At 36.8% G+C, this 57,671-nt stretch carries 61 protein-coding genes and 5 pseudogenes (2 of these 66 only partly in view); 29 read left to right on the top strand and 37 right to left on the bottom strand.

Annotated elements, in window-relative coordinates:
• From cydB to G0028_RS09590, 9 genes and pseudogenes are all read right to left on the bottom strand, one after another.
• A protein-coding gene (gene cydB / locus G0028_RS09630) for a cytochrome d ubiquinol oxidase subunit II (RefSeq protein ID WP_130073583.1) crosses the window boundary here: on the bottom strand, positions 1–820 show its 5' portion. Its footprint begins 185 nt before the window's first position; only the first 820 of its 1,005 coding nucleotides appear in the window; the start codon lies at positions 818–820; the stop codon falls past the left edge of the window.
• Positions 820–2,277: a cytochrome ubiquinol oxidase subunit I gene (locus G0028_RS09625; RefSeq protein WP_180045184.1), complete on the bottom strand. Its 1,458-nt coding sequence runs from the start codon at positions 2,275–2,277 to the stop codon at positions 820–822. The genes cydB and G0028_RS09625 overlap by 1 nt, the downstream gene beginning before the upstream one ends.
• Positions 2,274–2,492, bottom strand: a complete 219-nt coding sequence (locus G0028_RS09620; RefSeq protein ID WP_180045183.1) for a hypothetical protein — start codon at positions 2,490–2,492, stop codon at positions 2,274–2,276. Before G0028_RS09620 ends, G0028_RS09625 begins: the two co-directional genes overlap by 4 nt.
• A gap of 86 nt (positions 2,493–2,578) precedes the next feature.
• Positions 2,579–3,037 (bottom strand): DUF2946 family protein, encoded by a 459-nt coding sequence (locus G0028_RS09615; protein WP_174492649.1) that lies wholly within the window; start codon positions 3,035–3,037, stop codon positions 2,579–2,581.
• A gap of 285 nt (positions 3,038–3,322) precedes the next feature.
• A complete protein-coding gene (locus G0028_RS09610; protein ID WP_180045182.1) occupies positions 3,323–4,189 on the bottom strand; it encodes a hypothetical protein in 867 nt (288 codons plus the stop codon).
• 120 nt (positions 4,190–4,309) lie between these two features.
• Positions 4,310–4,912, bottom strand: a complete 603-nt coding sequence (locus G0028_RS09605) for a nitroreductase family protein (RefSeq protein WP_180045181.1) — start codon at positions 4,910–4,912, stop codon at positions 4,310–4,312.
• A gap of 283 nt (positions 4,913–5,195) precedes the next feature.
• Complete coding sequence (locus G0028_RS09600; RefSeq protein ID WP_174492654.1) at positions 5,196–5,687, bottom strand: hypothetical protein; 492 nt, start codon at positions 5,685–5,687, stop codon at positions 5,196–5,198.
• A 105-nt stretch (positions 5,688–5,792) separates the two neighbouring features.
• Positions 5,793–7,187: a class II fumarate hydratase gene (gene fumC / locus G0028_RS09595; RefSeq protein WP_174492655.1), complete on the bottom strand. Its 1,395-nt coding sequence runs from the start codon at positions 7,185–7,187 to the stop codon at positions 5,793–5,795.
• Positions 7,188–7,335: 148 nt separating this feature from the next.
• Positions 7,336–8,342, bottom strand: a pseudogene (locus tag G0028_RS09590) (SDR family NAD(P)-dependent oxidoreductase).
• Between the two features lie 70 nt (positions 8,343–8,412).
• On the opposite strand from G0028_RS09590, the gene tusD reads away from it, so the two are divergent.
• From tusD to G0028_RS09570, 4 genes are read left to right on the top strand one after another with little or no spacing between them, the layout of a single operon-like run.
• Positions 8,413–8,781 (top strand): sulfurtransferase complex subunit TusD, encoded by a 369-nt coding sequence (gene tusD / locus G0028_RS09585; RefSeq protein WP_130073592.1) that lies wholly within the window; start codon positions 8,413–8,415, stop codon positions 8,779–8,781.
• 43 nt (positions 8,782–8,824) lie between these two features.
• Entirely contained in the window at positions 8,825–9,175 is a 351-nt protein-coding gene (locus G0028_RS09580) for a hypothetical protein (RefSeq protein WP_130073593.1), read from the top strand.
• 38 nt (positions 9,176–9,213) lie between these two features.
• On the top strand, positions 9,214–9,498 hold the full coding sequence (locus tag G0028_RS09575) for a DsrH/TusB family sulfur metabolism protein (RefSeq protein ID WP_130073594.1): 285 nt from the start codon (positions 9,214–9,216) through the stop codon (positions 9,496–9,498).
• 59 nt (positions 9,499–9,557) lie between these two features.
• Positions 9,558–9,869, top strand: coding sequence for a TusE/DsrC/DsvC family sulfur relay protein (locus G0028_RS09570; protein ID WP_130073595.1), 312 nt, complete (start codon positions 9,558–9,560; stop codon positions 9,867–9,869).
• A 19-nt stretch (positions 9,870–9,888) separates the two neighbouring features.
• Here G0028_RS09570 and G0028_RS09565 read toward each other — a convergent pair whose 3' ends face one another.
• The gene (locus tag G0028_RS09565) at positions 9,889–10,365 is read right to left on the bottom strand and encodes a winged helix-turn-helix transcriptional regulator (RefSeq protein WP_130073596.1); all 477 of its coding nucleotides are present in this window, start codon (positions 10,363–10,365) and stop codon (positions 9,889–9,891) included.
• A gap of 361 nt (positions 10,366–10,726) precedes the next feature.
• On the opposite strand from G0028_RS09565, the gene G0028_RS09560 reads away from it, so the two are divergent.
• A complete protein-coding gene (locus G0028_RS09560; protein WP_180045180.1) occupies positions 10,727–11,302 on the top strand; it encodes a LexA family protein in 576 nt (191 codons plus the stop codon).
• Between the two features lie 49 nt (positions 11,303–11,351).
• Here G0028_RS09560 and G0028_RS09555 read toward each other — a convergent pair whose 3' ends face one another.
• Positions 11,352–11,543, bottom strand: a complete 192-nt coding sequence (locus tag G0028_RS09555; RefSeq protein WP_180045179.1) for a hypothetical protein — start codon at positions 11,541–11,543, stop codon at positions 11,352–11,354.
• Between the two features lie 341 nt (positions 11,544–11,884).
• Between G0028_RS09555 and G0028_RS09550 the strand changes: the two genes are divergently transcribed.
• The 5 genes from G0028_RS09550 to G0028_RS09530 all read left to right on the top strand — a co-directional run bounded on the left by G0028_RS09550 (position 11,885) and on the right by G0028_RS09530 (position 17,136).
• A complete protein-coding gene (locus G0028_RS09550; RefSeq protein WP_180045178.1) occupies positions 11,885–13,747 on the top strand; it encodes an ABC transporter ATP-binding protein in 1,863 nt (620 codons plus the stop codon).
• Positions 13,748–14,197 carry a MaoC family dehydratase gene (locus tag G0028_RS09545; RefSeq protein ID WP_174492661.1) on the top strand — a complete coding sequence of 150 codons (450 nt, stop codon included), beginning with the start codon at positions 13,748–13,750 and terminating at the stop codon, positions 14,195–14,197.
• A 93-nt stretch (positions 14,198–14,290) separates the two neighbouring features.
• On the top strand, positions 14,291–15,322 hold the full coding sequence (locus tag G0028_RS09540; RefSeq protein ID WP_174492662.1) for an AraC family transcriptional regulator: 1,032 nt from the start codon (positions 14,291–14,293) through the stop codon (positions 15,320–15,322).
• Between the two features lie 78 nt (positions 15,323–15,400).
• Complete coding sequence (gene gcvH, locus G0028_RS09535) at positions 15,401–15,775, top strand: glycine cleavage system protein GcvH (RefSeq protein WP_180045177.1); 375 nt, start codon at positions 15,401–15,403, stop codon at positions 15,773–15,775.
• Positions 15,776–15,960: 185 nt separating this feature from the next.
• On the top strand, positions 15,961–17,136 hold the full coding sequence (locus G0028_RS09530) for an MFS transporter (RefSeq protein ID WP_180045176.1): 1,176 nt from the start codon (positions 15,961–15,963) through the stop codon (positions 17,134–17,136).
• Between the two features lie 141 nt (positions 17,137–17,277).
• Here G0028_RS09530 and ybaK read toward each other — a convergent pair whose 3' ends face one another.
• Positions 17,278–17,745: a Cys-tRNA(Pro) deacylase gene (ybaK, locus tag G0028_RS09525; protein WP_180045175.1), complete on the bottom strand. Its 468-nt coding sequence runs from the start codon at positions 17,743–17,745 to the stop codon at positions 17,278–17,280.
• Between the two features lie 251 nt (positions 17,746–17,996).
• On the opposite strand from ybaK, the gene G0028_RS09520 reads away from it, so the two are divergent.
• Positions 17,997–18,692, top strand: coding sequence for a lysophospholipid acyltransferase family protein (locus G0028_RS09520; RefSeq protein WP_130075169.1), 696 nt, complete (start codon positions 17,997–17,999; stop codon positions 18,690–18,692).
• Positions 18,689–19,633: a phosphatidate cytidylyltransferase gene (locus G0028_RS09515; protein WP_180045174.1), complete on the top strand. Its 945-nt coding sequence runs from the start codon at positions 18,689–18,691 to the stop codon at positions 19,631–19,633. The genes G0028_RS09520 and G0028_RS09515 overlap by 4 nt, the downstream gene beginning before the upstream one ends.
• A 103-nt stretch (positions 19,634–19,736) precedes the next feature.
• On the opposite strand, the gene G0028_RS09510 is transcribed toward G0028_RS09515, so the two are convergent.
• From G0028_RS09510 to ftsY, 4 genes are all read right to left on the bottom strand, one after another.
• Positions 19,737–20,414, bottom strand: coding sequence for a DUF2057 domain-containing protein (locus G0028_RS09510; RefSeq protein ID WP_180045173.1), 678 nt, complete (start codon positions 20,412–20,414; stop codon positions 19,737–19,739).
• A 255-nt stretch (positions 20,415–20,669) separates the two neighbouring features.
• On the bottom strand, positions 20,670–21,266 hold the full coding sequence (locus G0028_RS09505) for a nitroreductase family protein (RefSeq protein ID WP_180045211.1): 597 nt from the start codon (positions 21,264–21,266) through the stop codon (positions 20,670–20,672).
• A gap of 308 nt (positions 21,267–21,574) precedes the next feature.
• Positions 21,575–22,258, bottom strand: a complete 684-nt coding sequence (locus G0028_RS09500; protein ID WP_174492683.1) for a nitroreductase family protein — start codon at positions 22,256–22,258, stop codon at positions 21,575–21,577.
• A gap of 189 nt (positions 22,259–22,447) precedes the next feature.
• Positions 22,448–23,557 carry a signal recognition particle-docking protein FtsY gene (gene ftsY, locus G0028_RS09495; protein ID WP_130075174.1) on the bottom strand — a complete coding sequence of 370 codons (1,110 nt, stop codon included), beginning with the start codon at positions 23,555–23,557 and terminating at the stop codon, positions 22,448–22,450.
• 283 nt (positions 23,558–23,840) lie between these two features.
• Here ftsY and G0028_RS09490 point away from each other — a divergent pair, with 283 nt between their 5' ends.
• Positions 23,841–25,163 carry a M16 family metallopeptidase gene (locus tag G0028_RS09490; protein WP_227554808.1) on the top strand — a complete coding sequence of 441 codons (1,323 nt, stop codon included), beginning with the start codon at positions 23,841–23,843 and terminating at the stop codon, positions 25,161–25,163.
• A 17-nt stretch (positions 25,164–25,180) separates the two neighbouring features.
• Positions 25,181–26,701: a M16 family metallopeptidase gene (locus G0028_RS09485; protein ID WP_227554709.1), complete on the top strand. Its 1,521-nt coding sequence runs from the start codon at positions 25,181–25,183 to the stop codon at positions 26,699–26,701.
• 33 nt (positions 26,702–26,734) lie between these two features.
• On the opposite strand, the gene G0028_RS09480 is transcribed toward G0028_RS09485, so the two are convergent.
• Positions 26,735–26,998: a hypothetical protein gene (locus tag G0028_RS09480; RefSeq protein ID WP_174492685.1), complete on the bottom strand. Its 264-nt coding sequence runs from the start codon at positions 26,996–26,998 to the stop codon at positions 26,735–26,737.
• Positions 26,999–27,229: 231 nt separating this feature from the next.
• Positions 27,230–27,589, bottom strand: a complete 360-nt coding sequence (locus tag G0028_RS09475) for a hypothetical protein (protein ID WP_130075177.1) — start codon at positions 27,587–27,589, stop codon at positions 27,230–27,232.
• A gap of 225 nt (positions 27,590–27,814) precedes the next feature.
• On the opposite strand from G0028_RS09475, the gene G0028_RS09470 reads away from it, so the two are divergent.
• From G0028_RS09470 to G0028_RS09460, 3 genes are all read left to right on the top strand, one after another.
• Positions 27,815–28,048 carry a hypothetical protein gene (locus tag G0028_RS09470; protein ID WP_130075178.1) on the top strand — a complete coding sequence of 78 codons (234 nt, stop codon included), beginning with the start codon at positions 27,815–27,817 and terminating at the stop codon, positions 28,046–28,048.
• 135 nt (positions 28,049–28,183) lie between these two features.
• Positions 28,184–28,561 carry a DUF2750 domain-containing protein gene (locus G0028_RS09465; RefSeq protein WP_130075179.1) on the top strand — a complete coding sequence of 126 codons (378 nt, stop codon included), beginning with the start codon at positions 28,184–28,186 and terminating at the stop codon, positions 28,559–28,561.
• Between the two features lie 200 nt (positions 28,562–28,761).
• Positions 28,762–29,193, top strand: coding sequence for a CBS domain-containing protein (locus tag G0028_RS09460; RefSeq protein ID WP_130075210.1), 432 nt, complete (start codon positions 28,762–28,764; stop codon positions 29,191–29,193).
• A gap of 62 nt (positions 29,194–29,255) precedes the next feature.
• Here G0028_RS09460 and trpB read toward each other — a convergent pair whose 3' ends face one another.
• The 6 genes and pseudogenes from trpB to G0028_RS09430 all read right to left on the bottom strand — a co-directional run.
• Positions 29,256–30,464: a tryptophan synthase subunit beta gene (trpB, locus tag G0028_RS09455; protein ID WP_130075180.1), complete on the bottom strand. Its 1,209-nt coding sequence runs from the start codon at positions 30,462–30,464 to the stop codon at positions 29,256–29,258.
• Positions 30,465–30,525: 61 nt separating this feature from the next.
• Positions 30,526–31,713: a vWA domain-containing protein gene (locus G0028_RS09450; protein WP_180045172.1), complete on the bottom strand. Its 1,188-nt coding sequence runs from the start codon at positions 31,711–31,713 to the stop codon at positions 30,526–30,528.
• Between the two features lie 15 nt (positions 31,714–31,728).
• Positions 31,729–32,580, bottom strand: coding sequence for an AAA family ATPase (locus tag G0028_RS09445; protein WP_130075182.1), 852 nt, complete (start codon positions 32,578–32,580; stop codon positions 31,729–31,731).
• Between the two features lie 20 nt (positions 32,581–32,600).
• Positions 32,601–33,017, bottom strand: a complete 417-nt coding sequence (locus G0028_RS09440) for a hypothetical protein (RefSeq protein ID WP_372402981.1) — start codon at positions 33,015–33,017, stop codon at positions 32,601–32,603.
• Positions 33,010–33,315, bottom strand: coding sequence for a YcgL domain-containing protein (locus G0028_RS09435; protein WP_174492688.1), 306 nt, complete (start codon positions 33,313–33,315; stop codon positions 33,010–33,012). The genes G0028_RS09440 and G0028_RS09435 overlap by 8 nt, the downstream gene beginning before the upstream one ends.
• 144 nt (positions 33,316–33,459) lie before the next feature.
• Positions 33,460–33,771, bottom strand: a pseudogene (locus tag G0028_RS09430) (ribonuclease D); the annotation flags it as partial.
• 59 nt (positions 33,772–33,830) lie between these two features.
• On the opposite strand from G0028_RS09430, the gene G0028_RS09425 reads away from it, so the two are divergent.
• Entirely contained in the window at positions 33,831–34,532 is a 702-nt protein-coding gene (locus G0028_RS09425; RefSeq protein WP_015586042.1) for an IS1-like element ISPa14 family transposase, read from the top strand.
• Between the two features lie 26 nt (positions 34,533–34,558).
• Here the strand turns inward: G0028_RS09425 and G0028_RS09420 are convergent.
• The 4 genes and pseudogenes from G0028_RS09420 to G0028_RS09405 all read right to left on the bottom strand — a co-directional run.
• Positions 34,559–35,398: pseudogene (locus G0028_RS09420) on the bottom strand (ribonuclease D); the annotation flags it as partial.
• Between the two features lie 411 nt (positions 35,399–35,809).
• The gene (gene recR, locus G0028_RS09415; protein WP_180045170.1) at positions 35,810–36,406 is read right to left on the bottom strand and encodes a recombination mediator RecR; all 597 of its coding nucleotides are present in this window, start codon (positions 36,404–36,406) and stop codon (positions 35,810–35,812) included.
• An 11-nt stretch (positions 36,407–36,417) separates the two neighbouring features.
• Positions 36,418–36,747 (bottom strand): YbaB/EbfC family nucleoid-associated protein, encoded by a 330-nt coding sequence (locus tag G0028_RS09410; RefSeq protein ID WP_130075186.1) that lies wholly within the window; start codon positions 36,745–36,747, stop codon positions 36,418–36,420.
• A gap of 91 nt (positions 36,748–36,838) precedes the next feature.
• Positions 36,839–38,026, bottom strand: coding sequence for an O-succinylhomoserine sulfhydrylase (locus G0028_RS09405; RefSeq protein ID WP_180045169.1), 1,188 nt, complete (start codon positions 38,024–38,026; stop codon positions 36,839–36,841).
• Between the two features lie 138 nt (positions 38,027–38,164).
• Here G0028_RS09405 and G0028_RS09400 point away from each other — a divergent pair, with 138 nt between their 5' ends.
• The 5 genes from G0028_RS09400 (at position 38,165) to G0028_RS09380 (ending at position 42,513) form a co-directional block, all read left to right on the top strand.
• Entirely contained in the window at positions 38,165–39,262 is a 1,098-nt protein-coding gene (locus G0028_RS09400; protein ID WP_180045168.1) for an alpha/beta fold hydrolase, read from the top strand.
• Between the two features lie 4 nt (positions 39,263–39,266).
• Positions 39,267–40,139, top strand: coding sequence for an NAD(P)-dependent oxidoreductase (locus G0028_RS09395; RefSeq protein ID WP_130075189.1), 873 nt, complete (start codon positions 39,267–39,269; stop codon positions 40,137–40,139).
• A gap of 325 nt (positions 40,140–40,464) precedes the next feature.
• Entirely contained in the window at positions 40,465–40,695 is a 231-nt protein-coding gene (locus G0028_RS09390) for a YARHG domain-containing protein (protein WP_227554807.1), read from the top strand.
• A 51-nt stretch (positions 40,696–40,746) separates the two neighbouring features.
• Entirely contained in the window at positions 40,747–41,160 is a 414-nt protein-coding gene (locus tag G0028_RS09385; RefSeq protein WP_180045166.1) for an HIT family protein, read from the top strand.
• A gap of 273 nt (positions 41,161–41,433) precedes the next feature.
• Entirely contained in the window at positions 41,434–42,513 is a 1,080-nt protein-coding gene (locus G0028_RS09380) for a porin (protein WP_174492691.1), read from the top strand.
• 245 nt (positions 42,514–42,758) lie between these two features.
• Here G0028_RS09380 and G0028_RS09375 read toward each other — a convergent pair whose 3' ends face one another.
• The 3 genes from G0028_RS09375 to G0028_RS09365 all read right to left on the bottom strand — a co-directional run bounded on the left by G0028_RS09375 (position 42,759) and on the right by G0028_RS09365 (position 47,023).
• Positions 42,759–43,118, bottom strand: a complete 360-nt coding sequence (locus G0028_RS09375) for a 5-carboxymethyl-2-hydroxymuconate Delta-isomerase (protein ID WP_218946259.1) — start codon at positions 43,116–43,118, stop codon at positions 42,759–42,761.
• Positions 43,119–43,215: 97 nt separating this feature from the next.
• Positions 43,216–44,931, bottom strand: a complete 1,716-nt coding sequence (locus G0028_RS09370; protein WP_180045165.1) for an AAA family ATPase — start codon at positions 44,929–44,931, stop codon at positions 43,216–43,218.
• A gap of 61 nt (positions 44,932–44,992) precedes the next feature.
• Positions 44,993–47,023, bottom strand: a complete 2,031-nt coding sequence (locus G0028_RS09365; RefSeq protein ID WP_180045164.1) for a hypothetical protein — start codon at positions 47,021–47,023, stop codon at positions 44,993–44,995.
• Between the two features lie 278 nt (positions 47,024–47,301).
• Between G0028_RS09365 and mdh the strand changes: the two genes are divergently transcribed.
• Both mdh and G0028_RS09355 read left to right on the top strand, forming a co-directional pair.
• Positions 47,302–48,474 (top strand): iron-dependent methanol dehydrogenase, encoded by a 1,173-nt coding sequence (gene mdh / locus G0028_RS09360; RefSeq protein ID WP_130075196.1) that lies wholly within the window; start codon positions 47,302–47,304, stop codon positions 48,472–48,474.
• Between the two features lie 192 nt (positions 48,475–48,666).
• Positions 48,667–49,632: an alpha/beta hydrolase gene (locus G0028_RS09355; RefSeq protein WP_227554798.1), complete on the top strand. Its 966-nt coding sequence runs from the start codon at positions 48,667–48,669 to the stop codon at positions 49,630–49,632.
• A 115-nt stretch (positions 49,633–49,747) separates the two neighbouring features.
• Here the strand turns inward: G0028_RS09355 and G0028_RS09350 are convergent, their stop codons facing one another.
• Positions 49,748–50,929, bottom strand: coding sequence for a transcriptional regulator (locus G0028_RS09350; protein WP_218946257.1), 1,182 nt, complete (start codon positions 50,927–50,929; stop codon positions 49,748–49,750).
• A 325-nt stretch (positions 50,930–51,254) separates the two neighbouring features.
• On the opposite strand from G0028_RS09350, the gene G0028_RS09345 reads away from it, so the two are divergent.
• The gene (locus tag G0028_RS09345) at positions 51,255–52,766 is read left to right on the top strand and encodes an aldehyde dehydrogenase family protein (RefSeq protein ID WP_180045161.1); all 1,512 of its coding nucleotides are present in this window, start codon (positions 51,255–51,257) and stop codon (positions 52,764–52,766) included.
• 86 nt (positions 52,767–52,852) lie between these two features.
• On the opposite strand, the gene G0028_RS09340 is transcribed toward G0028_RS09345, so the two are convergent.
• Both G0028_RS09340 and G0028_RS09335 read right to left on the bottom strand, forming a co-directional pair.
• The gene (locus G0028_RS09340; RefSeq protein WP_180045160.1) at positions 52,853–53,452 is read right to left on the bottom strand and encodes a 2-hydroxychromene-2-carboxylate isomerase; all 600 of its coding nucleotides are present in this window, start codon (positions 53,450–53,452) and stop codon (positions 52,853–52,855) included.
• A 73-nt stretch (positions 53,453–53,525) separates the two neighbouring features.
• Positions 53,526–54,269: an SDR family oxidoreductase gene (locus tag G0028_RS09335; RefSeq protein ID WP_180045159.1), complete on the bottom strand. Its 744-nt coding sequence runs from the start codon at positions 54,267–54,269 to the stop codon at positions 53,526–53,528.
• A gap of 103 nt (positions 54,270–54,372) precedes the next feature.
• Here G0028_RS09335 and G0028_RS09330 point away from each other — a divergent pair, with 103 nt between their 5' ends.
• Positions 54,373–54,951: a TetR/AcrR family transcriptional regulator gene (locus G0028_RS09330; RefSeq protein WP_180045158.1), complete on the top strand. Its 579-nt coding sequence runs from the start codon at positions 54,373–54,375 to the stop codon at positions 54,949–54,951.
• 155 nt (positions 54,952–55,106) lie between these two features.
• Positions 55,107–55,817, top strand: coding sequence for a glutamine amidotransferase (locus G0028_RS09325; RefSeq protein ID WP_180045157.1), 711 nt, complete (start codon positions 55,107–55,109; stop codon positions 55,815–55,817).
• Positions 55,818–55,882: 65 nt separating this feature from the next.
• On the opposite strand, the gene G0028_RS21350 is transcribed toward G0028_RS09325, so the two are convergent.
• From G0028_RS21350 to G0028_RS21340, 3 genes and pseudogenes are all read right to left on the bottom strand, one after another.
• On the bottom strand, positions 55,883–56,029 hold the full coding sequence (locus G0028_RS21350) for a DUF4822 domain-containing protein (protein WP_373687891.1): 147 nt from the start codon (positions 56,027–56,029) through the stop codon (positions 55,883–55,885).
• A 64-nt stretch (positions 56,030–56,093) separates the two neighbouring features.
• Positions 56,094–56,276, bottom strand: a pseudogene (locus G0028_RS21345) (DUF4822 domain-containing protein); the annotation flags it as partial.
• A gap of 259 nt (positions 56,277–56,535) precedes the next feature.
• A pseudogene (locus tag G0028_RS21340) lies at positions 56,536–56,613 on the bottom strand (polyisoprenoid-binding protein); the annotation flags it as partial.
• A 420-nt stretch (positions 56,614–57,033) separates the two neighbouring features.
• Between G0028_RS21340 and G0028_RS09315 the strand changes: the two are divergent.
• A protein-coding gene (locus G0028_RS09315; RefSeq protein ID WP_180045156.1) for a DUF421 domain-containing protein crosses the window boundary here: on the top strand, positions 57,034–57,671 show its 5' portion. The gene runs 40 nt beyond the window's last position; only the first 638 of its 678 coding nucleotides appear in the window; it begins with the start codon at positions 57,034–57,036; the stop codon falls past the right edge of the window.

Genomic DNA, 57,671 nt, shown 5'->3' with positions numbered 1-57,671 from the left:
TCATAAAGCCTGTATAGGCTAAGAATACCAATGCCAAGGTATAAATAAACGGGCTTAATTCAGCACGTTGTTTACATGCACGTAATACCAGCCATGTAAAAATGATCACTAAAATCGGGACAGGACTGAAATACATCAATTGTGGCTGACTAAACCAACGCGCAGCAATTTCAGGATGTGCCATTGGTGTATATATACTGACTGCACCAAAAATGATAAATAATGCGATGATCATCTTTGGCATAAGTTTATACATACGATCTTGCAAATCATGATCTGTTTTAAAAATTAACCATGCACAACCCAATGCAGCATAAAGCACCACCACGCCAATGCCAGTAAAGATGGTAAATGGTGTTAACCAATCTAAACCACCACCCGCATACATCTGATTTTCGACTTTAATACCTTGAATATAAGCTCCTAAAATCATACCTTGAAAAAAACTTGCCAAGACTGAACCACCAATAAATGACTTGTCCCAGAAATGCTTAGTTCGATTGGCTTTAAAACGAAATTCAAATGCCACACCACGGAAAATCAAAGCAATCACCATCAAAATGATGGGCATATACAGCGCAGACAATACCGTTGCATAGACCAATGGAAATGCCGCATATAAGGCTGCACCACCGAGCACCATCCACGTTTCATTGCCATCCCATACAGGCGCAACAGTATTCATCATCACATCGCGTTCATGTTGGTCTTTGAAGAATGGGAATAAAATCCCGATACCTAGATCAAAACCATCCAACACCACATAGATAAACACGCCAATGGCAATAATCACAATCCAAATCAGAGATAAATCAATCATTATTTACGCTCCTGTTCATTGCTATTGCCAGCATTCAAATCTGAGTCAACGCTTTCTTCTACACTGGTCAATGGACGTTTTGAGGCAAGAATCACCGCTTCTTCGCTATGAATTGCGCCTTCAGGCGTTGCATGAATAAATTGCGGACCTTTATGCATTAGTTTCAACATGTAATAAATCCCGATGCCAAATACCACGCAATACACCACCACAAAAATGATCAGCGTTAGTCCCACTTGCTCTGCCGATACAGGCGATAATGCATCTTTGGTGCGCATTACCCCATAAACCACCCATGGTTGACGACCAACTTCAGTGGTAAACCAACCTGCAAGTAGTGCAATAAATCCTGATGGACCCATCACAAAAGCAAAACGATGCAACCATTTATTTTCATACAGCTTGTTACCTTTACGCAAAATCAAAGCAAAGAATGCCAATGCAATCATCAACATGCCAAGCCCGACCATGATGCGGAAACTCCAGAACACCACCAATGAATTTGGACGATCTTCTTTGGCAAATTCTTTTAAGCCTTTGACTTCACCATCCATCGTATGTGTCATGATCAGGCTTCCAAGATTAGGAATACCAATCGCATATTTGGTTTCTTCCGCTTCCATATCAGGAATACCGAATAAATATAACGGCATGCCCTCGCCTTTATTGGTTTCCCAATGCCCTTCAATCGCAGCCAATTTTGCAGGTTGATGTTTCAAGGTATTTAAACCGTGGTTATCGCCAATCACCACTTGTAATGGAGCAAGGATTAAAATCATCCACATTGCCATAGAAAAAGATTTTTTCACCAAAGCATCACGGCGACCTTTGAGTAAATGCCATGCCGCAGTTGAAGCGACCAATAAGGCAGATACCAAGAATGCAGCCGCAGCCATGTGTGCTAAACGGTATGGAAATGATGGGTTGAATACAATTGCAAACCAATCCGTTGGAACAATAATGCCATTTTCAATACTAAAGCCTTGCGGTGTCTGCATCCAACTGTTGGACGATAAAATCCAAAACATGGAAATACAGGTACCTACTGCGACCATCGTGGTTGCAAAAAAGTGAGCACGTGGTCCAACACGCCCCCATCCAAACAGCATAATGCCGAGAAAACCCGCCTCTAAGAAAAAGGCACTCAACACTTCATAAGTGAGTAATGGACCTGTTACAGAGCCCGCAACACGGGAAAATTCACTCCAGTTGGTACCAAACTGATAACTCATCACTACACCTGATACGACACCCATACCAAATGCCACGGCGAATATTTTGACCCAAAATTTAAACAAATCTTGATAAACAGGGTCTTTGGTTTTCAGCCAACGCCATTCTAAAACAGCCAAAAAGCTCGCTAAACCAATCGAGATTGCAGGAAAAATAATATGAAAAGACACGGTAAACGCAAACTGAATACGTGCCAATTCAAGTGCTGTAAGTCCTAAAGTCATAACACCACCTCAACCTTTTGCAGCCATTTATTCTTTGCTACGACATTGTGCAATTTTTGTTTTACTTCTTTAGCATAAACATTCAAATAGACAGGCGTCTGTTGATTTATGATTAACGTTTTTTTAATCCATTTTAAAAACAACGCATAAAATGAACCAAACAATAGGCGAAGCGAGTTCCTTCCCATTGCTTTTGGGAATAATAAAGCTTGCATAATCAATCTCTACATAAAATTCGGAAATTAAGTTGTTGTTTTCAGCGCCACAAAGACGTAGATAAAACACAACTCACGACATCAAGTTATGTAAATAAGGTAGGTGGAGCTCGACCTTGTGGTAGGAGATATAATCGCTGTAAAGCGAAATAAACATGTTGATGGTTTTTGCTATACGCAATCAAACGAATTTGTATTCGATCTAAAATTTCTTTTACACCGAGCTCGGGCGGTAAAACCAAATTGCCATAAACCACGCAATACTGACATTGATGGTTACTGTCATGATGATGACTCGAATGTGGCTGCTTTTGATGATTTTCGGCTTGTTGCTCAGCATCAAACTGATCAAGATGGAGAAAATGATGAATAAAGCTGCTTTGATGTATATTTGAAGTCGCTTGGTCAGGATGCAAAAGCGAATGAGTAATGTGCTCACAAACCGGAGCAATCTGATATTGCTCAGGAAGTAACGGCTGTAAAAAAACCGCAAGCTGTAACAATACTGTCGCACATGCAAGCAACAGCCCACTACGTCTTAACACAATCGATTGCCCATTTATTGGATCAAAGGTAAGAGCGACATCTTCAGTTGATCTTTAAATCACGGTGAGGCTAAACATCATAGCTTTCTCATTGATTAAAAACCAAGCATATCACTCGACTTTACATTTCTACTATAGTCTATATTTGCATGTTTTCAAAGTATCTTTATTCTTTTTTTAGCAATAGATATATATTTTTATGCTAAAGAAAAATGCTTGAAGATTCATTCTATAAAATCCAAGACATTCATCTTTTCTCTAGCAAAAGATATAAATCACGACGAATTATAGAAGATGCTGATAAGCAGGATAAAAAATCACAGCAAATGTCATGACAACAAATACAAGCCAAAATAAGATATTTGACCATTTCAAGAACAATAAACGCCTTTCATTGAGCTGAAAGTTCTCCATATTTAAATAAGACTTATACCAAGACCCTGTATAAATACGTGCACTTGGATTTTTAATTTGTAGTTGTTGTAAAAAAGCACTATACATTTGATATTTATTTTTGAGAAAAAATACTTTCTTGAACGTAAAATCCAATTCAAACATTCGAGGATAATCTTGTAATTCCTTCTTATGTGCTAAGGTATAGCGTATTTCCATCTGATGTGTTTTTCCTACTGAGACCATATGAACAGAATCAATATCACAATAATGGATCTGCTCAGTTGAACCATCTGTAAAAAGAATCGCGACAGTATCAGGGTAAATCTGAAAGTTTTGGATGATTGCTTTGGATTGAGATGTAGATATATTTCTATAAAACAAAATAAAAATCGGTAAAACCAACAACAGACTCAAAAAGATGGTGGTATGTACCTCCATAAATACCTCAGGATCAAGGAATTTGATAAACTCAAATACATCTTCAAAAATTGTGTAAAAAACAATCCACACAAAAAAGATTAATTGCAAAATAAAAACCAAAATAAAATATTTAATGATCATACTCACAACATAAGCAGGCTTACCCTTGAGTGGTAAATCAAACTGCTGTTTATAATACTTAGTTTTAAAAGTTTGATCTTTGCGTAATTGGCTTTCTATAACCTGTTGTTCCATCCACTGCTGTCTTAAATGATGTAAATGAATTTTATTGGGATCAAATTTTTTGTGATGTTTACGATGTCGTAGCTTAGTCATTTATATAATTTTGCAAAAACAATAGTATGATATAACAATCATAAATCAGCAGTAATATCATGTATACAAAAGCGAGTGATCAATCACTCGTTTTACTGACAATATAAAAATCAATGAAAACTATTTAAAAACTTTAAAACGTACTTGATCTTCAATATATGTTTTTTCTGTTGCAGGTGCTTCAATAGAACCAAAGACGAATTGTGCGCGCAATTTCCAACTCGCAGGAATATCCCACTCAGCATGAACTTGCTCATCTACAATCGGATTATAATGTTGTAATGATGCACCTAGACCTTCCGTGTTTAAAGCCGTCCATGTAGCAAACTGTGCAATCGCTGTTGAATGTTCCGCCCAAATTGGGAAATTATCCGCATAGGATGGAAACTGAGCTTGCAAACTTTTTACAACATCTAAATCTTCAAAAAATAAAACTGTGCCAAAACCTGCTTTAAAGCTGTCAATACGAGCATTGGTTTTTGCAGCACTGGCTTCATCTTTACTGTAGGCTTGTAGTTTTTCTTTGACAAATTCCCAAAACTTTTCATGCTCTGCATTAAATAAAATCACAGCACGAGAAGACTGGGAGTTAAACGAAGATGGACTTTGCTTGATTGCATTTTGAATTAAGGCAGTTAACTGCTCAGGTGTTTGCTCAACACGGCGTCCAATCGCATAAATTGTTCGTCCATTTTTAATTAAATCTAAAAAATGATTCGACATTATTGAAATTCCTTTGGTATTTCCTCGGGGAAATACGAGACCAAGCGCTACAATTATTTATAAAAATTAAACAATCAATATCATCATCATTTGCCTTTTCTAAGGCATTATTAAAACAAAAAATATCTCGAAATACATGGTTAAGCTTATAAAAAATAAGCATATAAATTGCATTTAAAGTATAAAAGCACATAAAAAATGCCAATGCAGTACACAGACTCATTGGCATTTTAAATATTCATCAAACAACAAACGTATATTAAAAATAAGCACACATATTCAGTTAAAATTTAGCATTTAACACATTGGCTTTCACTTGATCCTTCCACAAATCACGCAAAGTCGGTAAATAGAATTTTTCACCAAGCTCAACTAATTCGGCATCAATCAAAGCATGAATCTCATGCATAAATAAATAATCTAACTCAACCGTTGAAAGCTGCTTTTGCGCTTTGGCAAATTCTTTACGTTTAGCTTGGGCTTTTTTCACCAATTGGTCAGCATAGTTTTTATCTTTAAATTGACCAATTGCATTTAAACGCAATTCAATCACACCCCAACCACTGAGGAGCAGCTTAAATGTTGCAAAATCTTGCGTAGTCGATTCCCATGTCATTTTTTCCAAGTCTTCATCTGAAGGAAGCACAGGCAATAACAACTCCATGACACTTGGAAAAATCTTTTTAAAATTCAAAATAAATTTAACAGGATGTTCACCCGGATAATCCTTAAATTGAACATTTTTTTGAACATCCGTCAAATATATATCTAGCATAACCAATCATCAGCAATAAAATTCTAATGCGTATTGTACGCACTTCATTTCTAGATAGAAACTATTGCTGATGATTTCTGTACAGATTGTGATTAGTTATGCTGCTTACTTGGCATTTGGATGCACCATTTTTTCAGGTTGTACCACATCATCAAACTGCTCAGCCGTGACAAGACCTAATTCAACTGCAACCTCTTTTAAAGTTTTACCTTGTTTATAAGCAGTTTTTGCGACTTTCGCTGCATTTTCATAACCAATCACAGGGTTTAATGCGGTGACGAGCATCAATGAGTTATGTAGGAAATAGTCTATCTTTTCACGATTTGGCTCAATACCGATTGCACAATGCTCATCAAAACTATTACATGCATCACCTAATAGCTGAATCGATTGAATTAAATTAAACGCAATCACAGGCATATAAACATTTAACTCAAAGTTACCTGAGGCACCTGCAAAGTTAATGGTCGTGTCATTCCCCATGACTTGGGCAACCACCATAGTCATGGCTTCACATTGGGTTGGATTAACCTTGCCTGGCATGATACTTGAACCAGGCTCATTTTCAGGAATATGGATTTCACCCAGACCGCAACGTGGACCACTCGCCAACCAACGAATATCATTGGCAATTTTATTTAAACTTGCTGCCAATGTTTTCAGTGCACCTGAGGCAAATACAGCAGCATCTCGCCCAGCCAATGCTTCAAATTTATTTGGATTGGTAACAAACGGTAAACCTGTTAATAGTGCCAATTGTGCTGCGGCTTTCTCTGCATAATCTGGGTGTGCGTTGAGCCCTGTCCCCACAGCCGTACCACCCAGTGGCAACTCATACAACCAAACCAAGGCTTGTTCTAAACGTTTGATACCATTGTCGAGTTGTTGTACATAGCCGCTAAATTCTTGTCCTAAAGTCAACGGCGTTGCATCTTGTAAATGGGTACGTCCAATTTTAACAATATCTTGAAATTCTTGTGATTTTAAGTTGAGTGTATCACGCAAACGCTTAACCGCAGGAATCAATAACTCATTAATGTGTAACGCAGCTGCGACATGAATCGCGGTTGGAAATGAATCATTGGTCGATTGCGCACGGTTGACATGATCATTCGGATGGACAGGTTTTTGTGAGCCTAATGGATTACCTAATTTTTGGTTGGCAATATTGGCAATGACTTCATTACAGTTCATATTACTTTGCGTACCAGAACCTGTTTGCCACACCACTAAAGGAAATTGACTGTCCCATTGTCCAGAAATGACTTCATTTGCAGCATCCACAATATAATTTGCAAGCTCAGCTGGAATTTGCTTCAGTTCAGCATTGGTCATTGCTGCCGCTTTTTTGACTAAACCCATTGCTTGAATCATAGGGCGAGGTAAATGTTCATGCCCAATTTTAAAGTTTTGTATACTGCGCTGAGTTTGTGCGCCCCATAGTGCTTCACTTGGGACTTCTACATCGCCCATGGTGTCATGTTCAATACGTGTCTGCATACTCACCTCTTGTCAAACTGAAATAATGGGCATTGACCGATCAAAGCGTCAATGTCTTGATTTATCTATAATAAGCGGCAAAACCAAAAATGTAAATAATAATCATTATCAAGTAATCAATTCTCTATTTACCCTTTGTACTAACAGCCTAGCCATTGTTCAAGGTATTTTGATAAAACTTCCATTCGTCCTGAATCATGTTTTGCAATGAACGTTTTGCTGCCCATTTTAAAATACTTTCTGCTTTGGTGCTGTTTGAACCTATTTGTGCGAGTTCTTCATATTTATATGCAGCGTCAATCGTTGTAATCTCAGCAGCAGTGACTTCTTGCACACAAGTAATTAAATTTCGAATCGAACTTTGCTCACCCGCAATATCAAAAGCTTCACAAATATTCAATTGGTTTTGCAACCAAAATAAACTGGCATGCACAGCTTCACAAACATCCAACACATGCACAAAACTACGCTCTACAGTACCATCTGTGGTGTTTGCTTGGTCTTGGAGTTCTATAACATCTCGTTGCCCCGCAGCAACTTGCAACAGCATTGGGACAATGTTTTTAGGCAATGGGTTAACAAACTCACCTAACACACCATGTTCAAATGCACCGACAATATTCCCTAAACGTAAAATTGCAATACACCATTCATTGTCAGTCTTACAGGTATCTTGAATAATCTCTTCAATCATTTGTTGTGATTTGATATAAGGATTTGGATACGAATAGTTAAAATCAAGTTGTTCATTCAATGCTAAGCTGGATTTTCCATACACCGCTAAGCTAGATAAATGCACCAAACTTCGTACCCCTGTACGCTGCATAGAACGTAATAAACTCATGATACAACTTACATTATCATTATAATATTCAAGTGGTTTTAGTTTGGATTCTTCAAGTGATTTAAAACCTGCGGTATGTACTACAGCATCAATTGAATATTGTTCAAATACTTTATTTAATGCGGGCGTGTTTCGAACATCGATTTTTACAAATGGAATATATACATTCCTGCAATATATTCAAGGCGTTCTAATGTTTGTAAATTTGCATTGGCTAAGTTATCCACAATGACGACCTCTTGCCCCTGAGCAAGCAAGCTAATCACCACATGCGAGCCTATAAAGCCTAAACCACCAGTCACTAAAATCATTGTATACTACCTATTGTTATCAAGTGTAAATGATGCTGTCTTTATCATCTAATCTTCAAGTGAAGTTTCAATGAGTACTTTATTACTAATTACCTCTGCACCTACCTCTATTCATGCTTGGCATGCCTTAGGTTTAGCACAAGCACTACATGCAAAAAAGCAAGAATTTCGTGTCTTCTTTTATCAAGATGGTGTATCCGTTGCGAATCAATTGCAATGGTTCCCCGATGATCAACGAAATGTGTGCAGTGAATGGCAGAAATTAGCAATCCGTTTACCTGTCTGCGTGAGTGCTGCACTAGCACGTGGCATCACAGATCTAGAAAATGCCAAGCGACATCAAATCTCAACACATAATCTTGCTGAAGGCTTTGAGTTGGTCGGTCTAGGTGAACTTGCTGATGCAGTTGAGTCCTGTGACCGTCTACTTCAATTCTAGGATGTTATTATTATTTAAGTGTTGCAATTCAAAGGTAAATTGTGTGAAAACTGTACTTGTTATTTTAACCCAAACCAACCTCACCTCCTTGCAGGTCAATGAAAGTATTGCTGCGACCATGGTGCTCGCAACTTTTGGCAGCAAAGTCAAAGTCTTACTACAAAATGGTGCACTCAGTTTACTAAAATCTGAACAGGTCTTTGATCAAGTGAAACATGCGTTTAAACTTGCTTCTAACATGTTGGATAGTTTTGAGTTTTACGATTTAACTCCTATTTTAGTAGAAAATAAGGATAAAAACTCAATTTTTGTTACGCAATCACAACAGGAAATTGAATTTATTGATTTAAATCCCCAATTTATTCAAGATTTTGATCATGTGTTGTATTGGTAATAAACGCTACTATTCAGTTTAAAAATGAGAAATTAAACATGTCACAACACACTTTATTTTTAATCCAATCGGAATTTGGCAAAACTTCTGCCTGTTTAGAACAGTGGGCAAGCATGTCAAACGCAAACGATGCAGTGGTACTGATGGGGGATGCGATTTTGTTCGTTCAAGATGCACGTATACAACAACACACTACCGTATATGTACTTGAAACAGATTTGGATTTGCTTGCAACACCATTGAGTCAAAATGTGCAAACTCTTACTTATGCTACTTTTGCTGACTTAGTTTTAGACTTTAAACGTTGCATCAGTTTAAAATAATCTATTTCTCCCAATCAAAATGAGTGAACTCATTTTCGCTTAGACAGTTAGGCTATTTTATGAATTTAGAACTCGATCAAGATGGTCACTTAGTCGATTATACAATTTGGAATGAAGATGTTGCACAACAACTGGCACAAAGTCTAAATTTAGAATTAACCGCTTGGCATTTTGAAGTTTTACAAGCAGTGCGTCAGTTTTATCACCAATTTGGACATTCTCCTGCGACACGCCCTTTAATTAAATTTTTAATGAAAAGTGTCAGCGCTGACATCAACAATGCTCTACTACAAGACAAATTTCAAACGGGTTTGGTTGCACGCCATTTAAGTCGTTTGGCAGGTATTCCTAAACCTGCAAATTGTTTGTAATCATGATTTACTCGTCACTTTAAGCCTGTTTCTTGATCATTTTTTGCATAAAATCCAGATTAAAAACAGGTTTAATCTGCTGTGCGTCTAATAACACACCACAATCTGAACAAACCAAAACAGGTTTAAGCACATGCTGACATGGACGATGTACAAAATGCACGATCGGTTCATGTGCGATATCCATCCATTGATTTGACCAATCCGCCATCGTCAACAAGACTGGATAAAGTGCTCGCCCTTTTTCAGTCAAACAATATTCAAAACGCTGCTGGCGATCCTTATAAGGCGTTTTTACCAATACCTGATGCTCGACCAAACGCTTTAAACGTGCTGATAAGATATGGCGTGTAAGCCCCAAGTTTTGCTGAAAATCATCAAAACGGCGCATTCCCATAAATGCATTACGAATAATCAAAAAAGTCCAACGATCACCAATCACCGATAAAGTACGTGCAATTGGGCAAGGTTGCTCACCAATTTCATCCCATTTCATGAATGACTCAATTTTTTAGCTAAGTATTTACTGTAATGATCTCATGCTCTTTTTAAAAGTAAAATTTTAGCTTGAACAGGGTTATTTCAGTACCATCTGCTTTATTTTTATTACTCATTTGTACTCTAAGCACTCCATCTCAACATAATCAAACATGAGTTTCACATTGATTTTTATCATAAAAAAATAAAGTAAAATATAATGTAATGACATTGTATGACATATATCTGTACAAAATTATGAAAAATTCATTTTAAATGTTTTTTTACATATCTTATTGAAAATCAATATTTTTTAAATTTGATATTCAGAATTGATCAAGATAGACTTTGGCAAGACTGAGTTAATTAAGAATAAAGACATGACGAATTTAAGTAATTTGAGTACGACGAGTGAAGTAAAAAATGCACAAACTTCTACAGAAGAAACTGAAATTGTTCATGTGCCAAAATCTCAGGTCAATGAAGTAAAACAATATTTAACGAACAAAGCACAAAAACAAAAAGTACGTGAAGTCGCATCTATTGCTATTTTTGAATGTAAAAGCACAGCATCTATTCCACTAGCACAAAGCAAAATTGCAGCTGGCTTACCTTCTCCTGTGCAGGACTACACAGAGCAATCGATTGACTTTAACGAATATTTAATCAGAAACCCCAATACAACCTTTGTGGTCAAAGTGGCTTCTTTATCCATGCTAGGCGCAGGCATCGATGTTGATGATGATTTGATTGTAGACCGCAGTATCGAAGCAAAAAATCGTAATATTGTTGTGGCTTTGGTCGATAATGATTTTACTGTAAAGCGCCTGATGATCGAGGGTGATCGTAGATGGTTACAAGCAGAAAATCCTGAATTTCCTGATATTCATTTTCAAGATGGTCAAGAAATGGTAATTTGGGGCGTGGTGACGCGAGTCATTAAGAATCTAAAATAAAATGCAGTTAATCCAGTCGTTATGTCGTTATATAAACACATACGTGGCATTATAAAAACTTACGCATTTGTCGGTCTCTTTGATTCAGTCCTAAAATCTTTTTACGATTTTGAATGTCTACTTCCGAGTATGGCAAATGCTGACGCAATTCTTGCATGGACAATGCATTGTGTTCAATCAAGAAGCAATCTTGCTCTGTTGTCCATGAATTCCGCTGTGTTTGAATGTTCGATTTCTTCATAGCATGATATTTAAAGATCTTTATTCAGAAATTAGATTGTTCTGCTATATTTTCTGCTTAAATCATCATCAAAGCAACTATTGTATTCTGCATTTACATAACATGCCCCGAGATAAAGACATTTTTATCTCACATTTTTTTGCATCGCTTCTGATATTATTTTTTTTATAGTGTAAATTTTCAAAAGCCTTTATCATTGATTTAAAATTGCAATCTACACATGTTACTCTCATGATGTTTACACAAAAACTTATCGTATTTTGATCTCCCTATGCATATAAATATATGTATTTATACAACAAACTCAATTTCCTACAGACTTATGGACGCCACTTTTTTGTATGAATAGCTTCTTAAAATGGTTTGAAACACGTGTTGACCCTTATCCGAATGAAGGGCTAAATGAACCGTTACCCAAAACTTTTTTTGCCTTTGTTTGGCAGTCCGCTTATGGTGTCAAAAAGTATTTGGTTTTATTGATTTTATTCACTGCTGCGACAGCCAGTTTTGAAGCTATTTTTTTCTCGCAAATTGGGCATCTTGTGGATTGGTTAACACAGTCTACACCTAAAAATTTTATTCAAAATCATAAGAATAATCTGATTATTTTATCCTTGATCTTATTTGCCAATATTTTCTTTGCTAATATGCAGTCGATTATTCGACATCAAGTTCTATATAGCAGCTTTCCAATGCGATTGCGTTGGCGCTTTCATAACTTATTGTTACGTCAGGGTTTAGACTTTTTCCACAATGATTTTGCGGGTCGCTTATCTGCTAAAGTCATGCAAACAGCATTGGCTGTGCGTGAGTTCTGGGTCATTTTGGGTGATATGGTGACCTATGTCATTATTTACTTCATTACCATCAGTATTGTGTTAGGCGCAATCTCCCCCATTTTATTGATTCCACTCTTGATTTGGTTAGGTTTGTTTATTACTGCCGCATGCTATTTTATTCCACGTTTAGGGGCAATTTCTAAAGCCCAAGCCGACGCACGTGCAGAAATGACTGGACGTGTAACCGATGCCTATACCAATATTCAAACAGTGAAACTGTTCGCGCATGCAGGTCGTGAAAGTGAATATGCCAAAGCCTCGATGCAAAAATTTATGGTTACCGTATTTCACCAAATGCGCTTAGGTTCAATGTATGAGATCTGCATTAACTTACTGACTTTTGTACTGTTCTTTGGGGTATTGGGTACTGCTATTTGGTTGTGGTTAGAAGGCTTAGCTGCAATTGGGGTCATTGCTGCGACCACAGCAATGATTTTAAAACTCAACAGTATGGCTGAGTTTATGATGTGGCAAACTTCGATGTTGTTTGAAAATATCGGCACCATCCAAGATGGTATGAATACATTAGGTAAGCCGATTCATATCCAAGATAAAGCAGATGCCAAAGCGCTAAACATTCAACGAGGTCAAATCAAGTTTGAAGATGTGAGCTTTGCATATAATAATAAAAACGTGATTGATCATTTTAATTTAGACATTAAACCAGGTGAAAAGATTGGTATTGTTGGGCGTTCTGGTGCAGGAAAATCTACACTGATTCAGCTCCTTTTACACTTTTATAGCCTCAACCATGGTCGAATTTCCATTGATGGACAAGACATTGAAGATGTCACACAAGATAGCCTGAGAAAAAGCATTGCTTTGGTGACCCAAGATACTTCCCTTTTACATCGTACTGTGGCTGAAAATATTAAATATGGTCGCCCTGATGCGACTGATGAGGAAATGTTTGAAGCGGTCAGAAAAGCCAAAGCCGCAGAATTTATTCCTCAACTATCAGACCTTCGTGGACGTACAGGTTACGACGCTTATGTCGGTGAACGAGGTGTTAAATTATCTGGTGGTCAACGCCAACGTATTGCTATTGCACGGGTATTTTTAAAAGATGCTCCGATTTTAATTTTAGATGAAGCAACCAGTGCTTTAGACTCTGAAGTTGAAGCAGCAATTCAGTCCAGTTTAGATGATTTGATGCAAAATAAAACCGTGATCGCTATTGCCCATCGTTTATCAACGATTGCGCAAATGGACAGATTAATCGTTTTAGATCAAGGTAAAATCGTTGAACAAGGCACACATGAAGATTTAATTCGCCAAAATGGCATTTATGCCAATTTATGGCAAAGACAAACAGGCGGTTTTTTGGTAGAACAACAAGGTATGAAAGAAAAGGATGATGAATAAATGTTGTATTTAGAAGATCTGAATGTAGGGGATCAATTTAAAAGCCGAGAATATGAAGTTAGCTTGGATGAAGTTTTAGATTTTGCCCATAAATATGATCCTCAAGTTTTTCATACAGATCCAGAAAAAGCGGTTGAACACCCAATTTTTAAAGGCTTAGCAGCAAGCGGCTGGCATACTTCTGCGATCGTCATGCGACTTTGGACAGAATGTTTTCCTGTCGCTTATGGCTTGATCGGCTCAGACTCTAATTTACGTTGGCCACGCCCAACGCGCGTAGGTGATAAAATATCAGTTGAAGTGGAAATTGTTTCTATCACTCCATCAAAAACTAAACCTGATCGTGGTATTGTGAGTTACATCACTCAAGCAAAAAATCAAAATGGCGATGTTTTACTGATTTCGACAACTAAAATTGTTGTTTTTAATCGAGATTTTCAAAACAATTAAAAGCTATTTTTTGTCTTACAATTTTTATGGTTTTTGATTAGAATCATGACAATATGCAACTTAAACACATATGTTGAGAGCAACGGATAGCATATGAAGAACACTTCAGCTCGCCAAGATCAGGGAATTCCTGGTGTTTATGGACTTTTATTACTCGATATTGTTTCGAGATGGGGCTACAGTGCCGAAACTTTTTTTGCGCCATTCCCTTTTAATAGCGAACAATTGGCTGAACCAGACTTTCGTATTCCAACGACAATTGCGAATGAATTGGTTAAACATGCTTTAAAACTCACGGGTGAAAGTACGCTTGGCTATCAAATTGGTACACAAATGCGTATTTCCATTCATGGTTTTATTGGTTATGCGATCATGACTGCCAATGATATTACTGACGCATTGGTCTTAGCCAATCGTTTTATTCAACTGCGTATGCCATTTTTACAATTGTATTTTTCTACTTTTGGCGAAAAAGCCACCTTACAATTGCAATGTGATATTGATATTGAACCATTAAGAACCGAAATTTTAATGGGTTTAACCTTTGGGATTATGACGATGGCACGTGCCTTAACGGGTATAGATGATCTCAAAGGCGATATCGACTTCGATTTTTCTAAACCTGAAGGTTTTGATAAATATATCGATAAACTCCAAGGTCGTTATCAAATGCGTTTTGAGCAGCCTCACTTGATTGCCAGCTTTGATAAATCTTATCTTGGTTTGAAAATGGTCAATGCAGATCCGATTGCCAGTCAAATTGCGATTAACCAATGTGAAGCTGAACTGTCTGCCATTGGCGAACGCCGTCGTTTGTCGATGCGTGTACGTGATATTTTGACGCATTCTGAACAGCATTATTTAAGTATTGAAAATGTTGCTGAACGCTTACATATGTCCGATCGAACATTAAAACGTCAACTCGCTGCAGAAGGGACATCCTTTTCAACGCTAGTGGATGAAGTGCGTTATCGACATGCAACCTCGTTACTGTCAAGAACAGACTATACGCTTGAACAAATTGCAGATGAGCTAGGTTATAGTGATGTCGCCAATTTTAGTCGTGCTTTTAAACGTTGGAGTGGACGTAGCCCAAGCAATTGGCGCAAAGACCCATATCTATAGCACTTTTAAATCTTTTGTTTTGTAACAAAAACCTGTATAACACGTAGAAAAATAAAGTGAAACTTTTAAGGAGTGAGCATGAATCATCCTGCTGAATTAAAGTACGCAGCAACACATGAATGGGTACGAATCGAAGGTGATCTCGTTGTTACAGGTATTTCTGATCATGCACAAGATGCGCTTGGCGATTTGGTCTATGTTGAAATTCCTGAGGTTGGTCGTCCAGTCACTGCAGGTGAAGCAGTCGGTGTGGTTGAATCAGTGAAAACTGCATCTGATATTCATGCACCCATTTCAGGCACTGTGGTTGAAATCAATCCTGCACTTGAAGATGATCCTGATTTTGTTAATGACGACCCTTATGGTAAAGGTTGGATTTATAAAATTAAAGCAGATCATCTGAGCGATGTTGAAAAACTGCTTAGCAATTCAGATTATGAAGCAGGTTTATAAAATAAACTCTGCCATACAATGAAATACTATTGCTTAAATAAAAAAGGAATCGTCTACGATTCCTTTTTTATTTAATACGATCTTTACACTATACTCTGTTGCCTAATTGTATTAAAATTAACCATATTTTTCTCCATAAAAGACTTTTTAGCTCTTTTACGCCTCTCCCAACATTCAGGTTATTTATGTCAACTGTAAATGCACAACATTTATGGAATAAATCCTTTATTCTTTGTTTAGCCAATAATTTATTTTTATTTATCTTTTATTTTGCCCAAACCACCATTTTACCCATTTATATTTTAAATGATTTAGGTGGCAGCTTGACTCAAGCAGGTTTGGCAATCACTTTATTTATGGTCTCCTCCATCGCCGTCCGACCATTTAGTGGACTGATTATTGAAAAATTAGGACGTAAAAAAACATTATATATTTCTGAAACTTTATTTTGTTTATTTGCAGTCTCTTATTTACTTGCTGACAATTTCACTATCTTGATGATTATTCGCTTTTTACATGGAATTTGGTTCAGTATATTAACGACTGTCACAGTTCCGATTGTGAATGATTTTATTCCAGAAAAACGAAAAGGCGAAGGCATGGGATATTTTGTCACGTCAGTCAATTTGGGAATTGTACTTGGCCCCCTGATTGGCTTAACTTTGATCCAATCAATTTCCTATTTAACCATAACTGCCATTTTAGCGGTAATTATTTGTCTAGGTTTTGCCTTATGCTTTTTTATTCCAATTCAGCAAAACCAAACTGTAGCGCTTAAAGTTGAAAATAAAAAACTCAATATTAACCATTTTGTTGAAAAAAAGGCAATTTCTGTGTCTGTGATGGCAATGATCACTTCATTTTCCTACGCAAGCATTATGTCGTTTATTTCCACCTTTGCCGAAGCAAAACATCTACTCGCTTATGCCAGTGCATTTTTTGTGGTTTTTGCAATTTCGATGATGAGCCTACGCCCAATCACAGGAAAAATTTACGACCGTAAAGGTGCAAGTTATGTGATTTATCCTGCGATTGCATTATTTGCAGTCGGTTTAGCCATGTTAAGCCAAGTTGAAAATGTCACAGGCTTTCTTTTTGCCGCAGTACTGATTGGAATGGGCTTTGGTTCCGCCCAACCTTGCTTACAAACACTCGCGATTCAACGCTCGCCAAGAGATCGAATTGGGCATGCGACCTCAACCTTTTTTACCTGCTATGACATTGGTATTGCTGTCGGTTCAATCTTACTCGGCATGATTATTGCGCATTTTGATTATAGTTTTGCTTATTTACTGTGTGCCATAATCACAGCGTGTAGCTTGCTATTTTATAAGTTCGTGGTCAATCGAAAAACGGCTTAAATTAATATACAATCTATAATTTTCAGTCACTTAAAGCCGCACCATGCGGCTTTTGAGCCTAATCTTAATCTCAACTAAAATTTCAGATCAATATGATCAAAAAATAGTCCTAAATATAAATAAAGATATTCAATAAAAGTTTTATTCATCCACAATATCTGCAAAATGAGCAGCCAAAACCTGTGCCAAATCATTGGGATTCACACCGATATCTAACCCTCTTTTCCCCCCACTGACATATATTTTTTTTAATGTTTTTGCACTTTCACAAATTACTGTTTTTAATCGCTTTTTCTGACCAACAGGACTAATTCCTCCGACCAAATATCCTGTTAAACGCTCTGCATCTTTTGGATCTGCCATATGCAGTTTTTTCGCACCAAACGCAGTTGCAACTTTTTTTAAGTTCAGTTGGTGACTTACAGGTAACACAGCAACAAAATAGTTTTTATCATCTGTTACCATCAGTGTTTTGAATACTTCTTCAACATTTAAAGCTAATTTTTCTGCCGCTTCTAATCCAAAACTTTTCGCATTCACATCATGTTCATATTCATGAATTGAAAATTCGATTTTATTTGATTTTAAAACTTTACATGCGGGTGTCATGATCAAATATTCTATAAAAAATAATAAAGTATTATATGACATCTACATAAAGATGTTAAATTTGCTTAGGCTATTTATCTCATAACAACGCTCATCTATTTCTTATTATGGATGATTTCCAATCTGCTCATAACATTTATAAAAAATGAATATCAATTTAAATGACAAATAACTTTACTCACCATATGATCTCTTGTTTTAATAGATTTCATATTTAACTTATTTTTTACAATAACAATTTTGGTTTTTTTATGACGCAAATTACACCGCAGGATAATAATCAAAGATCTTTGCCCACAACACCAAGTGCTTCAAACTATCTTGCTCGCTTCATCTCTTTTTTAACACGGCGTGGTGCTCGATTACTCACAGGTGCTCGTAGCTTATGGATAGGTTGCCAACCCGAAGAATCCAAACAACGTATTTATTATGCCAATCATAATAGTCATATTGACTTTATTTTATTGTGGTCATCCTTACCTACCCCCATACGCAGAAAGACTAAACCTGTAGCAGCCTCTGACTATTGGTTAAAAGATGGGATCCGCCGTTTTCTCATTCATAATACTTTCAACGGCGTCACCATTCAGCGAAATCGTGAAAATAATCAAGACCCATTACAGCCCATTAAGGATGCTTTAGAACAAGGCTATTCTATTATTTTCTTTCCTGAAGGCACGCGTAACCTCAATGATGATGTTGAGTTATTGACATTTAAAAGTGGTCTATACAATTTACATCATGCTTTTCCTGAGGTTGAAATCGTTCCTGTATGGATTTCAAATCTAAGACGTGTCATGCCCAAAGGTGCATTTGTGCCTTTGCCTTTATTATCTACAGTATGTTTTGGCTGTCCGCTTAATGAGCATATTGAAATGAATAAAGCCGAATTTTTAGCATATGCACAACAAGAACTCCTAAAATTAAAAGAGGTTGAAAACCAATGACCTTAGATAACTTAGAGCAAACTTATGTATTATTTGGTATTTTTGCAGCCATTTTAATTTTCGCATCCACTGTGGGTTTTATTTTAAAACAACGTGCAGGAACTACAGCCTCTCCTGTAATTGACAATTTAAATGCACGAATCAATGCATGGTGGGTCATGCTGATCGTCATTGGAGCTGCTATTCTGCTCGGAAAAACAGCCTTTATTATTCTTTTTGGCATTATTTCTTTATTTGCATTACGTGAATTTATCAGTTTATTACCCACGCGGCGTGGTGATTACCTCCCCTTACTGATCGCTTTTTATTTTGTCATTCCTTATCAATACTATTTAATTTATACCGATTGGTACGGCTTGTATTCAATTTTCATTCCCCTTTATGTCTTTTTACTGATTCCAATTGCCAGTTTAAAACAGGAAGATACCACGCATTTTTTAGAACGAAGTGCAAAAATTCAGTGGGGTTTGATGGTCAGTGTGTTTTGTATTTCCCATGTACCTGCTTTACTCAACCTAAAACTGCCTGGCTTTGATGGGGAGAAAATTTGGCTTGCAATTTGGCTGATCATGGTGGTGCAAGCCTCTGATGTTTTACAATATGTTTGTGGAAAATTATTTGGAAAACACAAAGTTGCACCGATCCTCTCACCATCTAAAACCATTGAAGGTTTAGTCGGAGGCATTGTACTGGCAACAGGTTTAGGTGTTTTAATGAATTGGCTTACACCTTTCACTTATTTACAAGCTGCTTTGATCGGTTTGATTGTCTGTATTTTTGGCTTCTTTGGTGGTTTGGTGATGTCTGCAATCAAGCGTGATCGTGGGGTCAAAGACTGGGGACAATTGATTCATGGGCATGGTGGTATGTTAGACCGCATTGATTCAATCTGTTTTTCAGCACCTATTTTCTTTCATATTTTACGCTATTGGTGGAGCTAAGAATTTAGGTTTTACATCACATAATGTAGTAATCACATAAAAAAGGATGGAGAAATATCGCTATTTCCCCTCCTTTTTTCATGTCGTATAGGTTGTTGACCTATTATTGTTCAGCTACCCAACTCATAAAACGTTGACGTTCTGCTTTTGATGCTCTTTGCCAGATCTGAATCATTTGTTGATCTGCACCGTTGGCTGTATTTAAATCAACTGATGTATTGGGTGTTGCGGTTGTATTGACCCCAGCGGCAGACTGCTGTGTATTGGCATAAACAGGAGCTGGTTGATTTTCAGATTTTTTTGAGGTTGTTAAATCAAATACTCGACCAAAAACACCACCCGATAACCAAGGTTTCGCTTCATTATTTGCACCTGTTTGCTGCACAATCATTTGATTATTTTGATCATACAAAGCAATTGTAGGTTGTTCAGCATATTTCTTGGCTGCATCAAAATCTTTGGGCGCATTCACTAAATTTAATTTATAGCTCTGACCCTCTTGTAAATTAGGCGCCGTAATCGTAACAACACCCGATTTTAAAATATCATGTTCATTATTTAAATGTTCAAAATACTGCTGATAACGCACACTGATTGCGGTTTGACCTGCATTGACTTTATATTCATTTTTTTTAGTTCTAAAAATACCTGCTTTGACTTCTTGATCATTTACAGCCAAAACAACAATTTCTTCAGGTACGGTAATGGTGACTGCTGCAAATGCTGACGCATTCATGATAAGACCTAAACCCATTACACTTGCTGCCAATTTAAATCGCATAGGTATTTCTCAAATATCAATAAACTTTAAAATTGAATGCACTATGCTATGTGTGCATGACATTTTTATGACAATTTGTTTTTAAACCCAAAATTTACAAGTAATTTAAAGAAATTTATCACTTTTTATAAGCTTCAAAAAATTAAAAAAAGCTCAATATTGTTATTTTTACATCAAATAATGTGTATATCTACGGTACTTTATACAAGCTAAAAACAAAAGAGCGCCTAAGCGCCCTTGTATTTAATAAACTGATTAGTTAAATGTTTTAAAACGTTCAGCATCATCCATAAATGCTTTTTCGCCAGCAGGTGCTTCTACCGAACCAAAGACCAATTGAGCACGAAGTTTCCAGTTGCTTGGAACATTAAAGGTTTGTGCCACTTCTTCATCTACAATTGGGTTGTAATGTTGTAATGATGCACCTAAACCAGCTTCTGAAAGCGCAGTCCATGTTGCAAATTGTGCAATTCCTGTTGAATGCTCTGACCAAATTGGAAAATTATCTGCATACAGTGCAAATTGTTCTTGCAGGCTTTTTACCACATCTTGATCTTCATAAAACAAGACTGTGCCATAACCAGCGATAAAGCTATTAATTTTCTGGCTTGTCCCTTCATATGCTTCTGCAGGTACAATTTTACGTAACGTTTCTAACACAATTGTCCAAAATTTTACGTGTGAATCACCAAATAATGTCACTGCACGTGAAGTTTGTGAGTTAAATGCAGATGGGCTAAGTTTAATGGCTTGCTTAATGATATCTTCAATTTTTGAATTATCCAAAGTCACATTTTTGCCAATTGCATAAATACTACGGCGTTGTTTGATTTGATCTAAAAATGACATTATCGTAATCCTCAATATTTCTTTGACCCTATGGTCGTGTTCTTAAGATAAGCTAAGTGTATTACATTCAAAAAATCTTCGTTAGTGGTATCTATATGACATACTGTTGCATAAATAGAACAATATCTAAAAATCAATGCTTTAAATATGTCAACATCCTAGCTAAGACACAGACTGATCCATTCAATCATCAATCAGTGTAATTATTATGACCTAGCTTCCATGCGCATGATGAATATCGAATAAAAATAGCCTTTCTTTACGCTTTAATCCTATAAAATTTCAAATTTTTTATAAAAGCTTATATACATTTATGAAAATACTCGAAAAATCACTTGATCATCTTCATAGCTTTTAGCATCTGCTGGCGTCATGATTGAGCCAAAAGTCATTTGTGCTTTTAATTGCCAATGTGAGGGTAAGTCATAATATTGCAAAATTTCATCATTTATATTGGCATTATAATGATGTAAAGCCGCCCCTAAATTTAAACTTGCCAATAATCCCCACACTGCAAACTGCACCATACCTAAACTTTGTTCTGACCATACTTCAAAGTCATTTGCTTGTAGTGGTCTTAATTTTTGTAGTTTTTGTATGACATCAAGATCTTGAAAATACAAAATCGTCCCATATGCAGCCATGCTTTCGTCTATTTTTAATGCCATGCCCTCATAAGCTTTTTCATGCATGTATTTTTTTTGGATTTCTTTGACCATTGCCCAAAACTGTGCATGTGATTTTTGCAGCAAAATAACCACACGTGTACTTTGACAATTCAACACTGAAGGACAGCAATATACTGTTTCTTTAATTAAAGACACTAACTCATCTTGTGGATAAGCGACCTTTTTACCTAAATGATAAATACTACGTCGCTTACGTAGTTCTTCTAGAAAATTGCATTCATCCTTTTGATTTTCCTTTCGTTTAAAAAGTATATCTTTGGATAAATCCGTTGCTAACACCTGACCGATTTTAGACAAAATTGTCAATTTGTATTCCCCCTAAAAAATGAATAAAAAACCATATTTTTTTTAGGTATTTTAGCTTTAATTGCATGTATTTGTATATTTAAGCAAGGTTCTAACGCCTATTTTTACAGCATAAAATCATTTAAAAACAAAAAACTCCGTGGATAACGGAGTTTTTTGTTTATTTATTCCACATTGTAGCTAGATTCATTATTTTTCAGTTTCAAATAATGCTGCCACAAATGATTTTGCAGAGAATGGGCGTAAGTCATCAATTTTTTCACCGACACCAATAAAACGAATCGGTACATGTGTACGGCTTGCGATATTAAACAACACACCACCTTTGGCAGTACCATCGAGTTTGGTAATGGTTAAGCCTGTTAAGCCCACGGCTTCATCAAACATTTCCACTTGATTAATGGCATTTTGTCCCGTACCCGCATCGACAACCAACATGACTTCATGTGGCGCAGTTGCATCAATTTTTTGCATCACACGTTTCACTTTGGTTAACTCAGTCATCAAGTTACTTTTGTTATGTAAACGTCCTGCTGTATCTGCAATCAATACATCCACACCTTTAGCACGAGCGCTTTCAAAAGCATCGAAAATCACAGATGCACTGTCTGCTCCATGCCCTTGTGCAACCACTTGGATATTGTTACGCTCACCCCAAATTTGTAATTGCTCTGTCGCTGCCGCACGGAAAGTATCACCCGCAGCCAACATCACTTTCTTACCTTCACCCTGCAAACGTTTAGCCAGTTTACCAATAGTAGTGGTTTTACCTACCCCATTTACCCCAACCACTAAAATCACAAATGGATTTTTATTCGGGTCAATATGTAAAGGTTTGACACGCGGTGCAAGTAATGCCACCAACTCTTCTTGTAAAGCCTTATATAATGAATGTGAATAAATTAAATCACCACGTTCTGTACGCTCAGTCAGATTAGCAATAATCGTCTTGGTTGCTTCAACACCAATATCTGAAACTAAAAGCTGTTCTTCAACTTCTTCAAGCAATTCATCATCAATTTCTTTACCACCGATGAGAATATTCACCATACCGTCTGCAAGGTTTTTACGGGTTTTAGTTAAACCCTCCTTCATACGGCTAAAAAAACCACCTTTCGTTTGCTGTTCTGACTGTTGTTCATCTGTCACAGCCGTATCTGCTACTGACGCTTGTACAACCGGTGTTTCTATAATTTTATTTTCAACGATGGGCACATCAACGGTGGGTAAACTCGGTAATGTGACATCATCATCACCAATTTCCGCATCAATCAAGAATTTATTGTGCTGTTCTTGCATGCCGATTCCTTGAAAAGCATCATGTTAAAAAAGAAAGAGTTTAGCACAGATTGTCCTATTGATAAGCGTTTAAGACACTTTTAAATATATGCTTAAGGTATTTGTGCTGATGCTGATGCAAATCAACTAAAATGCAACATTTCAATATTGATTTAAAACATATTTTTCTAAAGAATGGTTTATGTATTTAACACGTTTGGGGTAGGTAGTGCTGAAAATCAAAAAAAATCCTTACTCTATTTTTTCAACTTTATCTCATGTCGTACTTTTAAGTGGATTTTTCTTGACGACTTGTCACATTCCCACAGCATTTGCTGAAACACAAAGTCAATTAGCACGTACAACCGTGGAAACAACTTTAAATAATGGTCTAAAAGTCATTATTCGAGAAGACCATCGTGCGCCGATTGTGATGACACAGATTTGGTATGCAGTAGGCAGTAGTGATGAATCTGGCAATGTACTCGGCATATCACATGTCTTAGAACACATGATGTTTAAGGGCACACAAAAAGTCCCAGATGATGAATTTACACGTCTCAGCCGCATCTATGGTGGGCGTATCAATGCTGCAACATTTACCAATTATACCAATTATTATCAGCTTTACCCTAAAAAGTATTTTCCATTGGCTTTAGAACTTGAAGCCGATCGCATGCAAAATCTCGTCCTACGTCAACACGATTTTGAACCTGAAATCAAAGTCGTTATGGAGGAACGCCGTCAACGCACCGATGATAATCCGCGTAATTTAGCATACGAACGTTTTAAATGGATTGCCTACCCTACGAGTCACCACCGCCAACCTGTAATTGGCTATATGAAAAATCTACAGAATATTCAACTTGATGATTTAAAAAAATGGTACAAAACGTGGTATACGCCTAACAATGCGACCTTGGTGATTGTTGGCGATGTCAACGCAGAACAAGCACTCAAACAAGTCGAAAAATATTTTTCCGCCATTAGTCAAAAAACAACACCTGACCGCAATGATGTGCTTGAATTTGATCGTTTAGGGTATCGTCATATGGAGTTGTCACTCCCTGTACAGGTTCCAAACTTATTTATGGCATGGAATGTTCGCTCCCTTGCCACCGCCAAAAATCCACAAGATGCTTATGCACTCACGATTATTCAATCTTTACTCGATGGCGGAATCTCTGCCCGTCTGCAAGACCGATTGATTCGTGATAAAAAATTATTGACTGCCATTAGTGTAAGTTACGACCCCTACAATCGTGGGGATAGCTTATTTATTATTTCCGCCTTACCCTCTGAAAATGTTTCACTGACCGAAGCACAAGCTGCTATCGAAAAAGAAATGAATTTATTTAAAACCGAATTGGTCAATCAAACCGAGTTAGCACGTGTGAAAAACAATTTCGTCTCTAATTTAATCTATAGCCAAGATGATATTATTGGGCAAGCAAATATGATTGGCAATTTAGAGGTAAATGGCTTGAGTTACCGCCTGATGGATGAGTTAGCCCAACATTATGAAAAAGTGACTCCACAAGATTTACAACGTATTGCCAATATTTATTTTGTTCGCGATAATTTAAGTACCTTGTACTTAAGCCCCGAATCAAATAACAAAAAATAGAGAATCAGGAGCTTTCAGTGCAAATATCGCAATTTATTGTATTACTAAGCACACTACTTTGTTCTAACCTGAGCTTAGCTGAGTTTGATCATGACGCCTCGCAAAACATCGAAGAATTACCCAATGCCACCCCTTTAAAATCACTCAGCTCTTTGCAAAGCTTAAAAAATTTAAGTCAGCAAAAAAGCTATGAAGCACCTTTTGTACAACAACTCAATAACGCTCATAAGGTCCGCACACTCTTTGTTGCTGTGCAAGATCTTCCGATTGTAGACATCCAACTGACCTTCAATGCAGGCTCTGCCCAAGACGAAAATATTGCCAAAGGCTTGAATGGACTGTCCAATATGGCAGCACGGCTGATGACTGAGGGTACAGATCAATATACTGCAAAACAAATCGCCAGTATTTTCGACGGTTTAGGTGCAAAATTTAGTGTCAACGCATACCGTGATATGTTTACAGTTCGAATGCGTGTATTGTCTGATCCGCAAAAACTCAACCCCGCAATCGAGATGATGTTACATGTTCTCAATCATGCGACTTTTAATAATAGTGGACTCAATTTAGTTTTAAATAATACAAAAATTGGACAAAAACAAATCCAAGAAAATCCAAATCGGCTAATGAATATCCGTTTCTATCGTGCAATCTATGGGAAGCATCCATACGCAGAACCGAGTGTAGGAACAAATGGCAGTATTCAAAAAATTACGCCTGAATTATTGGTTCAATTTCGTAAACAACTTTTAGTCGCACAAAATATGAATATTGCAATCACAGGCAATCTAAGCACAGAACAAGCGACCCAATTAGGCAACCTAATCACACAAAATTTAGCACAGGGTGAAAAAGCAGCCGAACTGCCCGAACCTCTAGATCAAACTGATTTTAATATTCAATATATTCCCTATCAATCGACACAAGCCCATATTATGATGGGGCATCTTGGCATTAGGCGTGAAGATCCTGATCGTATTGCACTCGAAGTTGCCAATCAAATGTTTGGTGGAAATGGCTTTAACTCGGTTTTGATGAAAGAATTACGTGTAAAGCGCGGTTATACTTATGGTGCATATAGCACATTGTCTTCTACTCAAGCGCGTGGATTATTTAGTTTGAGTTATAGCACACAACAAGACCAAATAATGGAAAGTATTCGTGTCACACATCAAGCACTCATCGATTTTGTACGACAACCGATTCAGCGCAAAGTACTAGAAGAAACCAAAGAAGGAATGCTACGTTCATTTCCAATGACTTTTAGCAGCAATGCCAATATCAATGCACAATTGGCAGCGATTGCTTTTTACCATTTACCAAGCAATTACCTGTCAGACTATCAACAACAACTGAGTCAAATAACGGCCAAACAAGTCCAAACTGCATTACAAAAACATATTCGGGCAGATCGTTTAACGCTTGTTATTGTTGCCAATCAGCTTGATGCAGTGGCGCTAAAGACCATGCTCAATGCAAATTTAGGTATTCATACAGCGTTAATATCTGAAAAAAGCACAGCACCTGTGAGTAAATAACCATTTATCTTCCATAACCGTCTATTTAAGACATCATTCATCCTCAATGGCCATTGCAGGATATTCTTTTACACGATGCGATTCATAAGCATATGCACGCATGAGCCTAAAATATTCATGCGTAGCAATTTGTGGTTGAAGCCGTAAATGCTGAGCAAGAGCTTGTGTGTGAGGATAACCTTCTTGTAGAGAAAGCTGGGCAACCTGTTGATATTTTTCAACATTAATTGGTCGAAATAAAGCGTAAGTTGAAATCATTAAAATAAAGACCACAACTGCCATAATTGCCATTTTCAAAAAAAACTCTAAGTTTATATGGGATTTAAAATGTAAAATTTGATCTTTTGATATGAGCATGTACTACCTCGAATGTAGAAGTAGTTTAATCCTGAGGCAATAAAAAATACAGTGTTTCAATAAAATACACACAAAATTAAGGGTTATTCAACAAGCTAGTGTAAAATAACCCTGATGATCATATGGCTCAATATTACACCGCAAAAGCGATACTCCATTTGCCCAAATAATTTAGTTTAAGACTGAGCGAATCACTGCAAAATATAAAATAAGTGCAATAATTCCTAAGGCTAAAAACACTGTAAATACACTGACACCACCTTCTGCATCAGCTGGATGCAGATCATCATCATCTGCTAAACGATGTAATTCACCATCGTAAACCCGATAAAATCCTAATTTTTGCAAAGGTTCAAGATTTCGTGTATAATCATGCACACGCTTTCTTTGCGCTAAGCAAAAATTACCTAAATGAATTTCTTGGTGAAATATTGCTTCGTCCAATTGTTTGCGGTGATACTGAGCAAGTGCAACAATTTGAGACTCAGTCGGAGGTACATCAAAATTAAAACCATCTATGATATGTGTCATATTTGTTCTCCTTTTTAGTCGTCTTCCTTATATAGATTTTAATAAAAATTGTTTTTGATTATTGTTTAATCATGTAATCATAAACCATACGATCTAGTGTCTCAAAATAGTTGACAAGTTAAGTAAAATGTAATATTAGTTTAATAAAGAGAAGTTAAATTAGTAGTGTTAGTAAAAGACCTCATGGGAGGTCTTAATGATCATAATTACAATAAGGAGTTATATATGATTCATCAACTTTCTCAACATGACTTAGAACATGTTTATGCAAATGCGGTAAATACGATCCATTCAGAAATGAACTTTGTAGATGCAGTAAAACAGTTAGAAGACGCAGCAAAAGCTGGTCATGGTAAAGCAGCAATGTTCTTAGCAGAACTTTATTTCCAAGGTTTCCGTGTAGAACGTGATTCTTTAAAAGCACAATATTGGCAAAAATTAGCCACAATGCAAGCATAACAAAACGTCACTTAGGTGGCGTTTTTTAATGCCACCCCTTTTTATTTATATTTGTTTACGAATTAACAGCAAGCTTACATCAAAAGAACAGCCGAATCACTTACAATAGTCTTGTATCAAACTCGATTGTTTATCATGAAAAAATACATCCTTCTTCAACCAATTTCTAAAGAACTGACAATTAAACTTTCTATTCTTAAATCTCTGATGTACTGTGGTGTTTTATGGGGCTTATATCATCAAGGTTGGGCAATGAAGACCGACAAAAATGATATATTCTTTCCATTTTGGTTAAATTCTTTGCAAGCATATCAATATGCTAGCTTACATTGGCCACAATACACCCCAAAGAAAATCACACCGAAAGACTTTCAAGAAGCATTACTACCAACCCTAACACGATTGAATGTCAAACCTGCTTTATTCAATTCATCAGGTCGCAAATTCAAACTTTCAACGCTACAAATGCACCATTTTTTCTTTCATAATTCCATGCAATTTCATGCAATTTAATTTTAAATTGCATGAATATTTTCTTTCCCCTCGCACTCAAAATTTTTATTTTGCGCCCATCATCTGTAATTTAAGCTTTTCCTGACGAAAGATTAAACAAACTATTGTTTTTTTCTGCAATTGTCATAAGAAAGTATTTGCATTCTTTTAAAATAAAGCTAAGTTAAAAGAGTGCAATAAAAACGAAAAGGAAAATAATGATGACCACAGTTGCTCAAGTGATTCATAATAAAATAGGTCAAGAAATTTTTACAATTTCGCCTGAACATACCGTCTTGCAAGCCATTACCATTATGGCAAATAAAGGCATTGGCGCATTAGTGGTTACCGAAAACACAAAGGTGGTGGGCATCTTATCTGAACGTGATTACACGCGTAAAATTGCTTTGATGCAACGTACTTCTGACCATACCACTGTGGCAGAGATTATGACACCAAAAGTGATTTCTGTAACACGTAATAACACGGTAGAAGAATGTCTAGGTCTAATGACCGATCGCCATTTACGTCATTTGCCTGTGATTGAAAATGATGAATTAATCGGTTTTGTTTCTATTGGTGACCTTGTAAAAGCAACGATGGAAGATCAACGACAACTGATCGAACAATTAAGACAATATATTTCAGGTTAATTTTTAAATCGTAATAAAAAACCTAGCTTAAGCTAGGTTTTTTATGGCATCAACTGTAAAAATTAGTGTAAACCTAATTTCCCTGCAACAAAGTCTGCGTCTTTATCGCCACGACCTGATAAATTGACAACAATTTTTACATCTTTTGGCATTTTTGCAGCTTCACGTATTGCCCAAGCGACTGCATGTGAGCTTTCTAAAGCAGGCACAATCCCTTCAACACGAGACAAAGTCATAAATGCATCTAAACATTCTTGATCTGTTGCTGTGGAATATTCCACACGCCCTAAATCTTTTAAAAAGCTGTGCTGTGGACCTACGCCAGGATAGTCCAAACCTGAAGCAATTGAATGTACAGGTAAAGGCTCACCCTGTTCATCCTCTAACACATAACATGCCATACCATGCAACTGGCTTGGTTTACCTAAAGTTAATGTTGCCGAATGCATATCTGTATCTAAGCCATGACCTGCTGGCTCAACTCCGACCAATTTAACATTTTCTTCATTTAAAAATGCAGTGAATGCGCCCATTGCATTTGAACCACCACCAACACAAGCCACGACATAGTCAGGATTTGTACCAAAACGTGCATTGGTTTGAACTTTAATTTCATCACCAATAATCGCTTGGAAATCACGTACCATTTTTGGAAATGGATGTGGACCAACTACTGAACCAATGGCATAAATGAAATTTTTCGGATCTTTTAAATATTCTTCAAAAGCACTATCTACCGCATCTTTTAACGTTGCTGTACCACGAGTTACCGAAATCAGGTTTGCGCCTAAAATTTTCATTTTAACAACGTTTGGATGCTCTTTTTCAATATCCACTTGTCCCATATGAATTTCACATGGAATCCCGACTAAAGCACACGCAGTTGCCAAAGCCACACCATGCTGTCCTGCACCTGTTTCAGCAATCACTTTGCTTTTACCCATATATTTAGCAAGCAAAGCCTCACCTAAACAATGGTTAATTTTGTGTGCGCCTGTATGGTTTAAATCCTCACGCTTTAAGTAAATCTGTGCGCCGCCAATTTGATCAGACAAACGCTTCGCGTGAAATAAAGGGCTTGGGCGACCTACATAATTCGCAAATAAATCAGCAAGTTCATTTTGAAATTCAGCCGTGTGACGAATTTCTTCATACGCCACATTAATTTCATCCATCGCTTGTTTTAAATGGGGTGGAATAAATTGACCGCCGTATTCACCAAAAAAGCCATCTTCATTGGGTAAAGCAATGCCATTTATTTGATGTGTCATTTCATTCCTCAGATCATCAATCAGTTTCAATTCAAACAGAAATTATAAATATTTTTTATAACTAACGGGATAAGTATTTCGTCAAATCTTCAATACCCTTCAAAGTCATTGGATACATATGATCATCAAAGATTTGCTTAATCCAACCAATCGTTTGCGTATAATGCCAATAATTTTCTTGTTCTGGATTGAGCCACGCCGTTTTTTCAAAATGATTACGTAAGCGGCGTAACCATACATCGCCTGCCTCATCATTCATATACTCAACCGAACCACCTACTGACTTCAACTCATAAGGTGCCATACTGGCATCACCTACCACGATGACACGATAATCCTTGCCATAGGTATTCAATAAATCCCATGTATTCATTTTAGTAGATGAACGGCGAAAATTATCTTTCCATACATAATCATATAAACAGTTATGGAAATAAAAATATTCCAGCGTTTTAAACTCAGTTTTAGCAGCACTAAATAGTTTTTCACACTGTGCAATATGAGAATCCATCGATCCACCGACATCAAACAGCATTAACACTTTGATGCGATTACGGCGCTCAGGGATCATTTGCACATCTAAAATCCCCTGTTTAGCAGTTTCATAAATGGTACTGTTAATATCCAGTTCTTCAGCTGCACCTTGACGAGCAAATTTCCGTAGACGACGCAAAGCCATTTGCATTTGACGTGTACCTAAGATTTGTTCATCATCCAAATTTTGATATTTACGCTGCTCCCATACCTTAACGGCTGAGTTTTTCCGACTTGGACCACCAATCCGCACACCTTCGGGATGATCCCCAAATGCACCAAACGGTGATGTACCGCCTGTACCCACCATGCGGTTACCACCTTGATGTTTTTTATGCTGTTCGCGTAAACGCTCTTCTAGCATTTTCATCAATTCTTCTAATGAACCCGCTTTCATCAACTCCGCACGTTGTTCAGGTGTTAAATGCTTTTCAAGCAGTTCTAAATCAAACCAATCTTTCGGTAAATTTTGAACTTTACTCAGCAAATCATCGATATCAAAGGTTTGAATCCCCTCGAAATAATCCTTCATTGCACGATCAAACTTATCAAAGAATCGCTCATCTTTGACCATGACTGTTTTCACGAGTTGATAAAAATCATCTTGATTGGCAAAGACGAGACCTGCCGCAATGGCTTGATTGAGATCAATCAATTCACGTGTTGAGACAGGAACACCATATTTTCGTAGGGTATAAAATAATCGCACAAACATTTGGCGATCCCCCTATTAACGACGCGACATAAAGGCTAAACGTTCAAGCAATTGCACATCTTGTTCGTTTTTAATCAGCGCACCATATAAAGGTGGAATGGCTTTCGATTTATCATGATTACGCAATACATCTTCTGGCATATCATCTGCCATGAGCAAACTTAACCAATCAATCAACTCAGACGTTGAAGGTGGTTTTTTCAAACCAGGCACTTGACGTAATTTAAAGAAAACTTGTAAAGCTTCAGTCACCAAAGTCGATGAAATTTTCGGGAAATGCACTGCAATAATTTCACGCATGGTTGCTTCATCAGGGAATTCAATATAATGGAAGAAACAACGACGCAAGAATGCATCTGGAAGTTCTTTTTCATTATTTGAAGTAATGATTACAATCGGACGTTGAGTTGCTGTAATCGTTTCCCCTGTTTCATAAACAAAGAACGACATTTTGTCGAGTTCATGCAACAAGTCATTTGGAAATTCGATATCTGCTTTATCAATTTCATCAATCAATAAAACACAGCGTTCTTCACTGGTAAAAGCTTCCCACAACTTACCGGGTTTAATATAGTTTTTGATGTCATAAACACGGTCATCCCCGAGTTGACTATCACGCAGACGTGATACAGCATCATATTCATATAAACCTTGCTGCGCTTTGGTGGTCGACTTAATATGCCAAGTAATGAGTTTAAGACCTAAACTCTCAGCCACTTGCTCAGCCAATAAGGTTTTCCCTGTACCCGGTTCACCTTTCACCAAAAGTGGTTTTTGCAACGCACGTGCTGCTTTGACTGCAAGTTTCAAACTATCAGTCGCAATATATTGCGCTGTCCCTGTAAATTGTTGTGCTTCCACAGACATAATGAACCTTTATTTTTTATTTAAAGTGGTGAGGTGTTTTTCGCTGACGTTGTTTTTTGCATTGAATTTTTATTTGCTTGGTATTTCGACCAAAAAAAGCCGAGCACTAAGCCGATACCGATGACAAAAACAATCAGTGCAACATTTGACCAAATTAATGGAGAATCTTTAGTGAGTATCCCAAAAAGCAATCCAAAAAATGCAGGTGCAATTGCAGAATTAGGTCCTTCTGAAATGGTAGGCGTTGCAATAACAGCAAATACAATAATCCATGTAATCCCACCCAGGGGTGAAGGTAGACGTTTTGCAATCGAATACCAACACCTTAAAATAATCAGTGTCCCAAGAATATAGACGGTGATCGCAATATTGTCTTCTGGTATAGAATCAAATAGGTTGAGGAAGTTTGCCCATATTCCTGATAACTGCTCAAGCACCGCGTAATCCCTCTGGTTCAACCGCATTTGGGTTAATTAAACCTTCTGGCGGCATTTGAATAAAGAAACCTTTTGTTTGTAATGAATCTAACACATGTAAAACATTCACACGCGCTAACTTACGAGATTCACTTAATTCCAAATGCATCACATGCGTTGCACGACCAAATGCAACACGCAAAGGTTCAGCTAAAATGTCAAGTGGATCAGCATTTTCAGCTTCATTTGGATGATTGGGGCGAGCCACATAAAGATACATTTCATCTTTTTTGCTCGACTTATAAATATCACAATGCATTTTATTCAACAGCGTAACTAAAACTCAAACACAGCATACATGAAAAAAACAACCGATACATTAGTGTTTGTTAACGCATCAGTCGTTATTTTATGCTGTTTGTAAATTCTTTAACCAATTTATTTTAACTCAATCCACATATGCTTATGGGAAAACTTCCATTTGCATAGAAAGATACTGTTTGTCATTCATCAAGATTTTAAGCAATGGTTGTGTTAATGCCTCATAGCGCCAACCCAATAAATAACGGGGCAAATCCTGCTCATCACGTTGAAAAACCACGTGCTGATACAATGCATTCATCCATTTTTTACGCATTAGGACTTCTTTCGGAATTTGCTTTTCCGTAGAGACATTTAAAATTAAATTCTCCACAGTCTGTGCAACCTCCTGTGAGGAATGTTTGATTGGACGTGCTATACGTAATGGCCATTCATCCATATCAGGTAAAAATTTGGTGGTGTTTCAAAAAGTATGCTGAAACAAAGCAGGTTGAATTTTGATAAAATAGAGAAATGCGAATAACTCTAGAAATCAAATGTCCAACCTGCCTCAGTGACAGTATAAAGAAAAATGGCATCAAAGTAGATGGGAAACAAAACTATCAGTGCAAAGACTGTAAACGTCAGTTTATTGGTGACCATGCTCTGAGCTATCTAGGATGTCATTCAGGCATTACTCGAAAAATATTACAGTTGATGGTCAGAGGTAGTGGTATACGAGATATCGCTGAAGTTGAGCGAATCAGTATCGGTAAAGTTTTACGTACTTTAACCGAATCGACCTACCAAATTCAGCCTAAACAAAGTCATTATGAGTCTCTTGAAGTTGATGAGTTTTGGACTTTTGTGGGAAATAAAAATAATAAACAATGGCTTATTTACGCCTACCATCGAGAAACAGGTGAGATTGTTGCTTATGTTTGGGGTAAAAGAGACTTAGCTACAGTTCAACGATTGAAGGCAAAGCTTAAACAATTAGGTATTCACTACACCCGAATTGCAAGTGATCATTGGGACAGTTTCATAACTGCTTTTAAAAACTGCAAGCAAAGTATTGGTAAATTTTTTACTGTAGGTATTGAAGGTAATAATTGCAAAATAAGGCATCGAATTAGGCGCGGTTTTAGAAGGAGTTGTAATTTTTCAAAAAAGATTGAAAACCATTTTAAAGCTTTCGACTTAACCTTTTTTTACATCAATAATGGCTTCATTTAATGTCAGCATACTTTTTGAAACACCACCAAAAATTTTAATAAATCTAAAATCGTTTTTCCATGTTCACGCACAATATGTGGACGAATATCTTTGCTTTGAGACAACTGGAAATTGTTTTTCGGATTTTTTTCTACCAAATCATGCATGGTCGAATTTTTTAAAATAAAGCTTCTTGGTTGATTTAAAGCTTTCGCCAATTCCTCACGCCACAAACTTAATTGTTGTAATTGCATCAATTGTTTACGTGAATGACGATAGTTACCAATGTCTGTATATAATTTATCTTTTGGTGTTTCTTGTGCAATTTCATAAGTGAGATTTTTACAATCTTCAACCACGCAATTATAGATATTTTTACGGTTCAATTGCTGCTTTAAATCATCTGCTAATTGCATAATATATAATACATCATTTGCAGCATAATCCATTTGCTTGCCCGTTAAAGGACGTGCTAGCCAGTCTGAACGCGTTTGATCTTTATCAATTTCAATATCCAAAACTGTTTTCAATGCAGACTGATAACTGACTTGCAAACCATGTCCTAAAAATGACATGGCCACTTGTGTATCAAAGACATTTTCTAAACAATTTTTTTGAGAATAATGATAAATCAGATCAATATCTTCACTGCATGCATGAAATACATTCTGCTCTGCCTGATAAATAGATGCCCAAAAACCTGATAAATCTAAAGTTGTTCCATCAAGTAAAAACACTTGATCACAGACATTAATTTGGAACACGCCTAGTTTTGGCCATAATGTATCGACTTTAATAAATTCAGTGTCGAGACCATAAATAGAGCTCTGACGCATTAATTGGATCACATGGTCGAGTTCGTTTTGCTGATGAATAAATTGAAACATGTCTGTTTTGCGTCAAGATGTTACATTTAAATAAAATGTTGATTCTACCTTAATATATAAAATATAAATATAATATTTTTAAAGTAATTTACAACAAAAGCTATATTTTTCAGCAATATCAATACACTAAATGTATTTGAAAAATAGTTTTTAACACTTAATTCCTATATAAATCCATTTATATCTGAATATCACTTGAAAACAATCATTATCATGATTGAATTGCATCGTGGCATAAATTTACATTTTCTGAGTAGCTATTCTGCATCGTAATTGTAAATATTTATATTTAAAGCATAACCTGATGAAAAATGGATTAATTATTCGCTTGACCTATACATATTTGCACAAGATTCAAACCAAACAAAATAAACCCTAAATCAAGTTTAAAAAAATAAGCACATGATGTGCTTATTTCATTTGCATCCGATTATGGACAGCTTGACTCAGTGTATGACTGTCGACATATTCAAGCTCACCACCTTGAGGTACACCCTGTGCAATACGGGTCATTTGTATCCCTAAATGCTTGGTTGCTTCTACCAAATAGTGTGCTGTTGCTTGTCCTTCAACAGTTGCATTGGTCGCTAGAATCACTTCTTGGATTGGGTTATTTGCCAATCTTTGTACCAAATAAGAAATGCCTATTTCTTCAGGTCCAATCCCATCTAAAGGTGATAAATGCCCACCTAAAACGTGATATTTCCCTTTAAAACTGCCACTTTGCTCTATTGCCATAACATCCGCAGGTGACTCAACCACACAAAGGATTTGATCGTTGCGTTCTGTAGACTGACAAATATCACAAATTTCATGTTCAGTTAAAGAATGACAAATACTACACTCATGAATATAAGACGTCGCTTCATTTAAAGCAGATGCCAAAGCCACAGCACCTTCTTTATTTTTCATAATCAAATGCAATGCCATACGCTGTGCCGACTTTGGTCCAACACTGGGCAATATTCTTAATGCTTGTACCAATTGATCAAAACGGTTACTAAACACCTAAGTGACCCTTAAAACATGCCTGCAAGACCTGGTGGTAAACCCATGCCTGCATTTGCTTCTTTCATTTTTGCTTCAGATACGACTTCTGCTTGACGTGCAGCATCATTCATTGCTGCAGCGATCAAATCTTCAATCATGTCAGCATCGTCTTGTAAAAGTTCAGGACTAATTTCAATACGTTTTACCACATTGCGACAAGTCATTGTCACTTTGACTAAACCACCACCCGCTTCGGCATGAACCTCAGTTTGAGCAAGTTCTTCTTTTGCCTTTTTGACATTGTTTTCCATATCTTTTTGCATGCGTTGAGCTTGCTGCATGAGCATATTAATGTTCATAAAATTCTCCGAACATAAAGTGGTTTAAATTTTCATGACTCAAGTCCCCAACGAACATGTAGACTTGAGTATTTTTTCATTCAAGTAGATTCTAAATTAAATCTAAGCCACGAGAAAGGTCACCGATAATATCATCAATGTTTTCCAAACCTACAGATACACGGATTAAACCTTCTACAATGCCTGCGGCTTGTTTCGCTTCAGCTGACATTCTGCCATGTGAGGTGGTTGCTGGATGGGTAATGGTCGACTTTACATCGCCCAAATTACTGGTGATCGACAAGAAACGTGTATTATCAATCACTGTCCAAGCCCCCTGACGCTCACCCTTCACCACAAATGAGACTACACCACCAAAGCCTGATTGTTGTTTTTTAGCCAAATCATGACCTGCATGGTTAGGTAAACCTGCGTAATAAACTTTTTCAACTTTTGGATGTGCATCGAGCCATTCTGCAAGTTTTTGTGCACTTTCACAATGTGCTTTCATACGTAAACTGAGGGTTTCTAAACCTTTTAAGAAAATCCACGCATTAAATGGACTCATTGAATTACCTAATGTACGAATTACGCCATTAATTTCTTCAACAAGTTTATCTTTACCAACAACTGCACCACCTAGCGCACGACCTTGCCCATCAATATATTTTGTTGATGAATAGACGATCAAGTCTGCACCAAATTTAATCGGTTGTTGTAATACAGGTGTACAGAACGTATTGTCCACGGCAAATAAAGCACCATGTTCATGAGCAATATCCGCAATCGCTTGCATATCACCCACTTGTGCCAATGGGTTAGATGGCGTTTCGATAAAAAGTAACCGTGTATTTGGACGAACAGCTTGTTTCCAACCTTCTAAATCTTCTAAGTCTACAAATGTCACGTCTACAGCAAATTTAACAACGTATTTTTCAAATAAAGAAATAATTGAGCCAAACACAGCACGTGAACAAATCACATGATCGCCTGCCTTAAGATACGCCATACAAACTGCATGTACCGCAGCCATACCTGAACTTGTTGCCACTGCACGTTCCGCACCATCTAAAACGGCTAAACGCTTTTCAAATGCTTGTACCGTTGGATTGGTATAACGAGAATAGGTATTTCCTTCAATTTGTCCAGAAAATTTAGCCGCAGCATCAGCCGCATTTTCACATACAAAAGACGATGTAAGGAAAATTGGCTCGCTATGCTCACCTTCAAAACTACGTGTATGTCCTGTACGAATTGCTAATGTATCCAGTTGGTATTCTATCTCGTCTTGTTGGCTCATGTTAAATTCAGTGATCCACTGCCTTTGTAAAGTATTGCTAATATTTTGAGCGCCTAGTGTATTTAAGGTCAAGGTATAATGTGAAATTATCGCTTAGACTTCAATCAAACTTTTATGATTTCTGGACTAAACCGCCTTATGGAACAATTAACGAGTGATTCTCAAGTCCGTTCGAACAAAATTAAAAATTTATCTAGACGCATTTTCAAAGGTAAATCACTAGTTTTATCGCAAACCACGCCTTATGAAATCATTGGTCACCACAAGCAGGCTAAAATTCGCTTTTATGCCGCAACTGAACGCAAATACTTAGAACCCTTAGTATTTGTTGCACCACTTGCAATCAACATGTCTATTTATGACCTTTATCCTTATCGTTCTTTAATTAAATACTTTACCGAACAAGGTTTTGATGTCTATTTATTAGATTGGGGTAAACTTAACTATAAACATCGCAATCTCAATTTTTTAAATTTTATCGATGAAGCAATTCCGTATTGTATTGACCAAATTCGCACGCATTCTAAAAGTGAACAAATTTCTTTGCATGGTTGGAGTATGGCAGGGATTTTTGTCTTGTTATATACGGCGTTAAGACAGCCCAATTATGTCAAAAATCTGATTGTTTTAGGCAGTCCGATTGACAGTTACTCCTCAGGTGGCATTGGCAAACTTTATAAAAAAATCAATATACTTTTATCTAAAAATCATAAAATTCAACAATCGATTTATCATGGCATCATTCCAAAAAGAATCTTACACACACCGGGTATTTTAAATGCAATCGGTTTTAAAATTTTAGATCCCAAAGGTTGGTACGAAGGTCATAAACAACTGTTACTCAACCTAGACGATGAAAAATTACTATACGAGCATGCAACTTTGGGCAATTTTTTAAACCATATGATTGATTATCCAGGGGGAGTTAATCAAGACATGTTGTTTAATATTTGGCTGCAAAATCCGTTAAAAACAGGTGCAATCCGTTTAAAGCAACACACCATTGAGCTAAAGAACATTGATTGTTCACTTTTAATTGGTGCTGGAAAAAATGACCAAATGGTCACTGCAGCCTCCGTTAAGCCTTTGAGCGAATTGACAAACAGCAATGATGTCACGTTTACTCTAATTCCGGGTGGGCATTTAGGCTTAATGTCGAGTCAAAAAAGTGCGGAAGAATTTTGGCCGATGCTTGCCCAATGGTTAGATAAACGTTCAACACAATATAAGGACTAAAACAATGATCCAATCAGTTGCATTTATTGGCTTAGGTGCAATGGGCTATCGTATGGCAGCACATTTACCAAAACATTTTAATGAGGTCTATGTTTGGAATAGAAATCATGACAAAGCTAAGCAACATGCAGCTGAATATGGCACACAAGCGGTTGATTTACGCCAAGCGAGTCAAGCCGATGTCATTTTTTCTTGCTTACCGACCAGTCAGGAAGTAGATGCTATTTTGGCGCAAGTACAACTCAAAAAAGGCTGCATTTGGGTAGACTGTACCAGTGGTGTACCTGAAGCAGCCAAAGCACAAGCTTTACACTTGGCTGCACAAGGTGTTCATTTCCTAGATGCGCCTGTGAGTGGGCAAACCATTGGTGCAGAAAATGCAACTTTAACTTTTATGGTCGGTGGCGACTCAGATGCTTTTCAACAGGCACGACCTGCCATGCAAGCTATGGGGCAATTGATCAAACACGTGGGTGGATCAGGTGCAGGCTTTGCCGTTAAAGCTATTAACAACATGATGATGGCTGTTCATCTCTGTGCTGCAGCAGAAGGGTTTACCACCCTTAAAGCACATGGGGTAAATTTAAATGAAGCATTAGCCTGTATTAATGCCTCGAGTGGTAAAAGTGGTGTTACTGAAACAGCTTTACCTCAACGGATTTTAAACCGTGAGTTTCCACTGACGTTTGCCCTACCACTTTTAGCTAAAGATACTGGTATTGCAATCGATTTAGTGCGAGAAGCAAAACTTTCAGCCCCTGTGATTGGCTTAACCCAAAGTTTGATCCAAGCTGCAAATGCTTTAGCTGAACCGAATAGTGACTTTTCAACTGCGATTAAACTCTATGAATCATGGAGTAACATCACTTTAGAATAATTAAGCGATTAATTAAAGATTCAACACAAATAATTTTAAAGAGCATGCGCGCACTAACGCATGCTTTTTTCATATTGAAAATTCCATGACTAAAATCGTGAGATGAACATCAATAATGCTTTACTGAGTCAAAATGATTCGTCTTTAAACCCTGATATTAAATATATGAATGAAATATGAATTAAAATTACACATGAATAATTTTTCGCCATTGAAAAACAAAGATTGTCCCCTATAATCTAAATGATACAAGTGACAATCCAATATGTCCAATTGAGGTAAACTCATGAAAAAGTTGTTCGTTACAGCCTTTACATTTATTAGTATGTTAATCGGTTCTTATGCTTTTGCAGCAGATAACGCACAAGAGTGTAAAAAATTGCAAGATGACTATAATGTCATTTATGCATCAAAAGGTTTCTGCTTCAAAGATCCTGAAGCAAAAGCAAAATTTGGCAATGAAAATTGTTTTACGTCAAAACCTAAGTTTTCTGACAAAGAACAACAAAAGTTAGATCAAATTGCTGCGCGTCAAAAAGAATTAAACTGTAAATAACGCTATGATAGACACATTCACAGTTTAAACCGCATAAGCAAGGAATTTAAAATGGCTTACGATGATCAAAATATTTTTGCACGAATTTTACGTGGTGAACTTCCTGCTATCAAAGTCTACGAAGACGAACAAGTGCTGGCATTTATGGATATTATGCCACAAGCCGATGGTCATACTTTAGTCATTCCTAAAACCCCAGCCGTGACATTACTTGATCTACCACCTGATGCAGCAGCATATACTATTCAAGTGGTACAAAAAGTTGCCAACGCCATGAAAAAGGCATTAGACCTCAAAGGAATTGTACTCATGCAGCTTTCAGGAGAGGCCGCTGGTCAGACCGTGCCACATGTGCACTTCCACCTCATTCCAAGCTCAGTACATGAACTTGGCAAGCATGCAGCACAAATGGGCGATAAAGAAAAAATCAAAGCCTTTGCAGAAAAAATCAAAGCTGCGCTTTAAAAAATTTAAAAATAAAGACTAAATCGCAACATCTCAATGAGGCTTTTAAAGCCTCATTTTTTTATTGTGACCCAAATAACTTCCATTCATTCAGCTCTTTTTCATTCTGTTCTTAGCATCGTCATCAAAATGTCATCTCCTCTTCACCCATTTGTAACAAAGTTTGCAGATACTGCACCCAAGTTAGTAAGTATCGTAAAGATTTGTTTCTTACTTACTCAATATAAAAAGTGACAGGGCCATGCCCGACAGAACTGATTTGGAGAAATCTCAATGAAAAAAGTGCTACTCGCTGCCGCAGTTGCATCATTCGGCTTAAGCGCAGCGCAAGCAGCGCCAACATTGTACGGTAAGCTCAATGTTTCGTTAAACCAAGTTCAAAATTATGATTTTGCTGATAATGATGAAACCCAATTAAATTCAAATGCTTCACGTATCGGGGTTAAAGGCGAAGAAGCATTAACAGATCGTATTGCAGCAGTATACCAAGCAGAATGGGCTGTCTCTACAGATGGTTCAGGTTCGGATACAGATTGGAGCGCACGTAACCGTTTTTTAGGTCTTAAATTTAAAGACATCGGTACAGTAAAAGCAGGTAACTACGATTCTTATTTCAAAACTGCTGCGGGCAAGTACCAAGATATCTTTAATGATGACACAAACTTAGACATTACCAAAACCATGCATGGTGAAGAGCGTCTTAAAAATGTAGTAGGCTTTGAAACGGATAAAAACTTAATCGTTCCAGGCTTACAGTTCAATCTAATGGCACAAGTTGGCGAACACAATTCTACTGAATACACAACAAAAGAAAATGATAGTTTCAGTGGCATTTCTACTTCGATTTCTTACGAAAATAAAGAGATCGGTTTAGCTGCTGCAATTGCAGGTAACTTTGCTGTACCAGGTGATTATGCTGCACTTAGTTTAAAAGATGTTGAATCTGATGCTTACCGTGTAACAGGATCATTAGACCTCGGTGCTTTAGGTGCAAAAGGTCTAGTGTTTGGCGCTTTATGGCAACACGCTGAACTCTCTGATTCACCTTCTGCTGCTGCATTGACTGCTGCTAAACTTAAACCTGAAGCTGCATCTGCTGAAGAAAAAGCGTGGGCAATTACTGCTGGTTATACAATTCCTGAAACACCTGTCACATTGAAAGCACAGTATCAATCTGCTGAAACCACAGCAGATGGCATGACTGACCGCACCATTGATCAATATGGTGTTGGCGTAGACTATAACTTCAACAAACAAACTCGTTTTTATGGTGTTTTAGCACAGCAAAAACACGACTGGAAAGCCGAAGACAAGAAAACTGTAGTTGGTGTGGGAATGGAATATAATTTCTAATATCGCCACAACAGCAACAGATAAAAGGAATGTGAGCAATCATATTCCTTTTTTATATGTTCATTTTAAATCCGATGGCTATGTCTCAATACCTATTTTTCTATCATTATTTCAATTAAAACAACAATCTAAGTCATTCCGATATGATGCGTGCTATATTTATTCTTTAGATCATTTTTGTAGTTCATCGCACTATGATATCGAAAGAGATTTAAAACTTAAATCTCTTTAACATGATATTACTTCTATTTTAACACACTGATTTTTCCATACACTTCTTTTGGCATTTCAGCGATTTCCACACATAATTGAATTTCTAAGCCTGATGCTTGATATTGGTCAAAATCTTTTAAACATGCCAATAATTGTGCAGACATCCGTTGACGTTGTTCTAAGGTACGCCCTGTCAGAATGCCTAAACGCACATGAATATACGCTTGATGATTGTCACCAAAACCAATTAAAAAATCTTGATTGGCACGAATACGTGTCTTGATATTAAAAGGATGATCAATTAAACCTGTATCAAACAAAGCATGGTTTAAATTTAACATCAAATCTTGCTGATTCAGCGCTTTAATATTGTCTGAATATTCAACGACCATTTGTGGCACGATACACTTCCTTTTTTGACATTTTGCCAAATTAACGCAAATAACTTAAATCTAAAACACAATATTTTGTTCAATATTGCATCGTACATTATTCAATAAATAACAATGCTAAACGTACTTGATCGTAGCCCATTTTTGGATTCGTCAATTCAACAATTGGACGCAATTTGATTGCACCTTCTTCACTAAAATGGCTTGGATCTTGACGTTTTTGCAATTTTTTATAGATTTTACGGACTTGCTCAAGCACATTTTCATCGGGGCTTGCCACTGAAATATCCAAGCCTTGTTCGCGGTGTAATTTTGCTAAATGGTTAATAATGGTTGCAGGCGTCAAACCACGCTCATTGGCAATATCCTGAATTTCATAACCATTTTCAAATAACTCACGAGTTTCGTCCAATGTTGCTGTCGCGTAATTGGTTTTACCGGCATTTTTCGCTAACTTTTTCTCATTGCGTTGAATTTCAGATGCATTCAATGTCCCCCCACAATGTCGAATAAATGCATTGTGTTGAATAGTTAAATCTTCCTCAGCAAAGTGCTGTTCTGCCTCAGTTGAAAGCTCTTGGAAACGGCGATCCGCTTTAATGGCTAAACTGTCTAATTCTAAGGCTTGTTCATTAAAACCCAGTAAACGCAGACCTTCGATGGATTTCAAACGTGATAATGCGACATAACCTTGCCCTTTTTCAAACGTATGAGACAAGTTAATTTCAGCAGCTTCTAAGGTCATGCCTTGCGATTTATGAATGGTAATTGCCCATGCCAAACGCAGTGGAACTTGTTGTAAACTCGCAATGGTTTTGCCTGCATCGTTGTCTACAGACCAAGTTTCAGGTTCGACCAATAGCGTTGTACCATCTGTAAGTTTTACCTTAGGCAACAATCCCAGTTCATCATCTTCTTCAAAACCGACCACTTCCCCTAAGCTGCCATTGATATAACCCATGTCAAAGTTGTTTTTCACAAACATGACTTTGGCATGTTTTTTCAGGGTTAATTCATCAGGTGCACGAACTGAAGACTTCAGTGTTTCGATCAGTTTTTCATTACCATCCGCCACCGCAACAAATTGGTGTTCTTTGCCTGAAATTTCATTTAAATGTTTATAATTAATATTATCCACATCCATATTGTGGGTATATAGACGTGTATAAGTGTCACCAATATTTTGATTGCGTGTGTTGTGTAAAGCTTGCAAGTGTTGTGGTTGAATGTTTTGCGCGCGAATGGCATTAAGAACATCATTTAATGCCGAATCATCTTGACGATGTTGCTCAGTCAAATAGCAAACACGAAATTTTGCTTCCACCCAAGCATTTGACATAAAACAAAACTTATCACGATTTTTTTCATCATTTTTTCCTACGGGGGGTAACTGGAAAAAATCCCCCGCTGCGATGACTTGAATACCACCAAAAGCTTCATCTGATTCTTTGAAGTATTTTAAGACTTGATTAACCAAATTCAGTTGTTTGGCATGTAACATTGAAATTTCATCAATAATCAAGACTTGGGCATTTTCCAAATGCTCTTTTAAATATTTACGTTCTTTCATACGTTTCAGATCTTCATCTGAAAGTACATCTTTAATACCGATGCCTGCCCATGTATGAATGGTCATCCCATTCATATGCGTTGCAGCAATCCCTGTAGATGCTGTAATCGCCACAGGTACTTTACGCACTTTTAGGTAGTTTATATATTGATTTAAGGTATACGTTTTTCCTGCACCTGCGGAACCTGTCAAAAAGACATTTTCACCTGTTTTCATGAGTTTCAGCGCAGTTTCTTGTTTCATAACAACCTAGACCTTATCAGACCGCTATAGCCTAACGATTTTTGACAAAAAAGTTAAGTTTTTATGCCAAAATCCGCTCATCAACCCGCCGTTTACGTAGCATCAAATTAAATTCAGCAATAAAAGCATAGACTTTATTCAGACAACTTTCATCTGCTGCACGATTGCTTGGGTATTTTAACTGATCAAAATACAATTGATCATCTTTGTACACACAGCCCAACGTCAAACATTGTGCAGGATATTGCTCTGGATAAATGTGAAAAGCGACATATTCTTGTGCCAACATACGCTCAGTATATGAATGTGCTAAACAATGTTTATAGTCGACAGACTCTTGAATGACGCGCTCTAATTCATGTAATTCTTCAAAGCACCAACCTTCAAAATAAATGATCGGCTCAGGTGAAATCGCTTGCCAACTTTCAGTTTCAATTCTACTTTTTAGATAATTTAAAGTGCTATCAAATTCAAATTGCTGATGCCATTCATATGCTTGCTGAAATAAACCTTGCCAAGTCAAATTCTTATTTACAAAACGCTGCTGTGCAAAATGATCCAGTAAATAGTCTGCTACATAAGAATCAAACACACTGATCGAACGCTGCTGCTGTGTAAAATGATATTTAAAATATTGTCGGAACGCGATGACTTCTGTTTTAGACTGTTTTAAAGCCTTAAAAAAATCATGTTGTTGATGCGTTTTAGGATCAATAAAATCCCATAATTCTGTCGGTAAAGTCGAAATAATATGTTGTAAAAACAACATATAGGCTTGCATCACTCGGCTGAGTTTTACATAACATTTTTTCAATAATTTGGGATTATTTTTTGAAAGAATATGCACTAATTCTAGCCACTCTTCGATATATAACATCGAAGCACTAATAGCATTTTTTTGATCTAAATGTTCCCGACTTTCATTTAAACGATATTTTTGATTTTCAGGATTTAAGAACCACTGTTGCTCAAGCGATAAATGACGGCAGTCGGACAAAAATAAACGTCCTGCAATATTTTCAAAATATTTTAAGGTCAGTAAAATGACTTGTGGATGTATATGACTACAATCTAAAAAGCTCAATGCCGTAACTGCAACACGTACATTTGGGCTTTGAATCACTTGGCTGAGCCATAAATTCAACTCAAGCTTTTGTTTGAAAATCCAATTGACTGCTTTGCTTTGATAAAACACAGGTAACCGTGCGAGTTGTGAATCATCCCAATACAGACTTTTTGCATCTAAAAAGTGTTTTTTATCCAGTAAATCCTGATATTGCCAATAGCCTCGATGCATCAATTTTGCATAAGCAAGCACATGCGGTTTTTCAATGGCATGTTGTCGTAATAACTGAAAATCTTGTTGATGATCAATCAGATTCATCAAACTAAATTGTTCAGGATAAAAACATTGCACTAAACAATAAATGTCTTGAGGTAAAAATTGTTGTGCAGAAAAGCATAACTCCTCATAGCTTGAAATGAGCTCATTTACAGCAATAAATTGTTCACCTTTTATGGAGTTTACCAAACATAAATGTTTGATATTTAACTCAACCTCTAAAGGGACTTGTACCCCATGTTCTGCAAATGCAGTTAAATGTGGCTGATCATAATAATGTTGCTGTATCAATAACTGATCAATCAATACTGCATCTGGTACTGAAATATTGTAAATAAATTGTTCTATACGATTTTCAGCATCGACCCATTGAAAAGCTTGCTCCATCAAGATTTGACGCAACACTTGCACATTGGTTTTTACTGTTGTCGGATGCTGTGCTAAACGATTGCCTGTAAAAAATATCATGTCTTGTAAAATAAATTTTGAAATTTTTTCTACAGCAAGTGCATCTTGTACATGTAACTGCAACATTTCACTTTCTTGATTAAAATCAATTATCAACAAACCATTTGCTATAGAGATCCGCTTATTTTTCTCATCAATTTGCAGCATATTCTGTGCATGAATATGTTGTAAATAACGCCATTGTTCTTGAAAAATAGAGAACAATGCTGGAGCAATTTTTAATAATTGTTGTGCTGTCCACTGATGTGGAGGTATATGCTGTTGATCATCAAATGGCAACATATGGATCTGTTTCTCAACTCAAGTATTCCCCTATACAAACCCATTATAAGCCTTCTATTTTAAAGATTTGTTCTATTTTCAATTTTATTTTTTATGAAAAACTTTTCATTATTTCATCTAAACACTTCGTAAATTAAAACTAAATCATTAATTCTATTTATTTTTATTTGGTAGGTGTTTCGTAGGTATAAAAAAACCTGTGCTTAGACAATACTCATTCTTAAGGTGATCATCACCTGTTGGATGATTAATAACAAAATGGTAGAAGGAATCGCACCATGGCTTTTAAAAATATTGCAGATCAAACAAACGGCTTTTATATTCCTTGTGTTTCATTATTTGGACCCGGCTGTGCCAAAGAAGTCGGTATAAAAGCACAAAATTTAGGTGCTAAAAAAGCACTTATCGTGACCGATGCCGGTTTATTTAAATTTGGCGTTGCCGACATTATTGTTAATTACTTAAAAGATGCTGGCGTAGACAGCCATGTTTTCCCAGGCGCAGAACCCAATCCAACAGATGTTAACGTTCACAATGGTGTGAATGAATATAATGAAAACGGCTGTGACTTTATTGTTTCTTTAGGTGGCGGCTCATCGCATGACTGCGCGAAAGGGATTGGCTTAGTCACAGCAGGTGGTGGACATATCCGTGATTATGAAGGGATTGACCAAAGTAAAGTACCTATGACGCCGTTAGTGGCCATTAATACAACCGCAGGTACAGCATCTGAAATGACCCGTTTCTGTATTATTACCAATACAGATACCCATGTTAAAATGGCAATTGTCGACTGGCGTTGTACACCACTCGTTGCTATTGATGATCCTAAACTGATGATTGCAAAACCTGCGGCTTTGACTGCTGCAACAGGGATGGATGCATTAACACACGCCGTTGAAGCCTATGTATCTACAGCAGCAAATCCAATTACAGACGCATGTGCTGAAAAAGCCATTACCATGATCAGTGAATGGTTACGTCCTGCGGTTGCAAACGGTGAAAATATTGAAGCACGTGATGCTATGGCGTATGCACAATATCTCGCAGGCATGGCCTTTAATAACGCCTCTCTTGGCTATGTGCATGCCATGGCGCATCAATTGGGCGGTTTCTACAACCTTCCACATGGCGTTTGTAATGCAATCTTACTGCCTCATGTCTGTGAATTTAACTTAATTGCTTGCCCAGATCGCTACGCAAAAATTGCACAACTAATGGGTATCAATACGCATGGTTTAACACAAACTGAAGCCGCGAATGCTGCAATTACGGCAATTCGTGAATTATCAGCATCAATTGGTATTCCATCTGGTTTAGCAGAACTTGGGGTCAAAGCCGAAGATCATGCCGTGATGACAGCAAATGCACAAAAAGACGCATGTATGTTGACCAACCCACGTAAAGCAACAGATGCACAGGTTATTGGTATTTTTGAAGCGGCAATGTAACACTCTCCCTTTTTGCTTTATTTTGGCTAGCCTTGGGAATATCTTGATAGATATTCCCTTTTTTTTATTGCGATGAATATTCAATAAAAACAGTAAACTCAAAAATGAATCATATTCAACTTGTAAAAACTTCACCATTCAACCAAAACGTTTTATGATCATTCATAGCTCACAAATTGGATGTCAGTAAAAATGTTGAACTCACAAACTTTAAATTATATGCCTGACATTCTCGGTACAGGCTTTGAACAAGTCACTTTAGATTTTCCTGATGATGATCAAGGCAAAGTGGTTGCAACGCTGATTCGTAAGAAAGCTGCTCAACAGACCAACAAAGCTGTTTTATATATTCATGGTTTTATTGACTATTTTTTTCAAAAGGAAATGGCTGAGCAGTTTAATCAACATGGCTATGATTTTTATGCGCTTGATCTTAGAAAATATGGGCGCTCATATCGTCCGCATCAGAAATATTATTATGTAAAAAACTTAAATGAATACGATGCCGAAATCCATCAAGCCCTCGATATTATTGCATCGGAACAGCATGAAAGTGTAGTCTTGGCAGGACATTCCACAGGTGGGCTGATTGCCACGCTTTTTGCTGCACACCACTTAGACCATCCAACGATTAAAGCTTTATGGTGTAACAGTCCATTTTATGACTTTAATATGAATATTTTAAAGAAAAAATTAGCACTGCCTCGTTTAAGTAAGCTAGGACAAAAATTCCCAAATTTGAAATTCCCAAGTGAATTAAATAAAAATTATGTCCCGAGTTTACACAAAGACTTGTCTGGAGAATGGGACTTCAACCTGACATGGAAACCGACAAAATATCCAAAAGTGTATTTAAGTTTTGTACATGCCATTTTTGAAGCACAAAAAGAAATTCATGCAGGTGCAAAAATCGATATTCCAACACTTGTGATGCATTCGCACCAAACCAAAAATCCTAAACGTATGAATCGAGCTGCTAAAACCAGTGACATTATTTTAGACGTAAAAGACATTGAAAAATACGCAAATAAATTACAAGGTGATGTCACTGTCATTACAATTAAGAATGGATTACATGATTTAGTGCTGTCAGCATCACCGGTACGCATTCAAGTCTATGAAAGCTTATTTCAATGGCTGAAACAAAAAATAGGATGAGATTCAAGCTTGAGTGTGACTAAATCAATGCTGAAAGAAGCTGTGTAAAACAGCTTCTTCATTTTGCATTATTTTTAAAAGATCTTAAATTTAAATGATCTAAAAATAATCATGGTTAATGTTCTTCTCTATATTTTAATAACATCTGATGTGCTGGATGCCCCAATGGTGTAAGTTCAATTAAACGTTCTACTGCATCAATCGCTTCAGGAAAATGTGCCAAATGTTTTAATAAAACATCAGCCTCGTTGGCTTTAAAAATGGCTTCACTCAAACGTGACTCTAAACAATCACGCCACGCACATAAAAAAGGACTTTCGGTTTTTGCTAAAAAAACGCCTCGACATAACTTTAATGCTGACTCAGTATAGCCTGCATCTAAAGCACGCTCGACTTGTAAAAAATCTGCCTCAACTTGCGCCAATAAACGATAAGGACGTGAACCCAACATTCCCGCTAAAATTTCACGTAGCTGTGACATCTCTGCTTTTAAAGTCCCCATACTGACTTTACGTTCGCCATACAATGCTTGATGCAAACCTTCTAAGTTTAATCCTTGTGGGCATAGTGCCAAGATCGTTAAGATTTCAATCTGACGAGGTGTTAAGACCACAATTTTACCGTTAAACAACACTTGAGGAATGGTAAAAGCACGGATAAATAAATGTTGTTGCTGATAATTTAATAGTGCAGATTGCAAAATAGAGGCACAACGTTCAGCTGCCAACAAACCCAAACTATTATGATTACTCCATGTTGTAGAAAGGTCGATAACACCCAAAACATTTTTCGAATAGGGGTCGATCACGGGCGCTGCATAACAAACCCAATCATGGATAGAGCTCATATAATGTTCATTGGAAAATACGCAACTCGACTGTTGTGTTTTTAACGATAAAGCCAAAGCATTGGTGCCAACCAAATCTTCACGCCACTGCCCACCTTCTACAAAATGAACTTTTTCGGCAGCATTGCGCATCTTACCACTGGCTGCTGACCATACAATGGTGCTACCAATATCCCCCACTGCAATCACCATAGACGATTGTTCAGCAATATGTTTCAATTCTTCACTACACGCTGCAAGTGCAACATCTAAACTGCTTTTATTTGTTTCATTTTTCTGTTTTTGAATTTGTAACGGCGCAGCTTCTCGATCAACAGGAATTGCTGCCTGCTTAGAACGCTGCCAAGAACTTGCAATACTTTGCCCTAATTGATCAGCTTGATACAAAGATAAACTACTACTTTGTCTAAATTTTTCAATTTGTTGACGCTTTTGCATTAAACTTTGCATATTCAACACCCTTTTACATCCATGTGATGATTAACGTATAACGTGCCATTTTACTTTTGTTGAACCTTCACTCCATTGTTCGCAAAATACTCAGTCATGGTCAAGACATTTAATACCAAAGCGTAAATCAATTTAACACCGATCTTATTTTTAAATGTCCTGATTAAAAATAAAATACGACCAAAATTTAAAGCATAAGCCAAATATCATTTTTTTAATGCCAACCTTTTTCCAACCTTATATTTCTTAATCTCAAATCAACCAAAAGAACGGATGAAAAAAATCGTCATCCATGCAATGTTAAAATAAGTAAAGGGAAATTCTTATGCGCTATGCAAATCCAAATACTGAAGGTTCAAAAGTTCACTTTAAAGCTCAATATGAAAACTTTATTGGCGGCAAATGGGTTGCACCAGTAAAAGGTGAATATTTTGAAAATATTTCACCTGTCGATGGTCAAGCTTTTACCAAAGTCCCGCGTTCTTCTGCTGAAGATATTGAACTCGCACTTGATGCTGCACATGCAGCCAAAGCACAATGGAACAGCAGCTCACCAACGACACGTTCAAATATTCTATTAAAAATTGCAGATCGTTTAGAAGAAAATTTAGAACTTCTTGCTGTTGCTGAAACTTGGGAAAATGGCAAACCGATTCGTGAAACACTGGCAGCAGATATTCCACTGTGTATTGACCATTTCCGTTATTTTGCGGGTTGCCTACGCGCACAAGAAGGCGGTATTTCTGAAATTGACGAAGATACGATTGCTTATCACTTCCATGAGCCTTTAGGTGTTGTTGGGCAAATTATTCCATGGAACTTCCCTATTTTAATGGCAGCATGGAAACTTGCACCTGCTTTAGCTGCGGGAAATTGTATTGTACTCAAGCCTGCTGAACAAACTCCTGCAAGTATCTTAGTTTTAGCTGAACTGATTCAGGATATCTTACCTGCTGGTGTCTTAAACATTGTTAATGGTTATGGTGTTGAAGTTGGTCGCCCACTTGCAACCAATCCACGTATTGCAAAAATTGCATTTACAGGTTCAACAGCAGTGGGGCAAATGATCATGCAATATGCCACTGAGAATATCATTCCAGTGACACTTGAACTGGGTGGTAAATCACCAAATATCTTCTTTGAAGACGTCATGGATAAAGAAGATGATTATCTTGATAAAGCTTTAGAAGGTTTTGCCATGTTTGCCTTGAACCAAGGTGAAGTCTGTACTTGCCCTTCACGTGCATTAATTCAAGAAAGCATCGCAGATCAATTCTTAGAAATGGCAGTTGAGCGTGTTAAACGTATTAAAACTGGTCATCCTTTAGATACCGATACCATGATTGGTGCGCAAGCATCGCAAGAGCAACAAGACAAGATCTTGGGTTGCATTGCAACAGGTCGTGCTGAAGGCGCGAAAATCCTCACAGGTGGTGGCGATCGTCAAGAAGTGGGTCAAGGTTTCTATATTGAACCGACTATTTTTAAAGGCGACAACAGCATGAAAATTTTCCAAGAAGAAATTTTTGGACCCGTTTTGTCTGTAACCACATTTAAAGATTATGACGATGCAATTCGTATCGCCAATGACACGATGTATGGTTTAGGTGCGGGTGTTTGGTCTCGTTCAGCACATACGTCTTATCGTGCAGGTCGTGCGATTCAAGCTGGTCGCGTTTGGACAAACTGCTATCACATCTACCCTGCACATGCAGCATTTGGCGGTTATAAGAAGTCTGGTATTGGGCGTGAAAACCATAAAATGATGCTTGATCATTATCAACAAACCAAGAACTTACTTGTAAGCTATTCAACCAAAGCAATGGGCTTCTTCTAAGTTAAAATATAGATTTCAAGTAATTAAAGCGGACTTTGGTTCGCTTTAATTGTTTTTAGCTGCTATGAAATCAAAACAAATAACGATTATGACTCAACAGGTGCTAAATGACTTTCCACAAAGTGCAAATGATCAACTCCCCAATACATTTCATCATTCACAAACCATGTCGGTGCACCAAATACACCACGATTCACCGCTTCTTCTGTTAAAAATTTCAGCTCATTTTTAACTTTTTCATCACTTAACCAAGCTTCAATCTGTTCAATATCTAAACCTGCCTCTTGAGCGACTTGAAATAACTCACTTAACTCATTTAAATTACGAGGTTCACCAAACATTGCTTTAAAAACAGCTTCTAAAACAGTCAAAAACCGTTCTGGTGCAAAAAGCTGCGTTGCTGTAATTAAACGCATAGCATTTAAGGTGTTAATGGGAAAATTTGGATTCATTTTGACAGGAATATTCCAAAGTTTTGCCCAGCGTTTTAAATCTAACAATGAATAGCGTGCTTTGGCGGGTACAGCCATTGGGCTATTATTACCTGTCGCTTTAAAAACAGCACCTAACAAAATAGGCTTCCAAATGATTTTCGCTTGATATTGCTCAGCAATTTTTTGAATTTGGTGAAAGCCCACATAACTATATGGACTCCCAACATCAAAATAAAATTCAATCATTTTCATTCTTTGCTCATCCTTCAACGATTAACTTACTTTTTATTAGTCACTATATAAATAATAGGATATTGTATTCAACTTACCACTGTTCAATCCAAGGGCGTAAATCCAACTCATGCGTCCAAGCATCTCTCGGTTGCTGGGCAATATACCAATAATTTTCAGCAATATGTTTAGGATTTAAAATACCATCTTGGTCTTTTTTGGCATACATTTCAGGAAAATTATTTTTTATGAAATCAGTATCAATCGCACCATCCACCACGACATGCGCGACATGAATATTTTGTGGTCCTAACTCTCGTGCCATACTTTGTGCCAAAGCACGTAAAGCATGTTTTGCCCCCGCAAAAGCTGCAAAATAAGCAGAACCGCGCATTCCTGCGGTTGCACCCGTAAAAATAATGGTTCCTTGTTGTCGCGTCACCATGCGTTTAGCCACTTCTCTGCCGACTAAAAATGCAGCAAAACACGCCATTTCCCAAATTTTAAAATATTTACGGGCAGTTTCTTCCAATATACTACACGGAACATTTGCCCCAATATTGAAGACCATCACATCAATTGCACCAATCTCAGTCTCTATTTTTTCAATGAGTTGAATAACCTCTTCTTCTTTGCGTGCGTCTGATCCAAAACCGTAAGCTATACCACCTTGTGCTTCAATTTCTTCAATCAATGGTTTTAGTTTATCGGCATTACGGCGTGTCATACATGCAATATAACCACCTAGAGCAAAGCGTTTGGCAATTTCACCACCTGTAGCATCGCCAGCACCGATCACCAATGCCACTTTTTTTCCCTGTGTTTTCCAACTAGACATTTATTTTCCCTTATGCATATTTTTATAAAATAACGATCGTTACTATAACGATCACTATGTTATAGTTTTTCGACAGCGTCAAGAAAAAGATTGATGGAGCTTTATGCGTTATAAAACAGGCTATAAACAAGAAAAACGTCAGGAACTTTTAGCAAAAAGTGGACAATTGGCTAAAAAAAATGGCTTTAATGCTACAGGTGTCGACAGCTTTATGAAAGCGTCAGGTGCCACCAGTGGTGCTTTTTATTCTCATTTTTCCTCAAAAAATGAATTATTTAAAGCTTTGGTGGAAAATGAATTACAACGCAGTATTCACCTGTGGCAAAAAAATCCACATCATGAAGTTGGAGCATGGGTTGATTTTGAACTTGAGCGCTATTTATCACAACACCATGTAGACCAACCTGCGCAAGGTTGTATTTTACCTGCACTTGCCGCAGAAGTTGCTCGTGCTGAAACGGATATCAAACTGGTCTATCAACAAGAACTTATGCGTGGCTATCAACTTTTTGTTGAACACTTGGGCGATGAACAGCTGGCTTGGGGCTTTATGTCTCAATTGGTTGGTGCAATTTTATTGGCGCGAAGTATAATAGATCTTGAGACCAAAGAAGCCATCTTAGCATCGAGTAAGCATATGATTCATTTAGCATTAAAACAGCAAATAAATCATAAAAATTAAACACCTAGACCTATATGAGCAAATAAAATATAACCGAATTTTGCTTTTTTATTTCGATCAATGTAACTCAAAGACTACTTTCAATCTGGGAAATTACTTTTATTTTTATAAAGTCTTTTGCTACAGTATTTCAAAATTGAATTCGATTACAGATTATGACGCACAATAATTTTCCTAATAAAACGATTTATGCCATCCAACATTTAGCTTTTGAGGATTTAGGTATTCTTGAAGATACGTTTTATGAATTGGGCTATCGTATTCGTTATTTTGAAGCGGGTGTAGATGACCTCAAGCAAGCACTCGAATTTGAAGGCCTGACCATTATTTTAGGTGGTCCAATCGGTGTGTATGAAACTGAAGACTACCCTTTTTTAAAAGATGAAATTGAATATTTAAAACAACGCTTAAGTAAAAACCTCCCTACGCTCGGCATTTGTTTAGGCGCTCAACTCATTGCACATGCTTTGGGGGCTAAGGTCTATGCTGGACCTCAAAAAGAGATTGGTTGGAGTTCATTACAGATCAATGATGTAAAAAATAATCCACTCTATGTTTTAGGTGAAACTAAAGTCCTCCATTGGCATGGTGATACATTTGACTTACCTGAGCATGCAGAATTATTAGCAAGCTCTGAAATATATCCAAATCAGGCATTTAGAATAGGTACTAATATTTTAGCACTACAGTTTCATGTCGAAGTGGCTGCTGACAGCATGGAGAAATGGCTGATTGGGCATACGTGTGAACTACGGAAAGCAGGATTTGATATCCCACATTTACGTTTTGACAATGAACAATATGCGCCAGAACTTGAACAAAAATCTCCACAAGTATTGACAAATTTTTATAATCAGTTGACTTAATTACAGTTAAAAGAGCCCATTTTTATTAAAAAACGGGCTCTTTCATATCGCTTATAATCGAATAGTTACTTTGGTTGCAGATGCTGTGTTGGCAGATGCACAATATCTACAAAAGTCCCATCTTGTGCTTTAACACGGTAGGTAAATTCTTTTGCATTTAGAGTCACAATATCGACGACACGGGTAAATAACACTTTCCCTTCCGCATTCATCGCAGTAATGGTACGGGTTTTTACCATCTTCAGATACTGACCATGTCCCTTGCATTTTTGGTGTATCATCTAAATTATACATTTTAAAAGTACCATCATTTTTAAAATACGCATAACCGACAAAGTTTTTAGCACGGGCATCTGTTAATGCAACATTCTGGGTATTCTGATCTTTTGCAGCTGTGGTTAGCCAAGCCTGAGCAGATAATCGTTGACTTGGTGTTAATTGCTCCTTGGCAGTCACCATTTGATTTGCAACACAACCATCTAATAATGGCATAAGCAAAAATATACCGCCAACGCAGTAACTTTTAACTTCATACAAACCATCCCTGAATATATTTAATGCTTATTAAATACTAAATAAAAGTATTTAAAAGCTGACTCTTCCATACAATCTAAAAAAATAAAACAGTCAAAAATCATTGTCTAGCATATTTTACACCGATACAAAAAAAGCACTCAAAATTGAATGCTTTAATTTACAACAAAAATAAGGCTTTATCTTATTTAGCAACTGCCGCAGGTACAGAGGCTTCAGTAGTGATATTTACAGTAATTTTATCGCCAACATTTGGCATGTTAATTTTAACAATAAAATACAATAACTTAAAATAATTTGGCGAACTATTGGCGTAAATCAAAAGTTATCCACAGTTATAAATAGCAGAAAACCGACTTAGAGTTACTTCTAAATCGGTCTGATAGCCCAATAAATATAGCACAATTATCTACCACTTTGACCATAGAAAATTTTGATCTGGGATCTATAAAATTCTAAAATGCAAAAAGCATGAATAGATTAGATCTATGTAGCAATTTTATTATTGATGATAAATAAAATCTCGTTGACTCAAATTTGCAATAGTTTTTTTAATGTTTTTATGGGAAGAAGTTAGGCTGGAGTTGATCTTTTCTAATTATCAGCTTTGATTATAAAACTGATAAAGAAATTATACTCCCAATTAGAGTAAACTATAGTTATTTATATAAGAATTTTAATAATGGAACTGTTTAGAATTTTTATTCACGATTCATCATTTAGCTTTATTCTTGAAATCATTTTAAGATGTATCATCATGTATCTGATGATTATTATCTTTTTAAGGTTTTCTGGTAAGCGTGGCGTAAGACAACTTTCGATTTTCGAAATTGCTATTATCTTATGTTTAGGATCAATTGCTGGTGATCCAATGTTTACAGAAGATCTTCCTCTTATACAAGCTCTTACTGTTTTTGTTAGTATTCTAGTACTCTACCGATGTACAACTTATTTAACTATGAAATCAAAAAAAATAGAAAGTTTGCTAGAAGGCAAGCCTATGTATATTGTTCAAGATGGTATGTTGGTTTTAGAGGGTATTAAAAATGAAAAATATTCTTATGATGAGTTTTTTTCTGAAATGCGCCAACAGCAAATTGAACATCTAGGGCAGATAAAAATTGCATTATTAGAAACCGAGGGTTGCTTAAGCTTGATTCCATTTCATGATAGTGAAGTAAAATGGGGGCTTCCAATTTTTCCAGATGAATATAAACAAACTATTGATTATTACCCAGAAAGGTTTTATTCCTGTATGTTCTGTGGAAATACTCGTTTAATTAAAAAAATTAATGAAATATGTGAGCGTTGCCAAAAACA

The sequence above is a fragment of the Acinetobacter piscicola genome, from assembly GCF_015218165.1.
GTDB classification, from domain to species: domain Bacteria; phylum Pseudomonadota; class Gammaproteobacteria; order Pseudomonadales; family Moraxellaceae; genus Acinetobacter; species Acinetobacter piscicola_A.
The sequence above is the reverse complement of the archived record's forward strand: the minus strand, read 5'-3'. Positions and strand labels throughout refer to the sequence as shown.

Bases quoted from the DNA above. Each gene is read 5' to 3' on its own strand.
- ybaK (WP_180045175.1), bottom strand. From the start codon at position 17,745: ATGACACCCGCATGTAAAGTTTTAAAATCAAATAAAATCGAATTTTCA.
- G0028_RS09620 (WP_180045183.1), bottom strand. From the start codon at position 2,492: ATGCAAGCTTTATTATTCCCAAAAGCAATGGGAAGGAACTCGCTTCGC.
- G0028_RS09465 (WP_130075179.1), top strand. From the start codon at position 28,184: ATGAAAAAATACATCCTTCTTCAACCAATTTCTAAAGAACTGACAATT.
- G0028_RS09355 (WP_227554798.1), top strand. From the start codon at position 48,667: ATGTTGAACTCACAAACTTTAAATTATATGCCTGACATTCTCGGTACA.
- gcvH (WP_180045177.1), top strand. From the start codon at position 15,401: ATGAATCATCCTGCTGAATTAAAGTACGCAGCAACACATGAATGGGTA.
- G0028_RS09570 (WP_130073595.1), top strand. From the start codon at position 9,558: ATGAATTTAGAACTCGATCAAGATGGTCACTTAGTCGATTATACAATT.
- G0028_RS09515 (WP_180045174.1), top strand. From the start codon at position 18,689: ATGACCTTAGATAACTTAGAGCAAACTTATGTATTATTTGGTATTTTT.
- G0028_RS09350 (WP_218946257.1), bottom strand. From the start codon at position 50,929: ATGCAAAGTTTAATGCAAAAGCGTCAACAAATTGAAAAATTTAGACAA.
- G0028_RS09460 (WP_130075210.1), top strand. From the start codon at position 28,762: ATGACCACAGTTGCTCAAGTGATTCATAATAAAATAGGTCAAGAAATT.
- G0028_RS09450 (WP_180045172.1), bottom strand. From the start codon at position 31,713: ATGTTTGTGCGATTATTTTATACCCTACGAAAATATGGTGTTCCTGTC.
- G0028_RS09365 (WP_180045164.1), bottom strand. From the start codon at position 47,023: ATGTTGCCATTTGATGATCAACAGCATATACCTCCACATCAGTGGACA.
- G0028_RS09380 (WP_174492691.1), top strand. From the start codon at position 41,434: ATGAAAAAAGTGCTACTCGCTGCCGCAGTTGCATCATTCGGCTTAAGC.
- G0028_RS09575 (WP_130073594.1), top strand. From the start codon at position 9,214: ATGTCACAACACACTTTATTTTTAATCCAATCGGAATTTGGCAAAACT.
- G0028_RS09330 (WP_180045158.1), top strand. From the start codon at position 54,373: ATGCGTTATAAAACAGGCTATAAACAAGAAAAACGTCAGGAACTTTTA.
- G0028_RS09605 (WP_180045181.1), bottom strand. From the start codon at position 4,912: ATGTCGAATCATTTTTTAGATTTAATTAAAAATGGACGAACAATTTAT.
- G0028_RS09345 (WP_180045161.1), top strand. From the start codon at position 51,255: ATGCGCTATGCAAATCCAAATACTGAAGGTTCAAAAGTTCACTTTAAA.
- G0028_RS09395 (WP_130075189.1), top strand. From the start codon at position 39,267: ATGATCCAATCAGTTGCATTTATTGGCTTAGGTGCAATGGGCTATCGT.
- G0028_RS09510 (WP_180045173.1), bottom strand. From the start codon at position 20,414: ATGCGATTTAAATTGGCAGCAAGTGTAATGGGTTTAGGTCTTATCATG.
- G0028_RS09470 (WP_130075178.1), top strand. From the start codon at position 27,815: ATGATTCATCAACTTTCTCAACATGACTTAGAACATGTTTATGCAAAT.
- G0028_RS09520 (WP_130075169.1), top strand. From the start codon at position 17,997: ATGACGCAAATTACACCGCAGGATAATAATCAAAGATCTTTGCCCACA.
- G0028_RS09625 (WP_180045184.1), bottom strand. From the start codon at position 2,277: ATGACTTTAGGACTTACAGCACTTGAATTGGCACGTATTCAGTTTGCG.
- G0028_RS09405 (WP_180045169.1), bottom strand. From the start codon at position 38,026: ATGAGCCAACAAGACGAGATAGAATACCAACTGGATACATTAGCAATT.
- G0028_RS09370 (WP_180045165.1), bottom strand. From the start codon at position 44,931: ATGAAACAAGAAACTGCGCTGAAACTCATGAAAACAGGTGAAAATGTC.
- G0028_RS09410 (WP_130075186.1), bottom strand. From the start codon at position 36,747: ATGAACATTAATATGCTCATGCAGCAAGCTCAACGCATGCAAAAAGAT.
- G0028_RS09425 (WP_015586042.1), top strand. From the start codon at position 33,831: ATGCGAATAACTCTAGAAATCAAATGTCCAACCTGCCTCAGTGACAGT.
- G0028_RS09390 (WP_227554807.1), top strand. From the start codon at position 40,465: ATGTTAATCGGTTCTTATGCTTTTGCAGCAGATAACGCACAAGAGTGT.
- G0028_RS09385 (WP_180045166.1), top strand. From the start codon at position 40,747: ATGGCTTACGATGATCAAAATATTTTTGCACGAATTTTACGTGGTGAA.
- G0028_RS09325 (WP_180045157.1), top strand. From the start codon at position 55,107: ATGACGCACAATAATTTTCCTAATAAAACGATTTATGCCATCCAACAT.
- G0028_RS09340 (WP_180045160.1), bottom strand. From the start codon at position 53,452: ATGAAAATGATTGAATTTTATTTTGATGTTGGGAGTCCATATAGTTAT.
- tusD (WP_130073592.1), top strand. From the start codon at position 8,413: ATGAGTACTTTATTACTAATTACCTCTGCACCTACCTCTATTCATGCT.
- G0028_RS09550 (WP_180045178.1), top strand. From the start codon at position 11,885: ATGAATAGCTTCTTAAAATGGTTTGAAACACGTGTTGACCCTTATCCG.
- fumC (WP_174492655.1), bottom strand. From the start codon at position 7,187: ATGCAGACACGTATTGAACATGACACCATGGGCGATGTAGAAGTCCCA.
- G0028_RS09475 (WP_130075177.1), bottom strand. From the start codon at position 27,589: ATGACACATATCATAGATGGTTTTAATTTTGATGTACCTCCGACTGAG.
- G0028_RS09600 (WP_174492654.1), bottom strand. From the start codon at position 5,687: ATGCTAGATATATATTTGACGGATGTTCAAAAAAATGTTCAATTTAAG.
- G0028_RS09565 (WP_130073596.1), bottom strand. From the start codon at position 10,365: ATGAAATGGGATGAAATTGGTGAGCAACCTTGCCCAATTGCACGTACT.
- G0028_RS09545 (WP_174492661.1), top strand. From the start codon at position 13,748: ATGTTGTATTTAGAAGATCTGAATGTAGGGGATCAATTTAAAAGCCGA.
- G0028_RS09560 (WP_180045180.1), top strand. From the start codon at position 10,727: ATGACGAATTTAAGTAATTTGAGTACGACGAGTGAAGTAAAAAATGCA.
- G0028_RS09375 (WP_218946259.1), bottom strand. From the start codon at position 43,118: ATGGTCGTTGAATATTCAGACAATATTAAAGCGCTGAATCAGCAAGAT.
- ftsY (WP_130075174.1), bottom strand. From the start codon at position 23,557: ATGCAAGAACAGCACAATAAATTCTTGATTGATGCGGAAATTGGTGAT.
- mdh (WP_130075196.1), top strand. From the start codon at position 47,302: ATGGCTTTTAAAAATATTGCAGATCAAACAAACGGCTTTTATATTCCT.
- trpB (WP_130075180.1), bottom strand. From the start codon at position 30,464: ATGACACATCAAATAAATGGCATTGCTTTACCCAATGAAGATGGCTTT.
- G0028_RS09335 (WP_180045159.1), bottom strand. From the start codon at position 54,269: ATGTCTAGTTGGAAAACACAGGGAAAAAAAGTGGCATTGGTGATCGGT.
- G0028_RS09435 (WP_174492688.1), bottom strand. From the start codon at position 33,315: ATGCATTGTGATATTTATAAGTCGAGCAAAAAAGATGAAATGTATCTT.
- G0028_RS09400 (WP_180045168.1), top strand. From the start codon at position 38,165: ATGGAACAATTAACGAGTGATTCTCAAGTCCGTTCGAACAAAATTAAA.
- G0028_RS09540 (WP_174492662.1), top strand. From the start codon at position 14,291: ATGAAGAACACTTCAGCTCGCCAAGATCAGGGAATTCCTGGTGTTTAT.
- G0028_RS09610 (WP_180045182.1), bottom strand. From the start codon at position 4,189: ATGACTAAGCTACGACATCGTAAACATCACAAAAAATTTGATCCCAAT.
- G0028_RS21350 (WP_373687891.1), bottom strand. From the start codon at position 56,029: ATGAATGCGGAAGGGAAAGTGTTATTTACCCGTGTCGTCGATATTGTG.
- G0028_RS09445 (WP_130075182.1), bottom strand. From the start codon at position 32,580: ATGTCTGTGGAAGCACAACAATTTACAGGGACAGCGCAATATATTGCG.
- G0028_RS09530 (WP_180045176.1), top strand. From the start codon at position 15,961: ATGTCAACTGTAAATGCACAACATTTATGGAATAAATCCTTTATTCTT.
- G0028_RS09555 (WP_180045179.1), bottom strand. From the start codon at position 11,543: ATGAAGAAATCGAACATTCAAACACAGCGGAATTCATGGACAACAGAG.